Annotated in this window: 50 protein-coding genes and 1 pseudogene (1 of these 51 only partly in view); 30 read left to right on the top strand and 21 right to left on the bottom strand. The window is 73.1% G+C overall.

The genetic code is table 11. From position 1 onward, the window contains the following. From AC07AZ_RS17790 to AC07AZ_RS17780, 3 genes are all read right to left on the bottom strand, one after another. Positions 1–1,231: the 5' portion of a fatty acyl-AMP ligase gene (locus AC07AZ_RS17790; RefSeq protein WP_478848646.1), read on the bottom strand. It extends 533 nt beyond the left edge of the window; only the first 1,231 of its 1,764 coding nucleotides appear in the window; it begins with the start codon at positions 1,229–1,231; its stop codon lies off the left edge, out of view. Between the two features lie 19 nt (positions 1,232–1,250). Continuing rightward, a complete protein-coding gene (locus AC07AZ_RS17785; RefSeq protein WP_478848644.1) occupies positions 1,251–2,774 on the bottom strand; it encodes an acyl-CoA carboxylase subunit beta in 1,524 nt (507 codons plus the stop codon). A gap of 252 nt (positions 2,775–3,026) precedes the next feature. Then, the gene (locus AC07AZ_RS17780; protein ID WP_478848642.1) at positions 3,027–3,959 is read right to left on the bottom strand and encodes an ANTAR domain-containing protein; all 933 of its coding nucleotides are present in this window, start codon (positions 3,957–3,959) and stop codon (positions 3,027–3,029) included. A 130-nt stretch (positions 3,960–4,089) separates the two neighbouring features. On the opposite strand from AC07AZ_RS17780, the gene AC07AZ_RS17775 reads away from it, so the two are divergent. Next, the gene (locus AC07AZ_RS17775; RefSeq protein ID WP_478848640.1) at positions 4,090–4,419 is read left to right on the top strand and encodes a helix-turn-helix transcriptional regulator; all 330 of its coding nucleotides are present in this window, start codon (positions 4,090–4,092) and stop codon (positions 4,417–4,419) included. Positions 4,420–4,776: 357 nt separating this feature from the next. Then, entirely contained in the window at positions 4,777–6,162 is a 1,386-nt protein-coding gene (locus AC07AZ_RS17770; RefSeq protein WP_478848638.1) for a glycoside hydrolase family 10 protein, read from the top strand. An 83-nt stretch (positions 6,163–6,245) separates the two neighbouring features. On the opposite strand, the gene AC07AZ_RS17765 is transcribed toward AC07AZ_RS17770, so the two are convergent. Beyond that, positions 6,246–7,784: a CYTH and CHAD domain-containing protein gene (locus AC07AZ_RS17765; protein ID WP_478848636.1), complete on the bottom strand. Its 1,539-nt coding sequence runs from the start codon at positions 7,782–7,784 to the stop codon at positions 6,246–6,248. A gap of 183 nt (positions 7,785–7,967) precedes the next feature. Here AC07AZ_RS17765 and AC07AZ_RS17760 point away from each other — a divergent pair, with 183 nt between their 5' ends. The 4 genes from AC07AZ_RS17760 (at position 7,968) to AC07AZ_RS17745 (ending at position 11,547) form a co-directional block, all read left to right on the top strand. Further along, on the top strand, positions 7,968–8,771 hold the full coding sequence (locus AC07AZ_RS17760) for an alpha/beta fold hydrolase (protein WP_478848634.1): 804 nt from the start codon (positions 7,968–7,970) through the stop codon (positions 8,769–8,771). Beyond that, positions 8,771–10,111, top strand: a complete 1,341-nt coding sequence (locus tag AC07AZ_RS17755) for a PP2C family protein-serine/threonine phosphatase (protein ID WP_478848632.1) — start codon at positions 8,771–8,773, stop codon at positions 10,109–10,111. Before AC07AZ_RS17760 ends, AC07AZ_RS17755 begins: the two co-directional genes overlap by 1 nt. Positions 10,112–10,198: 87 nt before the next feature. After that, positions 10,199–10,537, top strand: coding sequence for an STAS domain-containing protein (locus AC07AZ_RS17750; protein WP_478848630.1), 339 nt, complete (start codon positions 10,199–10,201; stop codon positions 10,535–10,537). 113 nt (positions 10,538–10,650) lie between these two features. Further along, the gene (locus tag AC07AZ_RS17745) at positions 10,651–11,547 is read left to right on the top strand and encodes a restriction endonuclease (RefSeq protein ID WP_478848628.1); all 897 of its coding nucleotides are present in this window, start codon (positions 10,651–10,653) and stop codon (positions 11,545–11,547) included. A 48-nt stretch (positions 11,548–11,595) separates the two neighbouring features. Here AC07AZ_RS17745 and AC07AZ_RS17740 read toward each other — a convergent pair whose 3' ends face one another. Then, the gene (locus AC07AZ_RS17740) at positions 11,596–12,561 is read right to left on the bottom strand and encodes a YihY/virulence factor BrkB family protein (protein WP_478848626.1); all 966 of its coding nucleotides are present in this window, start codon (positions 12,559–12,561) and stop codon (positions 11,596–11,598) included. Between the two features lie 189 nt (positions 12,562–12,750). Here AC07AZ_RS17740 and AC07AZ_RS17735 point away from each other — a divergent pair, with 189 nt between their 5' ends. Together AC07AZ_RS17735 and AC07AZ_RS17730 are read left to right on the top strand one after the other, a co-directional pair. After that, positions 12,751–13,251: a universal stress protein gene (locus AC07AZ_RS17735; protein WP_478848704.1), complete on the top strand. Its 501-nt coding sequence runs from the start codon at positions 12,751–12,753 to the stop codon at positions 13,249–13,251. Between the two features lie 369 nt (positions 13,252–13,620). Continuing rightward, the gene (locus tag AC07AZ_RS17730) at positions 13,621–14,841 is read left to right on the top strand and encodes a PP2C family protein-serine/threonine phosphatase (protein ID WP_478848624.1); all 1,221 of its coding nucleotides are present in this window, start codon (positions 13,621–13,623) and stop codon (positions 14,839–14,841) included. Positions 14,842–14,863: 22 nt separating this feature from the next. Here AC07AZ_RS17730 and AC07AZ_RS17725 read toward each other — a convergent pair whose 3' ends face one another. Both AC07AZ_RS17725 and AC07AZ_RS17720 read right to left on the bottom strand, forming a co-directional pair. Then, complete coding sequence (locus AC07AZ_RS17725) at positions 14,864–15,565, bottom strand: class F sortase (protein ID WP_478848622.1); 702 nt, start codon at positions 15,563–15,565, stop codon at positions 14,864–14,866. Between the two features lie 114 nt (positions 15,566–15,679). Then, positions 15,680–16,147, bottom strand: a complete 468-nt coding sequence (locus AC07AZ_RS17720; RefSeq protein WP_478848620.1) for a hypothetical protein — start codon at positions 16,145–16,147, stop codon at positions 15,680–15,682. 310 nt (positions 16,148–16,457) lie between these two features. Here AC07AZ_RS17720 and AC07AZ_RS17715 point away from each other — a divergent pair, with 310 nt between their 5' ends. The 3 genes from AC07AZ_RS17715 to AC07AZ_RS17705 all read left to right on the top strand — a co-directional run bounded on the left by AC07AZ_RS17715 (position 16,458) and on the right by AC07AZ_RS17705 (position 19,350). Then, complete coding sequence (locus tag AC07AZ_RS17715; RefSeq protein WP_478848618.1) at positions 16,458–17,117, top strand: beta-glucanase; 660 nt, start codon at positions 16,458–16,460, stop codon at positions 17,115–17,117. 111 nt (positions 17,118–17,228) lie between these two features. Beyond that, positions 17,229–17,723 (top strand): SRPBCC family protein, encoded by a 495-nt coding sequence (locus AC07AZ_RS17710; protein WP_478848616.1) that lies wholly within the window; start codon positions 17,229–17,231, stop codon positions 17,721–17,723. Continuing rightward, positions 17,716–19,350: a phytoene desaturase family protein gene (locus AC07AZ_RS17705; RefSeq protein WP_478848614.1), complete on the top strand. Its 1,635-nt coding sequence runs from the start codon at positions 17,716–17,718 to the stop codon at positions 19,348–19,350. The genes AC07AZ_RS17710 and AC07AZ_RS17705 overlap by 8 nt, the downstream gene beginning before the upstream one ends. A gap of 138 nt (positions 19,351–19,488) precedes the next feature. On the opposite strand, the gene AC07AZ_RS17700 is transcribed toward AC07AZ_RS17705, so the two are convergent. Next, positions 19,489–19,962, bottom strand: coding sequence for a hypothetical protein (locus AC07AZ_RS17700; protein WP_478848612.1), 474 nt, complete (start codon positions 19,960–19,962; stop codon positions 19,489–19,491). Between the two features lie 341 nt (positions 19,963–20,303). Here AC07AZ_RS17700 and AC07AZ_RS17695 point away from each other — a divergent pair, with 341 nt between their 5' ends. Together AC07AZ_RS17695 and AC07AZ_RS17690 are read left to right on the top strand one after the other, a co-directional pair. Then, positions 20,304–21,689, top strand: coding sequence for a diacylglycerol/lipid kinase family protein (locus AC07AZ_RS17695; RefSeq protein WP_478848610.1), 1,386 nt, complete (start codon positions 20,304–20,306; stop codon positions 21,687–21,689). After that, the gene (locus AC07AZ_RS17690; RefSeq protein WP_478848608.1) at positions 21,682–22,302 is read left to right on the top strand and encodes a phosphatase PAP2 family protein; all 621 of its coding nucleotides are present in this window, start codon (positions 21,682–21,684) and stop codon (positions 22,300–22,302) included. Before AC07AZ_RS17695 ends, AC07AZ_RS17690 begins: the two co-directional genes overlap by 8 nt. Here AC07AZ_RS17690 and AC07AZ_RS17685 read toward each other — a convergent pair. Further along, on the bottom strand, positions 22,274–23,194 hold the full coding sequence (locus tag AC07AZ_RS17685; RefSeq protein WP_478848606.1) for a YihY/virulence factor BrkB family protein: 921 nt from the start codon (positions 23,192–23,194) through the stop codon (positions 22,274–22,276). The genes AC07AZ_RS17690 and AC07AZ_RS17685 overlap by 29 nt on opposite strands. Before the next feature lie 307 nt (positions 23,195–23,501). Here AC07AZ_RS17685 and AC07AZ_RS17680 point away from each other — a divergent pair, with 307 nt between their 5' ends. Next, positions 23,502–23,627 carry a hypothetical protein gene (locus tag AC07AZ_RS17680; RefSeq protein WP_478848604.1) on the top strand — a complete coding sequence of 42 codons (126 nt, stop codon included), beginning with the start codon at positions 23,502–23,504 and terminating at the stop codon, positions 23,625–23,627. A gap of 102 nt (positions 23,628–23,729) precedes the next feature. Here AC07AZ_RS17680 and AC07AZ_RS17675 read toward each other — a convergent pair whose 3' ends face one another. Next, positions 23,730–24,575 (bottom strand): chitosanase, encoded by an 846-nt coding sequence (locus AC07AZ_RS17675; protein WP_478848602.1) that lies wholly within the window; start codon positions 24,573–24,575, stop codon positions 23,730–23,732. A gap of 389 nt (positions 24,576–24,964) precedes the next feature. Here AC07AZ_RS17675 and AC07AZ_RS17670 point away from each other — a divergent pair, with 389 nt between their 5' ends. Further along, positions 24,965–26,770 carry a serine/threonine-protein kinase gene (locus AC07AZ_RS17670; RefSeq protein WP_478848600.1) on the top strand — a complete coding sequence of 602 codons (1,806 nt, stop codon included), beginning with the start codon at positions 24,965–24,967 and terminating at the stop codon, positions 26,768–26,770. Between the two features lie 12 nt (positions 26,771–26,782). Here AC07AZ_RS17670 and AC07AZ_RS17665 read toward each other — a convergent pair whose 3' ends face one another. Next, positions 26,783–27,406, bottom strand: coding sequence for a hypothetical protein (locus tag AC07AZ_RS17665; RefSeq protein WP_478848598.1), 624 nt, complete (start codon positions 27,404–27,406; stop codon positions 26,783–26,785). Positions 27,407–27,686: 280 nt separating this feature from the next. On the opposite strand from AC07AZ_RS17665, the gene AC07AZ_RS17660 reads away from it, so the two are divergent. The 4 genes from AC07AZ_RS17660 to AC07AZ_RS17645 all read left to right on the top strand — a co-directional run bounded on the left by AC07AZ_RS17660 (position 27,687) and on the right by AC07AZ_RS17645 (position 32,175). Beyond that, positions 27,687–27,833 (top strand): hypothetical protein, encoded by a 147-nt coding sequence (locus tag AC07AZ_RS17660; RefSeq protein ID WP_356044323.1) that lies wholly within the window; start codon positions 27,687–27,689, stop codon positions 27,831–27,833. Positions 27,834–28,218: 385 nt separating this feature from the next. Further along, complete coding sequence (locus AC07AZ_RS17655) at positions 28,219–29,724, top strand: MFS transporter (protein WP_478848702.1); 1,506 nt, start codon at positions 28,219–28,221, stop codon at positions 29,722–29,724. 329 nt (positions 29,725–30,053) lie between these two features. Next, the gene (locus tag AC07AZ_RS17650) at positions 30,054–30,947 is read left to right on the top strand and encodes an NAD(P)-dependent oxidoreductase (protein WP_478848596.1); all 894 of its coding nucleotides are present in this window, start codon (positions 30,054–30,056) and stop codon (positions 30,945–30,947) included. A gap of 34 nt (positions 30,948–30,981) precedes the next feature. Then, positions 30,982–32,175, top strand: coding sequence for an acyl-CoA dehydrogenase family protein (locus tag AC07AZ_RS17645; RefSeq protein ID WP_478848594.1), 1,194 nt, complete (start codon positions 30,982–30,984; stop codon positions 32,173–32,175). A gap of 115 nt (positions 32,176–32,290) precedes the next feature. On the opposite strand, the gene AC07AZ_RS17640 is transcribed toward AC07AZ_RS17645, so the two are convergent. Continuing rightward, positions 32,291–33,487: a phospholipase D-like domain-containing protein gene (locus tag AC07AZ_RS17640; RefSeq protein WP_478848700.1), complete on the bottom strand. Its 1,197-nt coding sequence runs from the start codon at positions 33,485–33,487 to the stop codon at positions 32,291–32,293. A gap of 200 nt (positions 33,488–33,687) precedes the next feature. Next, positions 33,688–34,737: a YihY/virulence factor BrkB family protein gene (locus tag AC07AZ_RS17635; RefSeq protein ID WP_478848592.1), complete on the bottom strand. Its 1,050-nt coding sequence runs from the start codon at positions 34,735–34,737 to the stop codon at positions 33,688–33,690. A 92-nt stretch (positions 34,738–34,829) separates the two neighbouring features. On the opposite strand from AC07AZ_RS17635, the gene AC07AZ_RS17630 reads away from it, so the two are divergent. Continuing rightward, positions 34,830–35,297 (top strand): SRPBCC domain-containing protein, encoded by a 468-nt coding sequence (locus tag AC07AZ_RS17630; protein WP_478848590.1) that lies wholly within the window; start codon positions 34,830–34,832, stop codon positions 35,295–35,297. A gap of 20 nt (positions 35,298–35,317) precedes the next feature. On the opposite strand, the gene AC07AZ_RS17625 is transcribed toward AC07AZ_RS17630, so the two are convergent. Both AC07AZ_RS17625 and ligA read right to left on the bottom strand, forming a co-directional pair. Next, complete coding sequence (locus tag AC07AZ_RS17625) at positions 35,318–35,914, bottom strand: 3'-5' exonuclease (RefSeq protein ID WP_478848588.1); 597 nt, start codon at positions 35,912–35,914, stop codon at positions 35,318–35,320. A gap of 408 nt (positions 35,915–36,322) precedes the next feature. Further along, positions 36,323–38,434 (bottom strand): NAD-dependent DNA ligase LigA, encoded by a 2,112-nt coding sequence (gene ligA, locus AC07AZ_RS17620; protein WP_478848586.1) that lies wholly within the window; start codon positions 38,432–38,434, stop codon positions 36,323–36,325. 155 nt (positions 38,435–38,589) lie between these two features. Between ligA and AC07AZ_RS17615 the strand changes: the two genes are divergently transcribed. Next, a complete protein-coding gene (locus AC07AZ_RS17615) occupies positions 38,590–38,856 on the top strand; it encodes a hypothetical protein (RefSeq protein ID WP_478848584.1) in 267 nt (88 codons plus the stop codon). A 263-nt stretch (positions 38,857–39,119) separates the two neighbouring features. On the opposite strand, the gene AC07AZ_RS17610 is transcribed toward AC07AZ_RS17615, so the two are convergent. Further along, complete coding sequence (locus tag AC07AZ_RS17610) at positions 39,120–39,881, bottom strand: hypothetical protein (protein ID WP_478848582.1); 762 nt, start codon at positions 39,879–39,881, stop codon at positions 39,120–39,122. A gap of 373 nt (positions 39,882–40,254) precedes the next feature. Here AC07AZ_RS17610 and AC07AZ_RS17605 point away from each other — a divergent pair, with 373 nt between their 5' ends. The 6 genes and pseudogenes from AC07AZ_RS17605 (at position 40,255) to proP (ending at position 47,584) form a co-directional block, all read left to right on the top strand. Continuing rightward, complete coding sequence (locus AC07AZ_RS17605) at positions 40,255–40,671, top strand: ATP-binding protein (RefSeq protein WP_478848580.1); 417 nt, start codon at positions 40,255–40,257, stop codon at positions 40,669–40,671. A 296-nt stretch (positions 40,672–40,967) separates the two neighbouring features. Continuing rightward, complete coding sequence (locus AC07AZ_RS17600) at positions 40,968–41,726, top strand: IclR family transcriptional regulator (RefSeq protein ID WP_478848578.1); 759 nt, start codon at positions 40,968–40,970, stop codon at positions 41,724–41,726. A gap of 92 nt (positions 41,727–41,818) precedes the next feature. Continuing rightward, positions 41,819–42,979: pseudogene (locus tag AC07AZ_RS17595) on the top strand (PP2C family protein-serine/threonine phosphatase); the annotation flags it as partial. A gap of 642 nt (positions 42,980–43,621) precedes the next feature. After that, complete coding sequence (locus tag AC07AZ_RS17590; protein ID WP_478848576.1) at positions 43,622–44,824, top strand: cysteine desulfurase-like protein; 1,203 nt, start codon at positions 43,622–43,624, stop codon at positions 44,822–44,824. 258 nt (positions 44,825–45,082) lie between these two features. Continuing rightward, positions 45,083–45,817, top strand: a complete 735-nt coding sequence (locus AC07AZ_RS17585; RefSeq protein WP_478848574.1) for an FAD binding domain-containing protein — start codon at positions 45,083–45,085, stop codon at positions 45,815–45,817. Between the two features lie 258 nt (positions 45,818–46,075). Continuing rightward, complete coding sequence (proP, locus tag AC07AZ_RS17580; protein WP_478848572.1) at positions 46,076–47,584, top strand: glycine betaine/L-proline transporter ProP; 1,509 nt, start codon at positions 46,076–46,078, stop codon at positions 47,582–47,584. Between the two features lie 226 nt (positions 47,585–47,810). Here proP and AC07AZ_RS17575 read toward each other — a convergent pair whose 3' ends face one another. Genes AC07AZ_RS17575 through AC07AZ_RS17565 form a run of 3 tightly spaced genes read right to left on the bottom strand, consistent with a single transcriptional unit; the run spans position 47,811 to position 49,536 of the window. Continuing rightward, positions 47,811–48,329 carry a roadblock/LC7 domain-containing protein gene (locus AC07AZ_RS17575; RefSeq protein ID WP_478848570.1) on the bottom strand — a complete coding sequence of 173 codons (519 nt, stop codon included), beginning with the start codon at positions 48,327–48,329 and terminating at the stop codon, positions 47,811–47,813. A gap of 35 nt (positions 48,330–48,364) precedes the next feature. Next, a complete protein-coding gene (locus AC07AZ_RS17570; protein ID WP_478848568.1) occupies positions 48,365–49,138 on the bottom strand; it encodes a hypothetical protein in 774 nt (257 codons plus the stop codon). Then, positions 49,135–49,536, bottom strand: a complete 402-nt coding sequence (locus AC07AZ_RS17565; protein WP_478848566.1) for a hypothetical protein — start codon at positions 49,534–49,536, stop codon at positions 49,135–49,137. The genes AC07AZ_RS17570 and AC07AZ_RS17565 overlap by 4 nt, the downstream gene beginning before the upstream one ends. 217 nt (positions 49,537–49,753) lie before the next feature. On the opposite strand from AC07AZ_RS17565, the gene AC07AZ_RS17560 reads away from it, so the two are divergent. Further along, a complete protein-coding gene (locus tag AC07AZ_RS17560; protein WP_478848564.1) occupies positions 49,754–49,984 on the top strand; it encodes a hypothetical protein in 231 nt (76 codons plus the stop codon). Positions 49,985–50,108: 124 nt separating this feature from the next. On the opposite strand, the gene katG is transcribed toward AC07AZ_RS17560, so the two are convergent. Together katG and AC07AZ_RS17550 are read right to left on the bottom strand one after the other, a co-directional pair. Then, complete coding sequence (katG, locus tag AC07AZ_RS17555; RefSeq protein ID WP_478848562.1) at positions 50,109–52,331, bottom strand: catalase/peroxidase HPI; 2,223 nt, start codon at positions 52,329–52,331, stop codon at positions 50,109–50,111. Positions 52,332–52,355: 24 nt separating this feature from the next. Continuing rightward, positions 52,356–52,799 carry a Fur family transcriptional regulator gene (locus tag AC07AZ_RS17550; protein ID WP_478848560.1) on the bottom strand — a complete coding sequence of 148 codons (444 nt, stop codon included), beginning with the start codon at positions 52,797–52,799 and terminating at the stop codon, positions 52,356–52,358. A 451-nt stretch (positions 52,800–53,250) separates the two neighbouring features. Here AC07AZ_RS17550 and AC07AZ_RS17545 point away from each other — a divergent pair, with 451 nt between their 5' ends. Both AC07AZ_RS17545 and glpK read left to right on the top strand, forming a co-directional pair. Then, positions 53,251–54,096 (top strand): MIP/aquaporin family protein, encoded by an 846-nt coding sequence (locus AC07AZ_RS17545; RefSeq protein ID WP_478848558.1) that lies wholly within the window; start codon positions 53,251–53,253, stop codon positions 54,094–54,096. 30 nt (positions 54,097–54,126) lie between these two features. Continuing rightward, positions 54,127–55,644, top strand: coding sequence for a glycerol kinase GlpK (glpK, locus tag AC07AZ_RS17540; protein ID WP_478848556.1), 1,518 nt, complete (start codon positions 54,127–54,129; stop codon positions 55,642–55,644). The last annotated feature ends 106 nt before the right edge of the window (positions 55,645–55,750 follow it).

Below are 55,750 nucleotides of genomic sequence, written 5' to 3'. Positions count from 1 at the left end.
TGGGGCCCTGCACGCGGATCTCGCCGACCTCGCCCTCGGGCAGTTCGGCGCCGGTCGCCGGGTCGGCGACGCGGACCCGCTGGCCGGCCGGCGTGCCGCAGCCCGCCAGCAGGACGGCCCGGGGGTCGTCCGGCCGCGCGGGCAGGGCCTTCCCGGCGGCGAGGGCGTCACGGTCGAGGGCGAAGCGGCGCAGCGGTTCACCGGGCCGGGCGGCGCTGACGAACACGGTCGCCTCGGCGAGCCCGTACGACGGGCAGTGCGTGTCCGGGGCGAGGCCCTGCGCGGCGAACGCGGCGTGGAAGCGGTCGGCCGTGCCCGGGCGCACCGGTTCGCTGCCGTTGATCAGCGCGGCGACGCCGTCGAGCCGCAGGTCCGCCCGCTGTGCGTCGGTGACGGCCGAGGCGCAGTAGTCGTAGGCGAAGTTGGGCGCGGCGCTCAGTGCGTGCGGATGCGCGCCGAGCAGCCGCAGCCAGCGCGCGGGCTCGTGGAGGAAGGCGGCCGGGTCCATGAGCACCGACAGCAGGCCGCGTACGACGGGGGCGGCGACGCTCAGCACGAGTCCCATGTCGTGGTAGAGCGGCAGCCAGCCCACGCAGGTCACGGGGAGGGTGTCGGCGCCGTAGGCGGCGAGCGCCTGGCGGGCGTTGGCGACGACGTTGGCATGGGTGATCTCCACGCCCGCGGGGGTGCGGGTCGAGCCGGAGGTGTACTGGAGGTAGGCGGTGCCGTCGCCGTCCACCGCGGCCGGCACCAGGTCGGCGGCGGCGGAGTCCGGCACCCGGTCGGCGGCGACGATCCGCACCGGCTCCCGCGCGGGCAGGGACCGCACCTCGTCCAGGTGGCGGTCGGTGGTCACGACGGCCGCCGGACGCGCGTCGGCGAGGACCGCCGTGAGCCGGTCGCCGTGACCGGGCAGCCCCGGCGGATACAGCGGTACGGCGACCAGGCCGGCGGTGAGCGCCGCCAGGAACGCGGTGACGTACTCCGTGCCCTGCGGACACAGCAGCGCGACGCGCTCCCCGGGCCCGGCCTCCTCGGCCAGCCGGGCGGCGAGCGCCCGCACCCGCAGGTCCAGGCGCCGCCAGGTCAGGGTGCGGTGGACGCCCCGCGAGTGCGGGGCGGGATGGTCGACGAACGTGAACGCCCGCCGGTCGGGGGCGGTTTCGGCCCAGTGCCGCACGTACTCCGGCAGGGTCCGGCACGCGGGCGCGAGCGGGCGGCGGCTGTCCATCGGGCGGGACTCCTTCGGGTCAGAGCGGGATGTTGCCGTGCCGGCGCTGGGGCATCGGCGCGCGTTTGCCGCGCAGCGCGCGCAGCGCGCGGCAGACGCGGGCGCGGGTCTCCCGCGGGGCGATGACGTCGTCGACGTATCCGCGCTCGGCGGCGGGATAGGGCGTGCCGTGGGTGCTCTCGTAGGCGGCGACCAGGCGGGCGCGCAGCGCGTCGGGGTCCTCGGCGGCGGCCAGTTCACGCCGGTGCAGCACGCCGACGGCACCCTCGGCCCCCATCACGGCGATGCGGGCGCTGGGCCAGGCCAGGTTGATGTCCGCGCCCAGGTGTTTGGAGCCCATCACGGCGTACCCGCCGCCGTACGCCTTGCGCACCACGACGGTGACCTTGGGGACGGTCGCCTCCGCGTAGGCGTACAGCAGTTTGGCGCCGCGCCGGATGATGCCGGCCTGCTCCTGGCGGATCCCCGAGAGGTAGCCGGGCACGTCGGCGAAGGTCAGCAGCGGGATGCCGAACGCGTCGCAGAACCGCACGAAACGCGCGGCCTTCTCGGAGGCGTCGATGTCGAGGACCCCGGCGGCGTGCAGCGGCTGGTTGGCGACGACACCCACCGAGCAGCCCTCCACGCGGGCCAGGGCGCAGATGATGTTCGGTGCGAACAACTCCTGCACATAGAGCAGTTCGCCGTCGTCGACGACGGCCCGCAGGACGTCCCGCATGTCGTAGCCCTGCCCCGGCCGGTCCGGTACGACGGTGTCGAGCGGCTCCCCGGCGGGCTCGCGCGCCGGGGCGTACTCCGGGGGCCGCTCCAGGTTGTTGGCGGGCAGGAACGACAGCAGTTCGCGTACGGCGTCGAGGGCGTCCTCCTCGTCGGCGGCGAGGAAGTGGGCGTTGCCGTTGACCGTGTTGCTGGTGCGCGCGCCGCCCAGGTCCTCGGCGGTGGTCCGCTCACCGGTGACCGCCTCGATGACGTCGGGGCCGGTGACGAACATGTGCGAGGTGCCGTCCACCATCACCGTGAAGTCGGTGATGGCCGGCGAGTAGGCGGCCCCGCCGGCGCACGGCCCGAGGACCACCGAGATCTGCGGGATCACCCCGGACGCCTGCACGTTGCGGCGCACCAGTTCGGCGTAGAGCGCGAGGGAGGCGACGCCCTCCTGGATGCGGGCACCGCCGGAGTCGTTGAGCCCGACGACCGGGCAGCCGGTCTTCAGCGCCAGGTCCATGAGGGCGAGCGTCTTCTCGCCGAACGCCTCGCCCATGCTGCCGCCGAAGACCGTGGCGTCCTGGGCGAAGACGCACACCGGGCGGCCGTCGACCGTGCCGTGTCCGGTGACCACGCCGTCGCCGTAGGGGCGGTGGGAGCCGGTCGTGCCGGGCCGGGCCCGGACGAACATCCCGGTCTCGGTGAACGAGCCGTCGTCCAGCAGCCGTTCGATGCGTTCCCGGGCCCCGAACGCCCCGCGTCTGCCCGGCCGGCCGGGGGTGACCGCCCGCGTCCGGCGGAGTTCGAGGTCCGCGATGCGGTCCTGGGTCCGGTCCACGTGCTGTCTGCCGACGTGGTCGGTGGTGAGTCCGGGCCCGTGGGGTGCCGGCCGCCTTGCCCCGGACGTTGTCGCCTCTGTCGTCACAGCCACCTCCGAAGGGGGGCTCCGAATATGGCAGTGACGGGGGGACGCGCCGAGAGGATCCCTGTTCTGTGTGCGGGAGATGAGTCCTGTGGGGCGGGCGTTCGTGCCGGCGTGACAAGGGATGCGGCAGAAGCGGTACGGCGGGGGCCGCGCGGCGCCCGCTCCTCATTCCCGGGAGCGCGTCTCCTGGGGCACGAGGCCGGGCGCGGGGGCCGGAGGGGAGTCCGCCGCGAGGCCGGCCGCGGGGTCCGGCGGGAAGTCCGGTACCGGATCAGGTGCCGGGTCGCGCGGGAAGTCCGGTGCCGCGTCGGGTGTGAGGTCGGGGGCGGCGGCGTCCCGGGTGGCCAGGTGATCGGCATCGGGGAGGGCGGCCGCCCGGGCGACCGCGGCGGCGAGCTCCCGCTGGACCGCGCCCGCGAGCGGTGGCCCCTTCACGGCGCCGACCAGGTCACCGGCCAGGGTGTGCAGCTTGGTGTTGGTGTTCTGGGAGGCCATGACGAGCGCGGTCAGCGCTTCGTCCGGGTCGAGGCCGAAGGTGGCCATGAGCAGGCCCCGGGCCAGGTCGATCGTGGGCCGGGTCCGCATCGCCCGCCGCAGCTGCGCCACCTCGACGCGCAGCTCGTCGTCGGTGGCCCGCGATGGGCCGGGCGCCCGGGCGGCCGAGGCGGCGTCGGGCTTCCGGCCGGTGCCCTCCTCCTCGGCGGGGCTGAACAGGGAGCGCACCTCGGTCAGGTGGAGCACCCGCTCGACGGCGGGCCCGGCGGCCCGGACGACGACCGTCTTGGACTCGGCCAGCGCCTGCCGGCGGACGCTCAGCAGGACGTTGAGGGCGGAGCAGTCGCAGAACGCGACGTCGCTCAGGTCCAGGTCGATGCCCCGGGCCGAACGGGAGAGCGCGGAGCGCAGACAGCGGACCAGTCTCTGGCCGACCCCGAGATCGAGTTCACCGCGGATGGTGACGAGCACCCGCTCGCCGTCGGGGCGCGTGTCGATGACCGGCCCACGGGGCGGCGACGGCTCGGGACCGTAGGCCGCCGACCCCGTGCGCGTGGTCGCGTCCCGGGTCTCGGGCTGCTTCGAGTGCGCCGGCTCCGGCATGGCGGTCTCTCCCAGAAGTGTTCGTCCTCTCCACTTCACACTCACCCCAGTACGCCGAACACGTCAACAGATACATGAAAAAAGATTCGTGTTTTTGTCAACGTGAAACCTTGGTCGTAAGATTCGCCCCATGGATGGAGTGCTCGAGCCGCACAACGGATGGACGTTCATCACCAATCACGCCCGCGTGCTGGCCGCCATCGCGGACGACCGGTCCGCGCGTATTCGTGACATCGCCGCCCACTGCCGGCTGACGGAGCGTGCGGTCCAGAAGATTATTTCCGACCTGGAGCAGGGCGGCTACCTGTCGCACACCCGGGAGGGGCGCGGCAACATCTACCGGATCGAGGCGGGCAAGGTGCTGCGCCACCCGGCCGAGGCCGGACTCAGTGTGGCCGCCCTGCTCTCCCTGCTCGTCCAGGACGAGGCCCACCGCGCCGGTGGGCCCGCCCGCGGCTGAGGGTCGACCCCGGGACCGGCGCCCCGCACGGTGCGCCCGGACTGGTCCCCTCGCGCGCTGGTCGCGCCACCGTCCCGGCTCGCCGGGTCCGCCTTCGAAACATTCGGTAGATCGAGCGACAGTTGAGGGAAAAGTAGGGGCGCACGAGCGGCACGGCAAGGGGTGCGACACCCGCAGGGCGCCCCTGCGGCCTTCTTGAGCCATCTGTGACGGACCGCTGTGGGTTCCGTTGACGCTGACGGGCGCCGGTCGTAGGGTCTGCCGCGCGATTCCGGAATCCCATCGAAAGTTTCGGTGCATCCGTCCCGGGCGGATGCCCGTCCCGCCCTGCTCCACTCACCGGAAGAAGGGGACGAGATGGTCACCCGCACGTCCATCGCACAGGCATCGAGGCGTCCACGCGGGCGCTCCCGCACCCGCACGGCCGTGGTGCTCGGCCTCAGCGGCCTGCTCGCCGCGGCCGGCGTGACCGCCCTCTCGGGCACCGCCGACGCCGCGAGCACGCTCCAGTCGGCGGCAGCGGGCAAGGGCCGCTACTTCGGCGCCGCGGTCGCCGCCGGCCACCTGGGCGAGGCCCCGTACGTCTCGACGCTCGACACCGAGTTCGGCGCTGTGACACCCGAGAACGAGATGAAGTGGGACGCCGTCGAGAGCACCCGCAACGCGTTCAGCTTCGGCGCCGCCGACCAGATCGTCAGCCACGCCCGGGGCAAGGGCATGAAGGTCCGCGGACACACCCTGGTGTGGCACTCCCAACTGCCCGGCTGGGTCTCCGGGCTGGCCGCCGCCGACCTCAGGACGGCGATGAACAACCACATCACCCAGGTCATGCAGCACTACAAGGGCCAGATCTACGCCTGGGACGTCGTCAACGAGGCGTTCCAGGACGGCGGCAGCGGCGCCCGGCGCAGCTCGCCCTTCCAGGACAAGCTCGGCAACGGCTTCATCGAGGAGGCGTTCCGCACCGCACGCGCGGCGGACCCGGCCGCCAAGCTCTGCTACAACGACTACAACACCGACGGCGTCAACGCGAAGAGCAACGCCGTCTACGCGATGGTCAAGGACTTCAAGGCGCGCGGTGTCCCCATCGACTGCGTGGGCTTCCAGTCGCACTTCAACAGCTCCTCACCCGTGCCCGGCGACTACCAGGCGAACCTCCAGCGCTTCGCCGACCTCGGCGTCGACGTGCAGATCACCGAGCTCGACATCGAGGGCTCCGGCAGCTCCCAGGCCACCAGCTACGCCAACGTGGTGAAGGCGTGCCTCGCCGTCTCGCGGTGCACCGGCATCACCGTGTGGGGTGTCACCGACAAGTACTCCTGGCGCAGCTCCGGAACACCCCTGCTGTTCGACGGCAACTACGGCAGGAAGCCCGCCTACGACGCCGTGCTCGCCGCCCTCGGCGGCTCGGGCTCCGGTTCCGGGGGCGGTGGCACGGCCGCCTGCACCGTCTCCTACACCAAGGGACAGGAGTGGAGCGACCGCTTCAACGGCACGGTGACCGTCACCGCCGGCACCGCCGCGATCAGCGGCTGGACGACCACGGTCACGGTGACACCGCCGCAGAAGGTGTCCGCGACCTGGAACGGCACGCCCAGCTGGGACAGCAGCGGCAACGTGATGACGATGCGGCCCAACGGCAACGGCACCCTCGCGGCGGGAGCGTCGACGAGTTTCGGGTTCACCGTCATGAAGAACGGCTCCACCGCGACCCCCGCGCTCGGCTCCTGCACGGCGTCCTGACCGAACCACGCGGCCAGACCCCGGTCCTGACCGCCCCCGCAGGGCGGGGCGCGGTCAGGACCGGGACTGGGGCCGGGGGCCCGTCAGTGCTTGAGCGCCTTGCGCAGGCCGGGGCCGGAGGCGTCGGCCCACACGCGGGGCAGCTCCTGTTCGCGTTCCCGGGCCATGACCTGTTCCCGGCCGTACAGCAGGCCCCAGGTGAAGCCCGGTTCGCCCGCCGCGTGGGCCGCTAGCGCGAGCCGGCGCAGGGTCTCGCGGGCCACCACGCCGTCCTGGTGGTCGCCGAGCACCTTCTGCACGGCCTTGATCCGCTTCCCGAACCGTTTCGCGGGTTTGCCGAGCGAGGTCCGCGCCGGCTCGGTGGCGTACCGCGTCCGCTTGGCCGCCTTGCGGGCCTCGTGCAGGGCCCGGTCGGCGTCCCTGCCCGGCGGCAGCTCCAGCGCGTGTGCCACCCGGGCCGCGAGACGGTCGTACTCCTTGGTGACCGCCCTGGCCATCACCTTCTCGGGTGCGCGGGTGGCCTTGTCACGCAGCGGTGGCTTCTCCGTGAGCGTGGCCAGGGACTCCAGCAGGGCCAGGTACCTGGGTGAGGCGAGGGCGTCCAGCGTCCGCTGACGGGCGGCGGAACTGTCCGTGACGTGCCACACCCGCAGCCGGGCCCGCACGGGACCGAGGACGAGCTCGCGCGGCAGCGTGCCGATGCCCGCGTCGAGCCGCTCCAGCAGCACCTCGTGATCGCGTTCGCCGCTCAGCTCACCGCCCAGCCACTTCAGTTCCGCCCGGACCGGATCGGTGACCCGGCGGTCGAGCACCGGCCGGTGGGACCGCAGCACGCTGCGCAGCCGGCGGCAGGCCACGCGCATTTCGTGCACCGAGTCCGGCAGGCCCCGTCGTACGGCGGGATCGAGGGCCACGAGGGCGTGCACCTGCTTGTCGACGTAGGCGAGGACGTGCTCGCCGGCCGAGCCGGGGCGGACCCGTTCGGCGCGGGCGTCCGGCAGCCGGGGCGCGCCCGCCGCCGTCTCCTCCAGGGCCCTGGCCAGCTTGGAGGGGTGGGGCGCTCGCCCGATGCCCTCGCGGCGCAGCGTCTTGTCCACGGCGTCCAGCACGGCGGGGTCGGCGCCCTCGGCGAGTTCCACCTCCATCTCCGCCCACTCGGCCCGCGCGGTCCCCGGGAGCGGGGAGTCGGCCCGGACCGCGTCGACGGTGAGTTCGGCCACAGTCGTGCCCGCGCCGTCGAGGAGCAACCGGGTGTCGCGCCGGGAGCGGACACGGACGACGGGCCGCAGGGCCGCGCCCCGGGTGCGGGAGAGGGCCAGTTCCCGCAGTTCGTCGGGGAGTTCGCTGTCCGGCGGGGCCTGCACCTCCTCGCGGGTGTCGCCGGATCCGGGCAGTTTGAGGTGCCAGCCGGCGTCACTCCCGCCGCTTCTGCGGCGCAGGGTGGCGGAGCCGGCCGCGAGGCGCAGGTCGTCCGTGTCGAAGTACACCGCGTCCAGGTCCTGGACGCCCTGTTCCACGACGGACCCGATGCCGTCCACGCCCGTGAGGTCGGGCAGCCATGAGGTGTCCTCGGCCGAGGAGGCCTCGTACTTTCGCTCTGTCTCTCGCGTCGACTTGGCCATACTTTGCGCGTACACCGTCCGGCCCGACTCAAACCCCGGAGCGTCCCTGTTCCGGGGCCGTGCGGGGCCCGCGGACCGGTGCCTCGGGCCCGCCCGGTTCCCACCGGGCGGACCGGGGACACCGTTCCCGGCGGCCGGGCGGCGACGTTCTGGTCGCGGCCGGACGATGAGAGGATCGTTGCCATGGACATCCTTCGGAGGAACAACATCACGGTCACGGGCAACCCCGCGGGACCGGTGGTGGTGCTCGCCCACGGGTTCGGCTGCGACCAGAACATGTGGCGCCTGACCGTGCCCGCGCTGGCCGACACCCACCGGGTGGTGCTGTTCGACTACGTGGGCTCCGGCCGCTCCGACCTCTCCGCCTTCCGGGAGGAGCGGTACTCCTCCCTGGACGGCTACGCCCAGGACGTGGTGGAGGTCTGCGAGGCGCTCGACCTGCGGGACGCGGTGTTCGTGGGGCACTCGGTCAGCGCCATGATCGGCGTGCTGGCCGCCCGGCGGGCCCCGGAGCGGATCGGCGCCCTGGTGATGGTCGCGCCCTCGCCCCGGTACATCGACGACACCGGCTACACCGGCGGCTTCAGCCACGACGACATCGACGAACTCCTCGCCTCGCTGGAGGCGAACTATCTGGGCTGGTCGGCCGCCATGGCTCCGATGATCATGGGCACTCCGGAGCGGCCCGACCTCGGTGACGAGCTGACCGCCAGCTTCTGCGCCACCGACCCCGACATGGCGCTCGTCTTCGCGCGGACCACGTTCCTGTCCGACTCCCGCGACGACCTGAAGACGGTCGACGTGCCGACCCTCGTGCTGGAGAGCACGCGGGACCTCATCGCCCCCCGCGAGGTCGGCGCCTTCGTGCACGCGGCGGTCCCGGGCTCGAAGCTGGTCACCCTGGAGGCCACCGGCCACTGCCCGCACCTGTCCGCGCCCGAGGCCACCAACCAGGCGATCACCGCCTTCCTGGCGGACCTGCGCTGATGGCCCGAGTCGGACACGAGCCCGGACCGTACGACGCCGACGACGGCGCAGCCGAGGCGGCGTTCGCATCACTCCTGGAGGACAGCGCGGAAGAACTCTACGAGACCGCGCCCTGCGGCTACCTGTCCACGCTGATGGACGGAACCGTCGCGAAGATCAACGCGACGCTGCTCAACTGGCTGGGCCTCACCCGGGAGGCCGTGGTGGGCCGGATGCGCTTCGCCGACCTGCTCACCGTGGGCGGCAGGATCTACCACGAGACGCACTACGCGCCGCTGCTGCGCATGCGGGGCGAGGCGAGCGGGATCGCGCTGGAACTCAGGACGTCCGGAGGCGGCCGGCTGCCGGTCCTGGTGTCCTCGGCCCTGAAGTACGGCAGCGGGGGCGAGCCCCTGCTGATCCGCACCACGCTCTCCGACGCCCGCGACCGGCGCGCCTACGAGGAGGAACTCCTCAGCGGCAAGAAGGAGGCCGAGGCGGCGAGCCGGCAGGCCGAGGCGGCACGCCGGCAGGCGGAGGCGGCACGCCGGCAGGCGGAGGCCGACCGCGCCCGGCTTCAGGAGGCGCTCGCCGTCCTGCAGCGCAGCCTGCTGCCCGACGCGCTGCCGACCGTCCCCGGCCTCGAAGCGGCCGCCTACTACCACACGGCCTCCCCCGACCGGCTCGGCGGCGACTTCTACGACGTGTTCGCCGTCGACGGCAAACGCTGGGCGTTCTTCCTCGGCGACGTGTGCGGCAAGGGGCCCGAAGCCGCGGCCGTCACCTCGCTGACCCGCTACACCCTCAGGGCCGCGGCCCTGCACGACCCCGATCCGGTCGCCGCCCTCACCACGCTCAACACGGTGCTGCGCGAGCGGTACACCGGCAACGACCCCCGCTACTGCACCGCCATCTTCGGCACGCTCGAACCGGAGCCGGGCAGCGGTCGCGTCACCGTTCGGCTGGCCTCCGGCGGCCACCCCCCGGCCCTGGTCCTGCGGGCCGACGGCGGCTGCGACTTCCTGTCCACGCCCGGTGGTCTGCTGGTCGGCGTGCTGCCCGGCGCGCGCTTCACCCCCGTCACGACCACCCTGGCGCCCGGCGACAGTCTGCTGCTGTACACCGACGGCCTCACCGAGGCCCGCACCGGCCCGGACCGCACCTCCCTGTACGGGGACGACGCCCTGCGGGCCTTCGCCGCCGGGCACGCCGGCGCCCCGCCGAAGGCGCTGATCTCCGCGCTGACGGACCTGCTGCACTCGTTCGGCGAGGGCCTGGACGACGACACGGCCCTCCTGGCTCTCGGCGTCCCGGCCGCCACCCGGGCCGGCCCCGGCACCCCGGCCGACCCCGGCACCTGACCCGCCCTCCCGGCACCCGCCGACGACTTGCGCCCGCCGACGACTTGCCCACCGGGTCCCGTCCGACCCCGCGACGAAGAAGACACCATGTGCCCGCTGAAGATCGCCTCCCGAGACGCCGCCTCCGGACCCGTGCTGGAGATCGTCGGCCCCCTCGACTACACCCACGCCACGACCCTGCGCGACCACGTCACCCGGTGCGCCCTCGGTCCCGGCCAGTGCCTCACCCTCGACCTGGCCGACATGGAGTTCTGCGACTCCACCGGCATGAGCACCCTCATCGCCGCGCGCAACCACGCCCTCGCGGCGGGCGCCGACATCGCGCTCACGGCCGTACCGACGGACACCCTGCGGGTGATGCGGATCGTCGGACTCGACCAGATCTTCACGATCCGTCCGGCAGCCGACACGGACGGCCTCTCGTGAACGCGGGCTGACCTGGGGCGTTCGCCGGGAGCGGTGGGCGGGGTGAACTTCATGATCTTGGGAAGACGCGTGAACGATCTTCGTGTCGATCCCATGAGGGGGGATTCACCACCGTGGCCACACCTGCGCCCCGCATACGCCCCGCGAGCCGTCGGCGCGTCTTCGACCTGCGAGCGACCGCCATGTTCTTCACGCTCCTCGCCGTCCTGGTGAGCGTCACCGGTTTCGCGGCGCGCACCGCCGCGGGCGTGCTGGAGCGACGCCCCGGCTGGGCGCTGATCCTGCTCCTGGTGGCGGCGGCCGGCGTGACGGCCCTGCGGCGCCGGCGGCACCGGATCTCGCCGGCGCGGGCGGCGCTCCGGGCCGCCGCCGCGCTCGACGAGGCGTCCAGGGCGGCCGCCGGCTTCCTGGAGCCCGCCCCGTCGCCCGCCGGGGCAGCCGTCACCGGTGCGGCGACCGAACCGGGGCCACTCCTGTTCGTGGACACCCCCGAGCCCGGCGTGTTCGCGGACACCCCGGAGCCCGGCGGGCCGCAGGCCGCGACCCTCGTGGACGACGTGACGCGCGTGCTCGGCCACGAGAGGCCCGACGCCGACGCGGACACCGCCGGTGCCCTCATCGACTACGACGCTCTCGACCCCGACGCCTTCGAGGAGGCGGTCGCCGCCCTGTGCGAGCGGGACGGCTGCACCGGGGTGGAGGTCGTCGGCGGAGCCGGAGACCTCGGCGCCGACGTGCTCGCGGTGACACCGGACGGACGGCGCGTCGTCATCCAGTGCAAGCGCTACGGCGAGGGCAACAGAGTCGGCTCGCAGGACCTCCAGCGCTTCGGCGGCACCTGCTTCACCGTCCACGAGGCGGACGTGGCCGTCGTGGTCACCACCAGCGACTTCACCGCACCGGCCGCCCAGTACGCCGAACAGTGCGGCATCCTGTGCTGGGACGGGCCCGCCCTGCGGGCATGGAGCGACGGCACCGGGCCACGGCCCTGGGAGCGGCAGCCGGCCTGACCTTCCCCGCGGCCGCGGTGCGGAGGACCGCGCACAGCGCGCCTCCGCTCAGGCCCCCGGCCCCGGATCGGGCCGTACGGCCGTGTGGATGCCCGCCCGGGCCGCCTCCAGCTGGGCGGCGAACGCGATGCCGAGGAACAGTGCCACGCCGGTCAGGTTGGCCCACAGCAGCAGCGCGACGAACGCGGTGAGCGGGCCGTAGACGGCGCCGAACGTCCCGCTCTTCTCCACGTACAGCGCGAGCAGCCAGGTCGCGGACACCCAGATCAGGAGGTGGACGGCGGAGCCGAAGGCCAGCCAGGTGTAGCCGGGCTGGTCGCGGCGCGGCGACCACCTGAAGATCACGGCTGAGGCGACCCAGGCGAGGACCAGGCCCACCACCAGCTCCAGCGGCTTCCACCAGGAGGCGGATCCGCCCGGACCGCCGACGGACTCCGCGACCGCGCTGCCGACGGCCTCGCCGGCGACCAGTACCAGGAACCCGAGGACCATGGGCAGCCCGGCCGCGACCGCCAGCACCAGGGCCCGCCCGTACTTGCGGGGAAAGGGCCGGTCGCGTTCGATGCCGTAGATCCGGTTGGCGCCCCGCTCGACCTGCCCCATCGCCGAGGCGAGGTTCAGCAGCGCGAACGCCAGCCCCGTCCACAGCGCGAGGGTGCTCCACACGTCGCCGTCCGCGCTGCGCCGGGTGCCGTTCAGCGCGTCCTCCACGACGTCGGCGCTGGCGCCGGGCACGATACGGCCGAGCGTGTGCTCGATGATCCGGCCCACCCCCTCGGTGTGCACCGAGGTGGCGAGCCCGACCAGGGCGACGGTGAAGGGCACCAGACCCAGCACCACCTGGAAACCCAGGGCCCGCGCGTTGGTGAACCCGTCCGCGTAGCGGAACCGGGCGAAGGAGTCGCACAGCAGCCGCAGACCCCCGTAGTGGCGCAGCGCGGTCAGTGCCTCGTCACCGGAGAGCTCGTCTCCGATCATGTCCCTGGTCTGCGGGACGTGGACGGCGGTACCCATCGCTCGGTGTCTCCTCGGCTCGCGCGGCTGGTCTGTTCCCCGCATGCCCCGCGACGGCCCCTCTCAGCGGCCCGGCGTCCCCCCGGGTCGCCCCGACTTCCGGCGGATCGCGCGCGGCCGTGGCACTGTGGACATGGCTTCGGATCCGGGAAGCGGGTACAAGAGGCGGGTACAGGGAGGCTGATGCCCGTGCGAGTGGTCGTGTGGATCACCGAAGGGACGTGGCCCGCCTGCGTCGACGCGGCTCGCGCGCACACGTCCGACGACAGCGGCGTCGTCCTGCTGCATGTCAGCGCCCCCGACGTCCCCGGCGTCGCGCACGGCGCCTACGCCGGTCTGCTCGGCCGGGGCCACCACGAACGCGACCCGGGCACCCGGCTGGAGGAACTGAGCGCCACCTCGGCCGCGTCGCTGCTGGACGCCGCGGCCGAGCGCCTGCACCGGCCGTGCGTCCGGATGGAACGGACCGGGAGACCCGAGCAGGAGGTGATCGCCGCCGTCGAGGGCGCCGACCTGCTGGTCCTGGCCCGCGACGGGGACCGCGGCCGCCTCGGGCCGCGCAGCCTGGGGCACGCCACCCGCTTCGTGCTCGACCACGCCCCCTGTCCGGTCCTGCTCGTCTGGCCGGAGACGGCACCGGACACACGGACCCTGCCGCCGCTCCCGCCTTCTCCGCCGCACCAGCGCTGACGCCTGCCCCACCGGGGATGGTCTCAGGCGTCCGGGCGACGGTGTCCGGCGGCCGCCGGGCCGTTCGGGACGTGGAAAGCCCCGGCCGGCCGGGGGAGACCAGCCGGGGCGGCTTCGGTGGTGAGGCGCGGAGGGCGGTCGCCCCGCGGCGAAAGGCTCCGGGGGGCTCCAGCCGGACGATCGTCCCCAGGAGCGGAAAGTGAGGCCCGGGAACACCGTCGCCACACAGCTCTGGACGATCCGCCGCGCCCTGTTGTTCCCGCCCGGGCGCCGTCGGCGCACCGCGCGCCCGCTCGGAACGAGGCCCGGGTCGCTACCGGCTGTCCGGGCCTTCCGGTGTTGGGATGGGGGCGGCGGAAAGGGGCTGTGATGACCGGAGACCGGGGGCCGGGGCCGACGGGTCCGGCCGATCCGTTCGCGTTGGCCGGGCGAGCCGTCGCCGCGATCGGCTCGACGCTTGACGACCGCAGGACCGCGGTGGAGTGCGCGCGGTTCCTGGTCGGGGAGCTCTGCGAGGCGGCCGCGGTCGACCTGTTCCCGCAGGACGAGGTGCGGCGCGCGGAGCACGGCGGCCCCCTGCGCCCGGCGGCGGCCGAGGGCCGGCACGAACTGCTGGCGAGCCTGCACGGGGTGCCCCGGGCCGACGTCCTGGTCCGCGCCCTGGACGCGGGCCGGCCGATCACGGCGTCCCTGGCCGCGCGCGCCGGCGGGGTCGTGGCCGCGCTGTCCGTGCCGCTCCTGGCGCGGGGAAGGGTCTACGGCGCGGTGCTGGCCGTGCGCACCGACCGGGCGTTCGCCGACGACGAGGCGGCCGCGGTGCACTACGTCGCCCGGCTCACCGCCGCCCACCTGCACCACACGCTCGACCACCACCGGCCGCACGACACCGCGCAGCACCTGCAGCAGGTCCTGCTCGCCGAACCGGGCCGCCCCCACCCCAACGTGGACATGGCCACGCGCTACCTCCCGGCGGGCTCCGGCGCGCTGGTGGGCGGCGACTGGTTCGAGGCCGTACGCCTGCACTACGGCCGTACCCTCCTGGTCATCGGTGACGTCATGGGGCACGGCCTGGACGCGGCGGTCGACATGAACGCCTACCGCTCGATGCTGCGGTACGTCGCCTCCACGGACCTGCCGCCGCACCGGATCCTGAGCCGGATGGACACCGTGATGTCCGAGGAGGACAACCGCCGACCCGCGACCTGCCTGCTGGCCCTGCTGGATCCGTCCCGCGGCACGGTCGCCCTCACCAGCGCGGGTCACCTGCCGCCGGCCCTCTTCCACCGCGACGGCACCGGGGCACTGGTCGCCGTGCCCGTCGGCCCGCCGCTCGGCACGGGCCTCGCCGAGTACGACATGACGACGCTGACCGTGCGCCCCGACGACACGCTGGTGATGTTCACCGACGGCCTGGTCGAGCGGCGGGGGGAGGACATCGACACCTCGCTCGCCCGCCTCGCCCGCCTGCACCTTTCTCCCGGCCAGGGCGTCACCGGCGTCCTGGACGAGATCCTGCTGCGTCTGGACGCCGGGGCGGCGGACGACGACGTCGCCGTCGTCACCGCCCGGCTGCGGGGCCGGCCGGGGTGAGCCGTCCGGCGCCGCGGCGCGGTCACATCAGGTGGGCGAAGACCACCAGGTTGTCCGTGTAGTCCCGGACCGTGCGGTCGTAGTCACCCGCGCAGGTGATGAGCCGGACCTCCGCGTCGGGTGTGTCGGCGTAGACGCGCCGGCTGGGGAAGTGGTCCTTCTCGAAGGTCTCGACGCTGTCCACCACGAACGACGCCCGGCGACGGTCGGCCCGCACGACCGAGAAGACGTCGCCCTTCTCCAGCTCGCCGAGCCCGGCGAACACCGCGGCCGACGTCTTGGTGTCGACGTGCCCGGCGATGATCGCCGTACCGGTCTCGCCGGGGGAGGCGCCCTTGGCGTGCCAGCCGACGAGGTTGGTGTCGTCGGCGGGCGGGGGTTCGAGCTGTCCGGTGGGGCCGATGGCGAGGTCCGTGAACGGGGCATCGACAAAGATCTTCGGGATGAGCAGGCGCAGCGGCCTCGACCGGGGCAGGTGCCTGCCGACCGGGCGGACACCGGGGGAGGCGGTCGTGGCGGACCCGGGGCGCGGCGGGGGAGCGCCGGCGGTGGAGCGGGACGAGACGCCGCCCGCGTTGTCGGAGGCCGCGTCCCGGCCGCCGCCGAACAGACTCGCGGCGAGCAGCAGGAGGACCACGGCGCTGAGCACCATCCAGTTGGTGCGGGGTGCCTGTTCGGCGGGCTGTGGACCGGTGCCTTCGGGGGCGGGAGGACGGGCTGCCATCGGACATCACCTCTATCTGGGCACGGCAGCGGACGTACGGGGCGGACGCACAGCAGACCGGGCCGCCACAATGCGCACGGGTGGCGGCCCGACTGCTATCGCGTCCGGCATGGGTCAGGCCACGTTTCCGGCCGTCTTGTTGCGGCGCAGCGCGAACACGCCGGCACCGGCGACCGCCAGCACGGCCAGCCCGCCCGCGGTCACGCCCGGAGAGGCGAGTCCGCCGCCACCGGTGTGCATCCCGCCGTGCGGCTGCTCGTGGTCGCCGCCGCTCCAGGAGCCCTTGCCGTGCTCACTGCTGCCCGAGTCCCGGGGGGACTCGGTCTTGTAGGTCTCCGGGTCGGTCTTGGGGTCCCGTGCGGTGGCCCAGTCGTCGCCCGTCGTGGCGGTCAGCGCGCCACCGCCGGTGTGCACGCCGCCGTGTGGCGCCTCGTGGCTGCTGTCCTTGTCGTGCTCCTTGCTGTAGGAAGAGGAAGAGTCCTCGTGGTCCCAGTCGCCGTCCGCCGCGTAGGCGCCGGGAGCGGTGAGCGCGAGGACGGCAGAAGCCGCCGCAGTCGCCAGGAACATGCGGGTAGAGCGCATCTGAAAGTCCTTCCGTCACAACCGGGCAGCTGGTGCTTCGTCAGCTGTTGTGACCCGGCTCCGACGTGATCCACCGTCAGTCAGTCCTGCCGCTCCCACCAGTCGGGGCGCTCACACGGGTTACGGACTAGGCCGTCCGATGCCGGTACGGCGGTCCGCCCGCCCTCCGGTGGCGATGTGGGCCGGGGGTGTGAGGCGTTCACTCCGGCGGGTGACAGGGCGGCCTGACACACCGTCGGCCCGCATGACGGGGGCCCTCACGGGCAGAACCGGTTCGCACCACCGACCCAGGACCGACGGGAGCCCGACTGTGACCGAGGCCCTTTTCACGGCCGACTTCCGCTCCGCCCGCCAGTGGGTCGCCGGGCGGTCGTGGGCGTATCCGGACGGCGGCCCCGTCAACCCGGACGACAACAAGCTGGACCACCTGGTGGCCGACCCCCACTACAGCCGCGGCGGCACGTTCCGCGCCACCCGCCGTCCCGACGGGCTGTGGAACACCGGTCTGCTGACCACCGAGGGCAGCGAGGAGGACTTCGTCGTCCGCACCGGCGACCTGCTGCACACCAGAGTGCGGCTGCCCACCGTGATGGGCGCCTGGCCCGCCGTCTGGACCTGGCGGGACGGCGGCCAGGAGATCGACGTCTTCGAGTACCACCCCGACAACCCGGACCTGCTGGAGTTCTCCAACCACGTCCGCGGCGGCCACCGTTACCACCGTGACCCGGCCGTCGGCCCCGGCGGATGGATCGAGCTGACCGTCGAGTTCGGCAGCGAGTGCGTCGAATGGTCCCTGAACGGCACCCCGGTCTTCGCCGACGAGCGGGGGGTGGGGGAGGACTGGTACGCCCACCTCATCGTGAACCTCTCCGTGTGCGCCGGCCAGTACCACCCGGCGCCCTCCGAGGCCGACACCAAGATGTCGTTCAAGGTCGCGAGCCTCACCGTGCACCGCCCGCCGGGCCACTGACCCGGCACCCGGGAAACGCGTCGGCGCGGGCCCGGCGCCCGATTCGCCGGTTTAGCGACCCGGGTGTGGGCACTTGGCGGTGAAGCAGGGGGAACCCGTGTGGAGGTGGCTGTGGCGGTTCGGCATCGTCTCATCAAGGTCAGTCCGCGGACGGTATGGGACGTCCTCGCGGATGGCAGCCGGTACGCGGAATGGGTGGTGGGTGCATCTGCTTCCAAGCCGGTCCGGGGCCACTGGCCCGAGGTCGGCGCGGCCCTCGCCTACGAGATCCGCCTCGGCCCCCTGCGCCTCGGCAACGAGACCGTCGTACGGCGCTGCGAGGAGGGCGACGCGCTGGAGCTGGAGGCGCGAGCCGGCGTCCTCGGAACCGCGCGGATCGCCCTGGAACTGCGCCCCTGGGGCGAGCACTGCCTGGTCATCGTGGACGAGCACCCCCTCCAGGGCGCCGGCGGGATGCTGCACAACGCGGGCGTGGAAGCACTGATCCAGGTGCGCCACCGCGCGATGCTCGCCCGGCTCGACAAGGTGTGCCAGGCGCAGAGCCGTGACGAGGAGCGGGCGCCCACGCCGGCGGCGCCGCACGCCACGGGAGACGCGCATGCCTGACGCGGTGGTGATCGGGGCCGGCCCCAACGGACTGGTCGCGGCGAACCTGCTGGCCGACGCCGGCTGGAGCGTGGCCGTCGTCGAGGAGCAGCCCGAACCCGGCGGCGCGGTCCGCCACGACCGAGGCGTCGACCCCGACTTCGTCAACGACCTCTTCAGCTCCTTCTACCCGCTGGCCGCCGCCTCCCCGATCGTCGCCGGACTCCGGCTGGAGGACCATGGCCTGCGGTGGAGCCACGCGCCGCACGTCCTCGCGCACCCCCTGACCAACGGGCTGTGCGCGGTCCTCGACCGCCGGATCGACGTCACCGCCGACTCCCTCGACGCCTTCCATCCGGGAGACGGCGCCGCCTGGCGTGGCCTCCACGACGTGTGGCAGCGCCTGCGGCCGGACATCCTCGACGCCCTGTTCACGCCCTTCCCACCGGTCAGGGCCGCCGCCCGGCTGGCACTCCGGCTGCGCGGAGCGGGCGGGCTGCGCATGGCACGCACCATGATCCTTCCGGTACGGCGGATGGGGGAGGAGGAGTTCGGCGGCGAGGGCGGCCGGCTCCTGCTGGCCGGCAACGCCCTGCACGCCGACCTCGCGCCGGAGGCCGCGGGCAGCGGCGGCTTCGGCTGGCTGATGTCGATGCTCGGCCAGACCTACGGCTTCCCCGTGCCCGTCGGCGGCTCAGGTGCCCTGGTCGAGGCCCTGACGCGCCGGCTGCTGTCGCTCGGTGGCACTCTGACCTGCGGACAGCGCGTCAACCGTGTTCTCGTGCGCGAGGGGCGCGCGGTGGGTGTGCGGACGGCCGGCGGTGAGACCGTCGCCGCGCGCCGCGCCGTGCTGGCCGACGTGTCGGTGCCCGCGCTGTACGGCGACCTCGTCGACGCCGGGCACCTTCCGTCCCAGCTGCTGTCGGACCTCGAACGCTTCCAGTGGGACTTCGCGACCTTCAAGGTGGACTGGGCGCTCGACGGGCCCGTGCCCTGGCAGGCCGAGCGGGCGGCGCGGGCGGGAACGGTCCATCTGGCCGACGGCGTCGACGAACTCACCCGGTTCGCCGCCCAGGTGGCGATGCACCAGGTGCCCGACCGCCCCTTCGCGCTGTTCGGCCAGATGACCACCTCCGATCCCTCCCGTTCGCCCCTCGGCACCGAGTCCGCGTGGGCGTACACGCACGTCCCGCAGGTCGTCAGGTCCGACGCCGGGGACGAGGGCCTGACGGGAGCCTGGGACACCAGGGAACAGGAGGTGATGGCGGACCGCGTCGAACGACAGGTCGAGCGGTTCGCGCCCGGGTTCCGCGCCCGGATCCGCGCCCGGCGCGTCCTGGCCCCGCCCACGCTGCAGGCCCTCGACGCCAACCTGCACGGCGGTGCCATCAACGGCGGGACCGCGGCCCTGCACCAGCAACTGGTCTTCCGCCCGGTTCCCGGCACCGGACGCCCGGAGACGCCGGTGCGCGGACTGTTCCTCGCGTCCGCGGGCGCCCACCCGGGCGGCGGCGTGCACGGCGCCCCGGGAGCCAACGCCGCCCGGGCCGCGCTGCGGCGCAACCAGCCGCCGGGACTCGCCCGCCTCCAGCGCGTGCTGGCGCACCGCGACCGGCGCGGCGAGATCCGGCCGTCGTCCTCCGGTTGACGAAGGCCGGCGACGTCCACGGTCCTCCGGCCGGCGACCCCACCGTCCTCCGGCCGGCGACGTCCACGGTCCTCCGGCCGGCGACGTGGCCGACGACGCCCACCGTCCTCCGGACGGCGAACACCGCCGGACGCGGGGTCAGTTCCACAGCGGGTAGGTCACGACCGGCGGGAAGCCCTCGGGGCGGGTGGCGGCGGTGTAGACGAGGGTGATCCGGGTGTAGTGCCCCAGCCGGGGGTGCTTCTTCCAGGGCTGCGCGCGGTCGAGTCGTACGACGACGGGGTAGTCGTGGAACCGTCCGGCCGCGCAGTACGGCTTGCAGTCGTTGACCGAGTTGACGCCCGTGGCCACGGCCCTCTCCGTGTTCCACCGCCTCCAGTGCAGCGAGGACAGACGGCTGTTGCCGTCACCGCAGGCGAGGATGAACTCGCTGGGGCGCACCTCGGGATGCCACAGACAGTCGACGAGCACCGTCCGCGGCAGTTGCCGGACGGCCGACGCGGCCGGTGCCGACGCCGGTGTGACGGCGGTGGAGGCGGCCGGCTGTGCGGCGGCCGCGAGCAGCGCCGCGGCACCGAGGGCGAGAGCCGTTCTTGCTGTGTGTCTGCGCATGGTCGCTCCCAGCCGCGTGTCTGCGGACGCCTGGCTCCGGGTCCTGTCTCCAACGATGTGGCCCGCTTCCGACGCTAAGGCCGCGTCCGGCGCAGCACCACTCGAACGGCGTAACGCCCGGGCTTCCGGGGCGGGCTGGGAGGTGCGCCGGGACGGGCGCGGAGGAGGGGACGTGTCCCGGGACCCGCTCCCGGCGGCGGGCGCCCGCATGAGACGGTTGGCTCTCGACGCGGCAGTCACCATCATGGAAGGGGAGGCGGGGCAGGGACCCGGAAGGCACAGGGAGACCGATGAGCCGGCGTGCGCCGGTCACGGACACCCCGGGGACCACCCGGCACATCATGAACGCGACTCGGACGAAGAGCGAGGCGGAGCCGGCAGGCTCCGACCGGAGCGTGGGACCGGCGCGGGCGCTGGCCCGGCTGGCCCTGCTGTGTGTGGCCGGTGCCGTCGCGGCGGTGGTCGTCGGGGCCGGCTCCGGCCAGTGGCTGGTCCTGCTCCTCGGCCTGGTCGGGTTCGCCCTGGCCGGCGCGGGACTGTGGTGGGCGCTGGCCCATCGCGGTCTGGCCCGCCTGTGCGGTGCCCTGCTGGCGCTGGCCGCTCCGGTGGCGGTGCTGGTGCTGTACGCCGTCTCGGGCCTGTGGCTGGTGGCGGTGACCGCGCTCGCCCTCTGGGTGGCGGCGCTGGCCTGTGCCCGCGGCGCGCTGCGCCGGCTGCGCAAACCGCACGGCATGCGTCACCGGTCGAGCAGGGCGCCCCGAAGACCGGTGCTGATCATGAATCCGCGGTCGGGCGGCGGAAAGGTCGGCGAGTACGGGCTGGTGGAGCGGGCCGAGGCGCTGGGCGCCCGGGTGCTGCTGCTCGACATCGACAGCGCTCCCGACCCGGTGGCCCTGGCCCGGCAGGCGGTGGCCGAGGGCGCGGACCTGCTCGGCGTCGCGGGCGGGGACGGCACCCAGGCGCTGGTGGCGGGGGTGGCCGCCGAGCACGGGCTGCCGTTCCTCGTCCTGTCCGCCGGCACCCGCAACCACTTCGCCATGGACCTGGGCCTGGACCGCGACGACCCGTCGACCGGGCTCGACGCCCTCTCGGACGGTGTGGAACTCCGGATCGACCTGGGCGAAGTGGCCGGGCGGCCCTTCGTCAACACGGTGTCGTTCGGGGCGTACGCGGAGATCGTGCAGAGTCCCGACTACCGCGGCGCCAAGACGGCGACCGTGCTCGACCAGCTGCCGGACCTGTTGGTCGGCGACGACGTGACCCCACTGGAGGTGCTGGCCGACGGCACCCGGATCGACGCCCCGCAGACCCTGCTGGTGAGCAACAACCCCTACGCCCGTGCCGACCCCTTCGGCGGCGGACGCCGGACCCGGCTGGACGGCGGGTCGCTCGGTGTGATCGCGGTCCGGGTGGAGGGCCCGGCGCAGGCGGCCGAGCTGGCGCTGCGCGGCGAACGGGCCAGCAGCATCACGACACTGACCGCGCGGCGCGTGGTCGTCGACGCCGACGTGGAACTCATCCCGGTGGCCGTCGACGGCGAGGCGCTGATCCTGCCCACACCGGTCGTCTGCACGGTGCGCCGGGGCGCGCTGCGGGTACGGGTACCGAGGCATCGCCCCGGCGCGCCCTACGTGGCACCGTCCGTCGACTGGCGGCGTGTCGTCCGTCTCGCGCTCGGCAGGTCCCCCATCCGCCCCAGGACGAACCAGGAGAAGAGCCATGCTTGACCGCCCCGCGCGGGATGACCGCACGCCGCGAGGTCTGATGCGCGATCTCACCGCACTGGACCAGGCGCTCTACGAGGCCGTGACGGTCACCAGCACGCCCGAACTGGACTCGGCCCTGCGCCGGCTGTCCGCGGCGGCCGACCACTCCAAGATCTCCTTCGCGGCCGCCGGGCTGCTGGCCCTGTTCCCCGGCCGGCCGCGCCGCGCGGCCGTGCTGGGTGTCGCCGCCATCGGTGTCGCCTCGGCGACGGCCAACCTGCTCGGCAAGCGGCTCGTGCGCCGGGCACGGCCGCTGCGCGCCGCGGACTCGCCGTTCCCGGGACGGCACGTGCCCATGCCGGAGTCCGCGTCGTTCCCCTCGGGCCACACGGCCTCGGCGGTGGCCTTCGCCGCGGCCGTCGGGCCCGCCTTCCCGGCCGCGACCGTCCCGCTCGGCCTGCTGGCCTGTGCGGTGGGCTACTCCCGCGTCCACACCGGCGTGCACTACCCGGGTGACGTCCTGGCGGGCGCGGTGCTGGGCACCGGTGCGGCGGCCGTGGCCCTGGCGACCGCCGCCCACTGGGAGAAGAGCGGTCGTCTCCGGCTCAGTCCCGGCGCTCCGACGCGCCGCTGAGCTCGGCCGCGAACTGCGCGCCGGCCAGCAGGGCGAGGTTGGACAGCCACAGCCAGATCAGGAAGACGACCAGGCCGGCGAGGGAGCCGTACAGCTTGCTGTAGGTGCTGAGCGCCGACGCGTACACCGCGAAGGCGGCGGACACGGCCAGCCACAGGGTGGCCGCGAGGATGCCGCCCGGCAGGCTGTACGCCCGGCGCCGGGCGGAGGCGGGGCCGGTGTGGAAGACCACCACGACCAGCACCGCCACCAGGCACAGCAGCACGGGCCAGCGCAGCAGGTTCCAGGCCACCGCGGCCGTGGTGTCGACCCCGAGGACGCGTCCGGCGCTCTCCGCGATCGGGCCGCTCAGCAGCAGGACCAGGGCGCTGACGACGAGAAGGCCGAGCAGCGCCAACGCGGTGAGCACGATCCGGGGGGCCTTGCGCCAGGGTGACCTGTGGTCCGCCACATGGTGCATCCGGTGCAGGGCGCGCCGGAACACGGCCAGATAGCTGGAGGCCGACCACAGGGCGCTCACCGTGCCGGTGACCAGCAGCGTCCAGGCCGCGGAGCCGCCCTGCAGCATCCGGGACAGCGCGTCGTGCAGCTGCACGGAGGACTCCGCGGGGACGTAGGCGGTGACGTGCGCGATGAAGCTCTCGGCCGTCTCGGGGCTGATGAGGGCGAAGCCGACGACGGTGGCCAGCAGCGCGGGCAGCACCGCGAGGACCGTGTAGTAGGTGAGGGCCGCGGCGTGGTCGGAGATGTCGTCGCGCCACATCGACACCGGGGTGCGGCGCAGAGCGGGCCACCAGGTGGCGGGCACCCGGATGCCGAGGTGCGGCAGGGCGAGGGTGCGGGCCGGGCGGCCGACCCTGGCCGTACGGCCTGCCTGTGGTTCAGCGGACATGGGGCGCGCTCCCTCGGGGGCGGGCCGTGCTCCCGGCCTCGGTCGTGAACTGATTCCCCCTGGGCGCGGGATCAGTCGTGGATGCGCCTGCCCGCCGGTGCGGCCCCGCATCCGGCCGCCGGGCCGTCGTCACCCCGAAGGACCACAATGGACTCCTGTGATCAGCGGGGTACCCGACGCACGGAGTGTCCCATGTTCCGCAGGCGCCCTACGGACGACGACGCGCTGCCGGCAGGCTCGGGGCGCTCACCGCGCAGGCACGGGAACGGGCGGAGCTCCAGCGCTCCCTGGTCGCACCAGACGCTCGGTGGAGCAGGCCTGCCTCGACCTGGCCGAGGTCCTGGAGCACCTCACCGCCGGGGACTCCCCGCGCGGTCGGCCGCCCCGGCCGCCGAAGGACACGGACGGGCCGCCCGGCCCGCCGGAGCGGTGAGGCATCCGCCCCTGCCGCGTGCGACGGTCCCGGTGCCATGACCGTCGCACGCGTGTCCGGGGCGGGCCGGCGGGGAAGGGGTGCGTTGCCGGGCGGGCGGGGTCAGCCGATGTGGTAGCTGTCCCCGTACACCTTCCAGTCGAGCGGCGGGTCGAGGTCCAGGTTGCCCTTGCGGACGAAGACCCGCTGCGCGGTGTCCACCCGGCTGGTGTCGCTGTGCGCCTCCTCCTGCTTCATCGCCCACACCCGCGCGTCGAGGAACGCGTTGAGGTACGTCACCTCGTCGCCGCCCTGGGCCGGCGGCTTGGCCTTGGCGAGGGCCCGCTTGCGTATGTTGCGGAAGGAGGTCGGGTCGGTGCCGTCGCCGTGCATGACGATGGCGTCGTAGTACGTGAACTGGCCCAGCGCGCGCAGTCCGTCGGTCTTGCCCTGCTGGACGGCGGGGTTGAAGTACACCCGGTCGCGTTCGTCGTTCTGGGCCTGCTGGAACGCGGTGTCCTGGGCGGCCTTGCGCCAGTCCCGGGGGAACGACGGGTCGAGGCCGTCGTGCGAGTCGGAGTTGTTCACCCGCCGCAGGGCCGGCAGGTACTTGGCCAGGACGTTGCCGGGCTTGCGGGTGGTGTAGAGCTCCACGAGGTCGAGCATGTCGCCGGTGCCGGAGCAGAACCCGATGATGCCGGCGGTGTAGCCGCGGCCGTCACCGATGTCCTCGATGTACTTGTACTGGGCCTTCCAGTCGAGCGAGGAGTTCTCCGCGCTCGACACCAGCTTCATGGCGATCTCCTTCTTCGCCGGATCGTCGAGTCCGGCCGCGCGGAGGAGCGGCGGAGCGGCGGAGGCGTGCGCGGGGCGCAGCAGCGGGAGCGCTGCCAACGCGGCGCCGGCCAGCAGAAGGGTGCGGCGGGAGGGGTTCGCGGTCGGGCGTGTTTCGCCGGGGGAGTGTTCCACGAGGGCTCCAATTGGCTTGTGGGGGGTGGCAGTTGCCAGCGACTGTGCACTGATAGGAAGGTTTCCTATCAGAGGTCGAGCCGGATTGGACACCTGTGCGAGACAGGTTCGTAGATACGAACAAGAGGTGCGGGTGAGCGGCGAGCGCGCCGTGCGCCCGCCCAACCCTCCGCGTTCTGCCCGGATTTCGACGGTGGGGAGGCGGTGTGCGCGGTGCGGCCGCCGGGGTGTGGGTGAGGCAGCCCCGGACGGCCGCCGGGAGGGGCCCGCGCGACCGCCCGGGCGGGGTCGCACGACCGTCGTGCCTGGTACGGACCACTCCCGGCGCCGGTGCGGCGACCGCCGGGCTGGGGGCCGGACCCGCCCGGGCCGTCCCCTAAGCTCCTGCCATGAACGACGGGGACAGCGGCAGACGGGTCGTCGACGGCCGCTTCGAACTACTCGCCCGGCTCGGCGGTGGCGGGATGGGCACGGTGTGGCGGGCCCGCGACCTCGTGCTGCAACGCGACGTCGCCGTCAAGGAGGTCCGGCCCCCGGACGCGGACCACTTCGACCGCGATCCGGACGCGGCACGACTGCTGCGCCGGCGGGTGCTGCGCGAGGCCCGGGCGCTCGCCAGGATCGAACACCCCGGCGTGGTGACGATCCATCACATCGTCGACGGCGGCGACGGCACCTACCCCTGGATCGTCATGGAGCTGGTCGACGGCGGTTCGCTCGCCGACCGGCTCGCCCGCGGGCCGATGACACCGGCGGAGGCCGCCCGCCTCGGTGCCGGGGTGCTGGAGGCGCTGCGCGCCGCGCACCACGCCGGTGTCCAGCACCGCGACGTGAAGCCCGCCAACGTCCTGCTGCGCGCCGACGGCAGGCCGGTGCTCACCGACTTCGGCATCGCCGCGGTCCGCGAGTCCACCGCCCTCACCGCGACCGGATCGATCATCGGAACCCCCGACTACATGGCCCCGGAGCGGATCTCCGACGGCGACGGTGGCACCGGCGACGGATCCGCGGGCGACCTGTGGTCGCTGGCGATGATGCTGTACGTGGCCGTCGAGGGCCGCCATCCGCTGCGCCGGAACACCACCCTGGCCACGCTGGCCGCCGTACTCCACGACGACGTGCCCCCGCCGTCCCGGGCCGGGGCCCTGACCCCGGTCCTCACCCGGCTGCTGGTCCGCGACCCCGCGGCGCGGCCGGACGCCGAGACCGTGGCGCGGATGCTGGAGACGGCGACGCGGGAGCCCGCTGACCCCGAGCCCACCTCGTATCCCCTGACCCCTCCCGGAGTCGCGCCCACCACCGGCCCGTCCCTGCCACCCGCCCGGCCCGCCACGACGGGGGCGTCCGGGCCGTACGACGCCGTTCCGTCCGCGCCGCACCCGTACGCGACGCCGGCGACCCCACCGCGGGACGCCGCCCCGCCGGGGCCGAACCCCCACGCGGCGGCGCCGCGGGAACCGCGCGACGCCGCGCCCCCGGGTCCGCAGCCGTATCCGGCACCGATGCCCGTACCGGGGCGGCCCGGCGGCTCCCGGTGGTCCCGGCCCCGGCGCGTGACGGTTCTCGCCGTCGTCCTCGGGGCGGTGCTGGCGGGCGGGGGAGTCTGGCAGGCGTTGTCCGACGGCGACCGGAACAGCGCGGCCGGGTCCCCCGGAACCCCGCTGGGGACGCGAGGGACCACCACCGGCACACCGCCGGAGAACACCGGCGCGCCGTCCACGGGCGGGACGTCCCCGACCGTCACCGATCTCCTGACACCCGCCGGAGTCCGCACGGCCCTGCACGCCATCGAGAAGGAGACCGGGAGCTCCAGTTTCGGCGCCTTCCTGGTCTACCCCGACTACGTCTCGGCCTCGGTGATGGTCCAGGGCAGCCGGACGCGGTACGAGACCTACACCTACCGGGCCGCCGGCGGCGTCGAGAAGGGCATCATCAAGAGCTCTCTGACGGGCGGTCAGAAGCCGGTGAAACTCGACGACTTCCGCTGGGACGCGCTCCCCGCGCTGCTGAAGCGGGCCGGGAAGGACCTGAAGGTCGACGGGCGGGCCACCCGCTACCTGCTGGTACGGCAGCCGAACGACATCTTCGACACCCCCGCGGGCATGGCGATCTACCTCAGCAACGAGTACGGCGAGGGCGGGTACATGGAGGCCGACCCGCAGGGCAGGGTGACCAGAACCGTGCCGTCGGGCTGAGTCCGGCCTCCCTCACGCCGAGGGTGGCCGGGCCGGTGGGCCGCTGAGTCGCTGCAGGGGTGTGCCGTCGCCCCAGCGCCGAAGACGCGGCGCGTCGATGAGATGGACATGGCCCTGGCGCCGGGCCCACTGGACGTCCCGCCGCGAGAAACTGCCCCGGTGCACGACCAGGCGCAACCGCCGGCCGCCCCCCGTCGTCACGGCTGACGAGGGTGCCTCCTCGTCGGGCAGCGGTTCGGCCACGGGGCGGAACGCCACGTCGAGGACCCGGCCGCGGGCGTCGCGCGCGGTGAGCAGGGGACGGTCCCGTTCGGGAAGCGGCAGTACGTACCACCCGTCGCGGCGCAGCATCCGGGCCACGGCGACCATCAGTCCAGGCGTGTCCAACTCGGCCAGTTCCTCCGGCGTGTAGAAGCCGCGCCGCCGCCGGCCCAGCGGACGGCGGTGGCGGCGCACGGCGGCCCCGGCGACGACCAGGACCGTCACACCGAGCAGGGGAGCGCCGATGCCGAGGAACCGGTAGGCCGCCGCGAGCGCCGCCACCACGGCACACACCAGGACCACGCAGCCGGCGAGGGCGGGCAGTACGTCCCGTAACCGGGGTCCGTAGCGTCCTGCGGCCCGTAACTCGCGCACGAGACGACGGCGCCGGGCACGACGTGATAGTTCCATGACCGCCCGTCGCCCCCTCCGAGCCATCTGGGCCGGCTTCCCCCGCCCCCGCACACGTCGGTGCGCAAGGGAGGTGATACCCGGCGACGGGCCCGCTGATGGCCCGGCCGCGCCGGCGGCCCGCCGCGAGGAGGGAATCCGGCCACGGCGGGGGTTCCGAGCGTCCACGCGCCTGAACGGTCCGTCACCGGGTAGCCGGGCCTGAGGAAGTCAGTGACACCTGCCGACCGGTGGAGGGAGATCCATGCCGACTGTCATGCAGCGCATCAAGGAGTTCGCCCGCAGTCCCCAGGGGCGACGGACGATGGAGCAGGCGCGGCGAGCGGCTGCCGATCCGCGCCGCCGCGCCCAGGCGCAGCGCCTGCTCGGCAAGCTGCGTACGCGCCGCTAGCCGGCCCACGCCCCGGCTCGTACGGCGGCCCACCCGCCCGGCTCGCGCGCCCAGCCCACGCTCCCCGGCTCGCGCGCCGGTACGCACGGGCCCGGTCGCCGACTCGCGCGCCCGCTCGTATGCCGGTGCGCGGTCCCAGGCGTTCAGTCCGGTGTCCGGTCCGGCGAGCGAGGACCCCGAACCCCTTTCGGGGTCTTCGGCATGTCCGGGGGAGGCGTGCCCCGTCCGCAGGGCCCGCCATGCGTAGGTCGGCGCGAGGGGATACCCGTAGGGGGACAGTGGTGACGCGGGTGCCCGGTGCGGTACCCGCGCTGATCGGGCGATCGTCTCGTCCGGGCCGGTTGCCGGCGCCGGGCGACGGCGGCGGAGAGGAGCCCGGGTGGGTGTGCGGACACAGGCCGGCGAGCGGGACAAAAGCCCGGCGGAGGCGGCCGAAGGAGCCGATCCCCGGCGGTGGAGGGCGCTGTGGGTGACGTTGGTGGCCGGCTTCATGAGCCTGCTCGACGTCACGATCGTCGCGGTGGCGCTGCCGTCCATGCAACGGGGTCTGCACGCCTCCGCGCCCGCCATCCAGTGGGTGGTCTCCGGGTACGCGCTGGCGTTCGCCCTCGTGCTCGTGACCGCGGGCCGGATGGGCGACGCGCTCGGCCGGCGGCGCATCTTCCTGCTGGCGCTCACGGCGTTCGTGCTGTGCAGTGCCGCGGCCGGTGCGGCCCCGTCTATCACCTGGCTGGTCGCGGCCCGGCTCGCGCAGGGCGCCGCGGCGGGCTGCCTGGCCCCGCAGAACTCCGCCCTGATCCAGCAGATGTTCCGCGGCGCCGAGCGCGGGCGGGCGTTCGGGCTGTTCGGGGCGACCGTCGGCATCTCCAGCGCGATCGGTCCGGTGGTCGGTGGCCTCCTGCTCGCGCTGGCCGGCGGACCGCAGGGGTGGCGCTGGATCTTCTACGTCAACGTGCCGGTCGGCGTGATCGCGCTCGTCCTCGGCCTGCGACTGCTGCCCCGGATCGCGCCCCGCCGCAGGGAACACCTCGACCTGCCGGGTGTCGCACTGCTCGGCAGCGGGGTCCTGGCGCTGATGCTGCCGCTGGTCCTGGCGGAGTCCGGCGGCGTCCGGCGCCTGTGGTGGCTCTTCCTGGTGGGCGCGGCACTCCTGGTGGCGTTCGCGCGCTGGGAACGCCGGGTCGCCGCGGGGGAGGGGCAGCCGCTGCTCGACCCGCGGCTGGTCACGAGCACCCGCGGATACTCCGCGGGGGCGGTGATCGCGACCCTGTACTTCGTCGGCTTCAGCGGTGTGTGGCTCGTGTTCGCCCTCTACTTCCAGAACGGTCAGGGGTACTCGCCGCTGCGGTCGGGGCTCGCGGTGACACCCTTCGCCGTCGGGTCGGCCGTCGCCGCCGTGGTGGCGGGGCGCCTGGTCGAGCGGCTGGGCCGGCTGCTGACGGTGTGCGGGCTGGCCGCCGTGGCTCTCGGGCTGGGCGGCGCGGTCCTGATCCTCAGCCAGGTCTCCGGGGACCGGGCGGTGTGGCTCGCGGCGCCCGCCCTCTTCGCCGGCGGCCTGGGCAGCGGCTGTGTCATCTCACCCAACGTCACCATGACCCTGCGGGACGTCCCGGTGCGGATGGCGGGTGCGGCCGGCGGCGCCCTGCAGACGGGACAGCGGCTCGGCGGAGCCATGGGCACGGCCGCCCTGCCCGGCCTGTTCTACATGGTGCTCGGCCACGGCGGCCACGACTACCGGGCCGCGGTGGCGATCGCGGTGGGTGCCGGCATCCTGCCCGTGCTGTGTTCGCTCGCGCTGGCGGTGTACGACTGGCGGCGGGACCGCAGCGCGCGGCGCGAACCCTCCGACCCGGATCTCTCGCACAGCCACACGCACGCCGGTCAGCACTGACCGGTCGATGCCGAACACCGGGTGCCGAGCGGTGGGCGGCCCTGCCGACACCGGCAACCGAGGCGGACCGGGTCCGAGTTGGCGAGAACGCCACCCATGGGGTACGTTCGATCTTGAGCGGGCCACGAACAACCTCTGGCCCGCCCGGCGTTGGTGGTCCAAGGAAAGACGCCCCGCTTCCTGCGGGGAGATGCAGGTGCAAGGCCTGCCCGGCGCTCGACGAACCCCGTCCCGGGGCCACCCGGGGCGGGGTTTTCTCATGCCCGGACGGATGTCCGTACGCATGCCGGGGCGCCTTCCCGGCACAGGCCGATGGATAGGGTTCCGGCATGGTTCACGCAGACGTGGGGATCGTGCACCCCGGTGCCATGGGCGCGCGGGTGGCGGCGCAGGCCGTCGCGGCGGGCGCCCGGGTCTGGTGGCTGCCACAGGGACGCTCGGCGGCCACGCGGGAGCGGGCCGAGGAGTGCGGACTGCGGCCCGCCGCCGACCTGACGGAACTGGCCGCCCGGTGCGCGGTGGTCCTGAGCGTGTGCCCTCCGGCGGCGGCCCTCGACATCGCCCGGCAGGTCGCGGCGGCCGGTTTCGACGGTGTCTACGTCGACGCCAACGCCGTGAGCCCCGCCCGCGTCGCGCGGATCGCCGAGGCCCTCGCCGGCACCGGGACGAGGCTGGTCGACGGAGGCATCACCGGTCCGCCGCCCCGCACCGCGGGAACCACCCGCCTCTACCTGTCGGGCGACGCGCCGACGGTCGAGAAGGTCCACCAGCTGTTCGCGGGCACGCTGTTGACGCCCGTCGCCCTGGCCGGACCGGTCGGCCGGGCGTCCGCGCTCAAGCTCGCCTTCGCCGCCTACAACAAGATCTCCCACGCCCTCGCCGCCGAAGCCTCCGCCCTCGCCGAGAGCCACGGTGTCCTGGACGACCTCCGCGACCTCGCCGGACACCTCCTGCCGGGCACGCCCCTCGCCGCACCGGGGCGACTGGCGAGCGCGGGCCCCCGCGCGTGGCGCTGGGAACCCGAGATGAGGGAGATCGCCGAAGCCTGCCGGGAGAGCGGACTGCCCGGAGCCTTCGCGGACGCGGCGGCGCACGTCTTCGCGCGCTGGCACGCCCACAAGGACGACGGGTCCGTCACCGCCGAACGGCTGATCTCCGATCTCAGAGGCGAACGAACGGACGGGACCACCAGGGGACCGGCCGGCCCGCCGCGGTACTCATGAGCATCGTGCGACGAAAGCGTGGAAGAAGGCCGACATGACTTCTCCCACGGATGACCGGACCGTCGCCGACTTCTACGACTTCGAGGCCGCCCTCTCGGACGAGGAACGCGAACTGCTGCGCAGGACAAGGACGTTCATGCGCGACGAGGTCAAGCCGCTGGTGAACGAGAACTGGGCCGAGGGCACCTTCCCCAAGGAGCTGATCGCGAGGTTCCGCAGGAGCGGCCTCGTCGGACTGCCGTACGACGGCTACGGCGAGCACCGTCCCGCCGTGAGCCACCTGTTGACGGGCATGATGGCCATGGAGATGAGCCGGGTGGACGCCTCCGTCGCCACCTTCTTCGGGGTGCACAACGGCCTCGCCATGTACGCGATCCACGCCGGCGGCAGCCAGGAGCAGCGGGACCGCTGGCTGCCCCGCATGGCCACGATGGACACGATCGGGGCCTTCGCCCTCACCGAACCCCTCGACGGTTCCGACGTGGCGGCCGGCATGCGCACCACGGCCGAGCGCGAGGGCGACACCTGGGTGCTCGACGGCGCCAAGCGCTGGATCGGCAACGCCACCTTCGCCGACCATGTCGTGGTCTGGGCCCGGGACGTCGCCGACGACCAGGTCAAGGGCTTCGTCGTCGAACGCGGCACGCCCGGTTTCGTGACGGAGAAGATAGCGAACAAGACCTCGCTGCGGATCGTCGAGAACGCCGACATCACCCTGACCGGCGTGCGGGTGCCCGAGGCCGACCGGCTGCAGGAGGTCGGCTCGTTCCGCGACGTCGCGGAGGTCCTGCGGGCCACCCGCAGCGGCGTCGCCTGGCAGGCGCTCGGGGTCATGACCGGCGCCTACGAACTGGCGCTGGCCTACGCCACCGAGCGGCAGCAGTTCGGCAAGCCGCTCGCCGGTTTCCAGCTGGTCCAGGACCTCCTGGTGAAGAGCCTCGGCAACATCACCGCCTCCTGGGGCATGCTGTCGCAGCTGGCCCGGCTGCAGGACTCGGGCGTGTTCCGCGACGAACAGTCGTCGCTGGCCAAGGCGTTCGTGACGTCCCGCATGCGCGAGGTCGTCGGCTGGGCCCGCGAGATCTTCGGCGGGAACGGCATCGTGCTGGACTACGACGTGGCCCGCTTCTTCGCCGACGCGGAGGCGATCTACTCCTTCGAGGGCACGCGGGAGATGAACACCCTCATCGTCGGCAAGGCCATCACCGGGCAGAGCGCGTTCGTCTGAGCACGCCACCGACGCGGGGCCGTGGGAGGAGCTGTCACCGACTCCTCCCACGGCCCCGCATCACGGTCGGGGACTCCTCGTACGGCCCCGCGTCACGGTCGGGGTGGTGGAAGCGCTAGAGGAAACGCCGGATCGGCAGGACCGCCGTCTCGCGCAGGCGCTGGCTGAGCGGGCGGTGGCGCCAGCGGACGGGGTCGATGGACTCGCTCGCCTTCCAGTCGTCCTCGAAATCGCTGTCGAGGGAGGCGGTGAAGTGCTCGTCGAGCACGGCGAGCATGACCTCCTCGTCGTGCTCCATCGACCGCCGGTTGAAGTTGGTCGAACCGATCAGTGAGGCGACCCCGTCCACCGTCATGATCTTCGTGTGCAGCATCGTCGGCTGGTACTCGCGTATCTCGACCCCCGCGTCGAGCAGCGTCTGATAGTGGTGCTGCCCGGCCAGCCGGCAGGCGCGCTGGTCGGTGTGCGGGCCGGGCAGCAGGATCTCCACCCGCACGCCCCGCCGCGCCGTCTCCGCGAGCAGCCCGACGAAGTACGGGTCGGGCGCGAAGTAGGCGGTCGACAGCCGGAAGCGTTCCTCCACGCAGGACAGCACGACCCGGACGAGTGTCTGCATGTCCTGCCAGCCGAAACTGGCCGACCCCCGCACGACCTGGACGGTGGCCTGCCCCGGCTGCTGGTGCTCGGTGAACCGGTCCCGCTCGTCGTAGAGCGTGTCGTGGCACTCCGCCCAGTTCTGCGCGAAGGCGGCGGCGATGCCGTCGACGGCGGGCCCGCGCACCTGGACGTGGGTGTCGCGCCATTCGTCCGGGTTGCGGGCGTCGCCGCACCACTCCTCGGCGATGCCGACCCCGCCCGTGAACGCCGTCTCCTCGTCGACGACGAGAGCCTTCCGGTGACAACGGTGGTTCTGCTTCAGCGGCGACAGCCGGGCCGGCTTGCGGAACCAGGCGACCTGGACGCCGGCGGAGTCCATGGCGTCGAGCAGGTCCTGTTCGATCTCCATCGCGCCGAAGCCGTCGAGCAGCAGCCGTACCCGCACCCCGGCCCGGGCGCGTTCAGCCAGCGCGTCCGCGAACTCGCGGGCCACCTCCCCCCGCCAGTAGACAAAGGTCATCAGGTCCACGGTGTGCCGCGCGGACCGGATGGCCGTCAGCATGGCGGGGAAGATCGCGTCGCCGTTGCGCAGCGGCACGAGCTCGTTGCCTTCCGTCGCGGCGATCCCGAGGAGGCGCTCCAGCCGTCTTCGCAGCCGCTGCTTGCGCAGCTCCGTGGTGTTCGTGTCGCCGTCGCCCACGGCCCCCTCGATCATGTCCGTCGGTCGCTGCAGCACGCTCGCCTCCATCGTTCCGGCCTGTTCCACCCCACCCGTGCCGGCCCGGCACCGCCCGGCTCGGCGGCGTACGTGTACCCAGCCGTCGCCGTCCCACGGCTGGGCGCACGAAAGTCGGGGGGCCGGCACCGGGGCGGCCGCGTCACCGGCGGCGGCCGGCGCGCGCCGCCGAAGCCGTCTCAGGTCATGCGGCGCCGGTCCTCCTCGCTCCAGGCGCGGGTGTCACGCGGCGGGACGTACGGTTCCTCGTCCGCGGGGTGCCCGCCGGCGACCGCGCGCTGCCGGGCCATCTCCGCGTCGAACTCCAGGCCCAGCAGGATCGCGATGTTGCTGATCCACAGCCACACCAGGAACACGATGACACCGGCGAGCGTGCCGTACGTCTTGTTGTACGAGGCGAAGTTCGCCACGTAGAACGCGAACCCCGCGGACGCGATCAGCCAGATCAGCAGGGCCAGCACACTGCCCGGGGTGATCCACTTGAAGCCGCGGCCCTTGACGTTGGGCGACGCCCAGTACAGGAGTCCGATCATGATGGTGACCAGGACCACCAGCACCGGCCACTTCGCGATCGACCACGCGGCCAGTGCCGTGTCGCCGATTCCCAGCGCCGAGCCGGCCTGCTGCGCGATGCCACCGGTGAACACCACGATCAGGGCGCTGATCACGGCCAGCACCAGCAGCACCACCGTGACGCCGACCCGGATGGGCAGCACCTTCCACACCGGGCGTCCCTCGGGCATGTCGTAGACGGCGTTCGCGGTGCGGATGAAGCCGGCGACATAGCCGGAGGCCGACCACACGGCCAGGACGATGCCGACCACGGCCATCAGCGACCCGACGCCGCCCCGGCCCTGGAGCTGCTGGACCGCGTTGCTGATGATGTCGCGGGCGGAGCCGGGGGCGAGCTTGTTGACGTTGTCGAGGACCTGCTGGGTCGCCGACTGCCCGGATATGCCCAGCAGCGAGACCAGGACCAGCAGGGCGGGGAAGAGGGAGAGCACCCCGTAGTACGTCAGGGCCGCGGCCCGGTCGGCGAGTTCGTCGTTCTGGAACTCCTTGACGGTGCCCTTCAGGACGGCCATCCACGACCGTCCCGACAACTGGGCGGGGCCGTCCGGCGCCTGACGCTCGACCTCGACCGTCGGCCCCGGTGCCTCGGCCTCCGCCTCGGCCTCGGACGCCTGTGCCGCACCACTGCCCTCATCGGATTTCGAAGTTCTTGCCATGAGGACCGGAGTAACCCCTCCCGCCCGGCCTATGCCCCGGCGGACGACAATCGGGACGGGGAGGCGGCGCCTCGGACGCTATCGTGAGACTCATGTACTCCACGCGGGTCCCGTGGCATGTGAACGCCCCACGCGCGGTGGTGTACCGGGCGCTGCTGGACGCCGACGCGATCGCCAGGTGGCGTGTGCCGGACGGCATGAGCAGCCGTGTCCACGAGTTCGACGCCCGTGAAGGCGGCGCGTTCCGTGTGTCGCTGACCTACGACACGGCGGCCGGCGCCGGAAAGTCGGACTCCAGCACGGACACCTACCACGGGCGTTTCACCGAACTCGTCCCCGACGAGAAGGTGGTGGAGGTCTTCGAGTTCGAGACCGGCGACCCGGCGCTGCGGGGCACGATGACGATGACGACCACACTCACCGACGCCGACGGCGGCACCGACGTGCTCATCGTGCACGAAGGCATCCCCGACGCCGTACCGGCCGCGGACAACGAGACGGGCACGCGCATGGCCCTGGACCGGCTCGCCGTTCTCGTCGAGGGCGGCCGCTCCGGCTGAGCGGTCCCGCCCCGAAGCGGTCAGAGGCGGTGGCTCTCGCGCTGCTCCGGGGGAAGCGGCCACTCGCCGTCGGCGGCCAGCCGCAGCACGAGGGCCGCGATGTTCCAGGCGTCGTCCTCACCCCGGTGGTGGCGCCCTTCGAGGGGCAGGCCGGCCAGGTGCAGGGCCTGCGCCATCCCGGGCCGCTTGCGCAGCCCGTGCGCCTGGGTGAAGACGGCCTTGGCGTTGGTGTGGAACCGGCCGAAGGGGTACGCGACCCCCGCCGCCCGGCACTGGCGGGTGAACTGGTTGCGGTCGTAGTCGCCCCAACTGGCCCACGGCCGGATGCCGGCGTCGTGCCCGGCCGCGAGCAGCCGGCACGCCTCGGCGAAGGACACGCCCTTCTCGACCTCGTCCTGGGTGAGGCTGGTCAACTCGGTGCAGAACGCGCTGACGTGGGAGCGGGCGGGTCGCACCAGGACCCGGTGCCGGGCCACGCGCTCACGGGCGGCCAGGTCGACGACGGTCAGGCCGATCTCGATGATCTCGCTGGTCTGCCCCCGCGGCGGTGAACCGGGCCAGCAGGTGGCCTCGACGTCCACGACATTCAGCAGACGTTCGGCCCCGGTGCTGTCCATGACCGGAAGCCTATGGACCGGGGCCCCGCGACCGCACCTGCTTTTCGCGGTGTTCGGTCCGCCCGCGGCGGTGTTCAGTTCGCCCGCAGGGTCCGCTCGGCCGGTTCGACGGCCGGCAGCATCGCCTCGTGCCCCTCGGTATCCTCAAGCCGGGCCGGACGTGCGAAACCCCGGCTGGACGGGGGAGACCAGCCGGGGCCGCGACGGGTGGCCGGCGGAGGGCGGTCGCCTCGCGGCGAAAGGCTCCACAGGGCTTCAGCCGAACGATCGTCCCTGTGGGCTGTGGGTAGGCCCGGGGACACTGTCCCCTCCGCAGCCACGTAAGTGTGAACGGCCGGCCGGCGCCGGTTGTTCCCCGCTCCGCCGGGTGGGCCGCTGTGAGCCGGCCCACCCGGACGCCGGCCGGTGTCAGTCGAGGAAGTCGGCGACGAGGGCGGCGAACTCCTCGGGGTCGGCCAGGCGGACGCCGAGGGACTCGGCCTTGGCCCGCTTGGAGCCGGCGCCCTCCCCGGCGACGACCAGCGTGGTCTTCCTGGAGACGCTGGAGGAGGAGCGGCCACCGGCGCGTTCGACGAGTTCGTTCATCTGGTTGCGGCTGAGTGCCTCCAGCGCTCCGGTCATCGCGCCGGTCACCACCACCGTCATCCCGGCCAGTGGCCCGCCCGCCGGCGCCGGGCCGTCCGCCGCGTCCGGGCCGGCCGGTCCTTCCCCGGTGTCCTCGCCCGCCGGAGGGGGCGGGGTGGCGCCGGGCTCGGTCATGTTCACCCCGGCCGCCACGAGCCTGTCGATGAGCGGGGCGAGTTCGGCGAGTTCCGCCACGATCGACGGGGCCTTCTCGGTGCCGATGCCGTCGACGCGCTGCATCGCTTCGGCGTCGGCGGCGCGGAGGGTGTCCATGGTCGCGAAGTGCCGGGCGATACGGCGGGACATGGAGCGGCCGGTGCCCCGCACCCCGAGCGCGCACAGTACCCGGGACAGGGGCCGCCCCCGGGCCGCACCGAGCGCCGCGAGGAGGTTGTCGGTGCTGGTGTCGCCCATCCGCTCCAGCCCCAGGAGCTGGTCGCGGGTGAGGGAGAACAGGTCGGCGAGGTCGGCGACGAGACCCGCCTCCACCAGCTGCACGACCCGGGTGTGACCGAGGCCCTCGATGTCCAGCTGGTCGCGGCCCGCGGCGTAGGAGAGGGCGGCCACCAGATGGCAGTTGCGGCCGTTCTCGCACCGCCAGCGCTGCTCGCTGGTGTCGATGCCGGACCCGCAGTGCGGACACGCCTCGGGAAACCCGATCGGCCGCTCCTCGCCGGTGCGCAGGTGCGCCACGGGGGCCTCGACGCGGGGGATCACGTCACCGGCGCGGTACACCATGACGTGGTCGCCCAGGCGCAGGTCGCGGCGGGTGATGTCGGCCGGGTTGTGCAGGGTGGCGTAGGTGATCGTGGAGCCGTCGATCTCGACCGGTGCCAGGACGGCGCGCGGGGCGATGATGCCGGTGCGGCCCACGTTCCACTCCACCTCCAGCAGCCGGGTGATCTTCTCCACGGCGGGCAGCTTGTAGGCGATCGCCCAGCGCGGGGCGCGTGACCCGGAGCCCGCGGTGCGCTGGTCGGCGGCCAGGTCGGCCTTGACCACGATCCCGTCGATCCCGAACGGCAGTTCCGCCCTGAGCGCGGCGATCTCCACCACGCGGGCCATGACCTGTTCGGCGGTGTCCGCGGTGCTGCCCGGCACGGGGGTGCCCGCGGTGGTGTGCACACCGAGGGCGGCCGCCTCCCGCATCAGGTCACTGTGCGCCAGGCCCTCCAGCCGTGTGGCGAGGCCCGGCTCGGTGTCGGGCAGCGGCAGCAGACCGTAGCCGAAGAACGTCATCGGCACGGTGTAGGCACGCTCCCTGGCGCGCAGGGTGCCCGCCGCCGCGTTGCGCGGGTTGGCGAACGGCTGCCCGCCGTGCCCGGTGCGCACCTCGTTGGCGTGCTCGAACTGGGCGGTGGTCATCAGGACTTCGCCGCGGACCTCGACGGTGACCGGCTCGCCCAGTTCCCGCGGCAGGCCCTCGACGGTGCCGATGGCGTGCGAGACGTCCTCTCCGGCCGAGCCGTCGCCGCGGGTGACCAGCCGGGTCAGGCGGCCGTGGTGGTAGCGGGCGGCGATCGCCAGACCATCGAGCTTGGGCTCGACACTGAATCTCTCCGTCTCGTGGCCGAGCCGCCGGGCCAGTGAGGCGGCCCAGGCCGTGAACTCCTCGGCGGAGAAGACGTTGTCCAGGCTCAGCATCGGCACGGTGTGCGGGACGTCGCCTTCCACGGCACCGCCGGCGACCTTGCCGGTCGGTGACCCGGGCAGCACCTGGTCGGGATGCCCGGCCTCCCATGCCGCGATGCCGCGCACCAGCCGGTCGTAGGTCTCGTCGTCCAACACCGAGGTGCCGCCCTCGTAGTAGGCGGCCGAAGCCTTCACGGCGTCCTCGACGGCCTGTGCGTAGGCGGCGTCGTCCACGATCACTGCTGCTGTTGTCATGCTCGTCATCCTGCCTGCCGCCACTGACAACGCGGTCGCCCCGCCGGGTGCGTGCGACCCGGCACACGGCAGGGGGACCATGACCGGTGTGCCGAGCGCGGACAGGCCCTGTGAGGGGTGCTCGTGTCGGGCGGTTGTCAGTGCCGGATGCGAGGCTGCATGACATGGATGAGCTCGAGTTCATGCGCGGCCGGGTCTACGGAGCCGACCACGACGACGCCGGTCCACAGCCCGGACACACCTATGTGGAGTTGGTCGGCGGGCCACTGGACGGCCTGCTGCTGGACGTCACCGGCCGGCCCGGCCACGAACTGCGCGCGGGTGTGGCGCTGCGGACGGAGATAGGCAGTCACGGACCAGGTGGCCGTGCGCTGTACGCGCCTCGGGTCGCGGGCAGCAGTCGCTTCGACTGGCGAGGCGACACCCCCTGAGCGCACACCCTGAGCGCACACCTACGACCGCACACCTACGACCGCACACCTACGACCGCACACCTACGACCGCACACCTACGACCGCACACCCTGACTCCTGACTCCACGCCCTGACCGCGTTCCGCTCCGGTGCGGCTGTTCCCGGACGCCTGTCGGGCAGCCTGCCCGGTGCCGGGCACCGGCCGGGCGCGGCCCGCGATCGCCTGATGCCGACCCACGACGGCACCTGGCAATCCGGGTCGCAGCGCGTCCCGGCGTGGGTCAGGCGTCGACGGGCGCGGGCTGCTCGTCGGCCTGCTGGGACTCCGGCTGCTGCGGTGCCTCGGGAGCGGTGTAGAAGACCGATGAACCCTGCTTGGAGCGCTGGGCGAGGCTCTTCGCCACCAGTCCTTCGAGGGTGGTGCGCACGACGGTGATCTTGACGTTGCGCTCGGGGTGGGTCTGGCCCAGGGTGGTGGCGATCTCCGCGGCCGAGCGCGGTTCGCTCTGCTCGCTGAGGTGGCTGCGCACCAGGGCGACGAGCGTCGGCTGCGAGGACTTCACGGCCGATGCCTTGGCCGTCACCTTGGCGGTGGACTTGGACACGGACTTGGGCGCGGACTTGGTGGCGGTCTTGGCGGACGACTTCGCGGCGGGCTTGGCGGCGGACTTGGTCGCACGCTTGGTGGCGGCGGGCTTGGCGGCGGCGGGCTTCTCGGCCGTCGCGGGCGCCGCGCCGGCCGTCTTCTTCGTCCGGGTCCGCTTGGCCGCGGTGGGTGTCGCGGACTGCTTCCGGCGCGGGGCGGGCACGACGCCGGCCTCGGTGGGAGCCTCGGCCCCGGCGGGCTTCGGCGGCGACGTGTCGATGGCCCGCTGGATGTTGACCAGGATCTCGTGGTCACGCTGAAGCGCCGCCAACTGCTCCTGCAGAGCGGCGATTTCGTCGCCGATACGCTCCTGCTCCTTGGTGTTGCGGTCGAGGTCGCCGGTCACCTGGGCGGTGTAGTGGGACGTGAGTTCGGTGGCGGACAGGGTTTCAGGCATGGGGTGCAACCTTTCTTCGGCCGGAAGCCGGAGTTGACGGGCCTGGCGCATGTGCGTGTGGTCCGGGACTGATGTCTGCGGGGGCGGCAGCAGTCACCGAAACTCAGGACCTTGCGTAGATAGTACGGACAACAGGAACACATGGTTCGCCTCGTGCATGCCGGGAAAACGACGGTGAGGCCCCGTGGGTACCGGTGAACGGACTGTTGGCACACCAACTCGGCACACGTCATGGGGTCGAACGCCCATGCGCGGCCGGGGAGTTGTCACCTGAAGGTGGCAGGTTTCGCAGGTCGGGGGCGTGCGGTGGTGGGGACCGGGTACCCGTCCCACCCGGAGCGGATCTAATCGACAACGGCGGAAATGAGGGACGATGGCGGTCAAGGCGATGGGCTGGGCCCACTCGTTTCCCGTGTCGGGGGGTGTGCGCGCGGGGCGGGAGTGGGTGCGGGGACATGTGGCGTCACTGCCGTGGACGGCCGAGGAACCGGAGACGGTGGAGTCGATCGTGCTGGCCGTGTCGGAGCTGCTGACCAACGCCCACGTCCACGCGCGCAGTGACGCGCAGCTGATCCTCACCTGGGACGGCGACTGTCTGCAGGTGAGTGTCCATGACGAGGACCCCACCCTGCCGCGGCGCCGGGAGCCGGGCGAGGGTGAGGTGTCGGGTCGTGGGGTGTCGATCGTCAGCGCTCTCGCCGACACCTGGGGCATGAAGTGCGGACGGCACGGCAAGACGGTCACGGCCTGCTTCCGTCCCTCCCGCAGCGGCGACGGCGGTACCGACTGAGTCACTCCCCGGGGTGGGCCCGCCACCGGCATCCCCGGTCGGGGGCCGTGTCCGGGCGCCGGCGGCCGGTGCGTCACCCGTACGTCATGTGTGTGCGGCGCGGACCATGTGCCGGCCGTACGGTGCGCGCGGGGTGTGCGGGTGGTGGGTCACTCATGTGTCCCGCACAGGTCGCACGAGTGAGGCGCACAGGGCGCGCGAGCCGCGAGTCACCCGTGCTCCTGCCCGCGCCGCGCGGGCGGTGGATCGGGCCGTGCGCCTTGCCTGGACCGTGTGCCCGGCGCACTCTGGTCCTTATGGGTGCTCGCGACGGCCCGACGCTCATCGGCTCGGTGCAGCGGGCCTTCCGCCTGCTGGAGGCGGTGAGCGCACACGAGAACGGCGCGCCGGCGAAACAGCTGGCGCGTGAGACCGGCCTGTCCCTGCCCACCGCTTACCACCTGCTGCGCACGCTGGTGCACGACGGCTATCTGCGCAAGCTCGCCGACGGCGGGTTCGTGCTGGGTGACAAGGTGCAGACGCTGCACACCTCGGGCCGCGGCCAGGCGCTGCTCAGCCGGGTCCGTCCCACCCTCGCGGCGCTGCGGGACCAGTTCGCGACCCCCGCCTACCTGACGTTCTACGAGGAGGGCGAGATCCGGGTCGCCGAGATCGTCGACGGGCCCCGCGCGCCCCGCGTCGACCTGTGGGTGGGGTTCGAGGACGCCGGACACGCCACCGCCCTCGGCAAGTCCGTCCTGCGTGAACTGGACGACGACGCCCGCAAGGACTACCTCTCCCGGCACACCCTCGCCGATCTGACACCAAGGACCATCACCAGCTCCCCGGAGCTGCTGCGGCGCCTCGACGACTCGCCCGTGGCCCCGGCCGTCACCGACCTGGAGGAGTACGCCCTCGGCACGGTCTGCGTGGCCGTACCCGTCTACAGCGGGGACATCGTCGGCTCCCTCGGCGTCTCGATGCCGGTCAACCGGGTCTCGCGCCTCCCGGAGATCCGGGCGCGGCTGATCCCGACCGCGAGCCGGGTGACCAGGAGCCTGTCACTCACTATCTGAAAACCCGGCGCTTGTGGCGTCCGGCCCGATTCCGTTTCCTGGATGAGTCAGGCATTTGCGACATTCACCCAGGTGAGGACTGCGGACCACACATGAGTCAGGCCCGAGACCATGGCGGCGACCACTGGCCGATCAGGCCCCTTCGACACCGTGCGGCCGGGTCCGGACGCGCGGCCGCGGTCCGCGCCGCGGTACGGCGCGCCGCCGTCACGCCCGCCCTGCCCGTGCTCGTGGTGTGCGTCGTCGTGCTCGCCGACCTCGCCGGCGGCGCGGGGATGGTCTGGCTGCCGCTGCTCGCGGCCGGCCCCGCGCTGGCCGCCATCACCAGCGGGCCCCGCGGCGTGCTGTGTGTCGGTCTTCTCGCGGCGGCCCTGGGCACCACCCTCGGCACCCGTGACGGTGTGCCGGGCCGGGAACTGGCGGCGGTACAGACCGCCCTGCTGGCCGTCACGCTGGCGAGCGGCCTGGCCAGTGCGCTGCGGGCGCGCCGGGAACGGGTGCTCGCGGCGGTCCGTTCGGTGGCGGAGGCGGCCCAGCACGCGCTGCTCAGGCCCGTTCCCTCGACCGTCGGCCCGTTCCAGGTGGCCGTCCGGTACAGCGCGGCGGCGGCGGAGGCCCGTATCGGCGGGGACCTGTACGCCCTGGTGCCCACCCCGTACGGCGTGCGGGTGATCGTCGGTGACGTGCGCGGCAAGGGCCTGCCGGCCGTGGGGACGGCCGCCCTCGTCGTCGGTGTCTTCCGCGAGGCGGCCTACGACGAGCCGGACCTGCTCGCCGTCGTCACCAGGATCGAGCGGAGCCTGGCGCGGAACCTGGGTCACGACGACTTCGTCACCGCGGTGGTCGCCGGCTACCCGCGTCCGGGCCAGCTGGAGCTGGTCAACTGCGGACACGCGCCGCCGCTGCGGGTCGGTGAAGCCGGCACCGTCACGGCGATAGAGCCCACGCTTCCGGCTCCGCCGCTCGGACTGCGCGCCCTCACCGGCGAGACCCCCACACTCCAGGTCGTGCCCTTCTCCGACGGGGAGCAGCTGCTCCTGTACACCGACGGGGTCACCGAGGCGCGCGACCACGGCCGTGCGTTCTACCCGCTCGCCGAGGGGCTCGCCCGGCACCTGACCGACAGGCCGGCGGACACGCTCACCGCGCTCCACGACGAGCTGCTGACGCATGTGGGCGGCCGGCTGCACGACGACGCGGCCCTCCTCCTGCTGCGCAAGCCGCCCACCGCGGCGACGGCCGCCCCGGCACCGCGGGCCCCCGGCTACGCGACCACCGAGACACCCGGCACCGGCAGCCCCGCGACGGGCGGGCCCACCGCCGGTGGTTCCGCGACGGACGGGCCCACCGCCGGTGGTTCCGCGACGGGCGGGCCCACCGCCGGCAGCTCGGCGACGGATAGCCCCACGACCGGCGGTCCCACCATCGGCGGCCCTGCGACCGGCGGTCCCACCATCGGCGGCCCCGCGACCGGCAGCCTTACGACCGACGGCCCCACCGCCGGCAGCTCGGCGACGGATAGCCCCACGACCGGCGGCCCCACCACCGGCGGCCCCGCGACCGGCGATCCCACCACCGGCAGCTCCGCGAACGGCGGTCCCACCACCGGGGCCCCCGCCGCCACCGGCGCGTCCGTGCGGGACATCTCGGCAGGCCCTCCGCGGGACGCGCGGCCCGGCACGGTCGTAGGTGACCGGCTCGAACCGGTCGCTCCCTGTGGACGGCACGACGTGTGATGCTGGTCCTGTGGTTGATCAAGGCCGGTCCGGAGCGGTTCGCCGGCCGGGCAGGCGGCCACCGGTGACGGGGTTCGCGCAGGAGGGGGCGCCGTCGCCGACGTGTGCAGCGGACCCGGGCTCACCGGCCCCGCACCCTTCTCTTCGACTGGAGTACGCATGGCCTTCGACGTCGGTGCAGTCCGCGCGCAGATACCCGCACTGAAGTCCGGCACGGCCCGCTTCGACTCACCCGGCGGAACGCAGACCCCGCAACCGGTCATCGACGCCATCAGCGACACCCTGGCCAACCCGCTGGCCAACCGGGGACGCACCACGCAGGGCGAGCGCAACGCGGAGGCCGTCGTCACCGGCGCCCGCGAGGCACTGGCCGACCTGCTGGGCGCACAGCCGCGCGGCACGGTGTTCGGCCGCAGCGCCACCCAGCTCGTCTACGACCTGTCCCGCACGCTCGCCAAGACCTGGTCCGCGGGTGACGAGGTGGTCGTCACCCGGCTCGACCACGACGCCAACATCCGACCCTGGATCCAGGCGGCCGAAGCGGTCGGCGCCACCGTCCGCTGGGCCGACTTCGACCCGGCCACCGGCGAACTGCACCCCGAGCAGGTCGAAGCCGTCCTGTCGCCGCGTACCCGGCTGGTGGCCGTCACCGCGGCGTCCAACCTCATCGGCACCCGTCCCGACGTCCCCGCCCTCGCGGACCTGGCCCACCGTGCCGGGGCCCTGCTGCACGTGGACGCGGTGCACTACGCCTCGCACGCCGCGGTCGACCTGGCGGCACTGGGCGCGGACACCCTGGTCTGCTCGCCGTACAAGTTCCTCGGCCCGCACCTCGGCGTCCTGGCGAGCAGCCCCGACCTTCTGGAGACCCTGCGTCCCGACAAGCTGGCGCCCTCCACCGACGCCGTCCCCGAACGCTTAGAACTGGGCACGTTGCCCTACGAGTTGCTCGCCGGTGCCCGGGCGGCGGTGGACTTCCTCGCGGGGCTGGCACCGAACACGTCCGGCACCCGCCGCGAGCGCCTGCTCGCCGCCTTCACGGCGATCGAGGCACATGAGGAGGCTCTGCGGAGCCGTATCGAGCGGGGCTTGGCGGAGATCCCGGGACTCACCGTGTACTCCAGGGCGGCCCGGCGTACCCCCACGCTGCTGTTCACGCTGGCCGGCCGTGAGTCGGCGGCCGTGTCTGCGCGTCTGGCCGCGCGGGGCGTCGACGCCCCGGCCGGGACGTTCTACGCGGCGGAGGCCGCGCGCCGGCTGGGGCTCGCGGACGTGGGCGGGGTCCGGGTCGGACTCGCGCCGTACAGCAGCGTCGAGGACGTGGACCGGCTCCTGGAGGCGCTGGACAGCCTGGATGACTGACCAACTGCCCGACAACGCCGGCACGTTCCGCCTGACTGCCCGGCAACGCCGGTGTGTACCGGCCTGACTGCCCGGCAGCACCGGTGTGTTCCGGCCCGACCGCCCGATGGTGCTCGGCCGAGGGGCGCATGGCGTAGGGGTGTGAGCCCTGTACGCGCCCCCGGGTGTCCGGGGACACTACGCGTGTCAGCGATCAGGTGGCCCGGTCGCGGTGTCCTTCCGCCGGGTGCCACGTCCGGGGAAAGCAGGTCGGCCGCCGTGCTGTTGCGTCTGCCCACATCCGTGTCCGAAGCGCAGGAGTGCCTGGCCGACGGGGCGGTGCCGGTGGGCGGGGCGACGCTCGTGTGGGCCACCTGGCAGCGAGACGGCTTCCCCGAGCAGGCCATGTCGCTGCGGGACGTGCCGGAGGCCCGGGTCGTCGACCGTGAGGCGCTGGGCGCGGCCGTGGTGCTGCACCAGATCGACGCACGGCTGCCGGAGGTACTGCGGCGGGCAGCCGCCACCGTCGGGACCGGAGCCGTGCGCCGCACGGCCACCGTCGGCGGCAACCTCGTGGGCAGCGCCCTGCGTTGTCTGCTGCCCGCCGCGCACGTACTGGACGCCCGGGCCGTGGTGCTGGAGGCGGACGGCCCCTACGAGACCGACCTGGCGGAGGTCGTGGCCAAGCGTCAGCTGCTGCTCGGCCTGCGCTGGCGCGAGCCGGTGGTCAGCGGCTACCACAAGGAGGCCGGCGAGGCGGGCGGGCCGCCGCCCCTCGTCGTCGCCTGCGCGGTGCACGCCGGCGACGACGGCCGGCGTCGACTGCGGGTCGCCGTCCGCGACGGCTACGAGGTGCTCGGCGGCAGCAGCCCATGCGAACCCGGCCCCGGCGCCGACGCGTTGCCCGTGCTCATGGCCCTGCGCGCCACCGCACTCGGCGCCGTGCCCGCCGCCGCCTGGGACGTGGTCAGCCGGCACGTCACCGGCCTCCTGGCCCGCCCCACCGCTCCCTGACGCCCCACCGGACACGCAACCGCCGTCCACTCCCGTACCCGCCGACGGGTCCGGCGCGCACCGACGACTCCGCGGGCGCCTCGACGGGATGCCGCTGAACCCCGACTGCCGGTGAGCGCCGACGGGTGACAACGCGACCACGGGTGCAAGGCTCGACCCCGGGTGACGAACGACCTCCGGAACCCGTGTTGTTTGCAGAAGCCACGAGTGAGCAGGCTGTCCCCTGAGTCCGCGCACGAAGGCAGAAAGGTACGTCCCATGGTGGCCACTGAGCCCGACCCCGTCGAGGCCGCCGCTCATCCCGAAGCCGTCAAACGCCACCGCACGCTCTTCAGAGCGGTACGACGCCGCAGGAACCCGCCGTTGCGGCGGACCGACATCACCGTCACCGACGAGGCCGCCGTCAAGCGTGCCGTTCAGGCGGCCTCACTCGGCAACGCCATGGAATGGTTCGACTTCGGCATCTACAGCTACCTCGCCGTCACCATCGGGCGCGTCTTCTTCCCGTCCGGGAACGATACCGTCCAACTCCTCTCCTCCTTCGCGACGTTCGCGGTGTCCTTCCTGGTGCGCCCGCTCGGCGGCATGGTCTTCGGGCCGATGGGGGACAGGATCGGCCGTAAGAAGGTCCTCGCGACCACCATGATCATGATGGCGGTGGGCACGTTCGCCATCGGACTGATCCCGTCGTACGCCGCGATCGGCTTCTGGGCCCCCGCGCTGCTGATCCTCTTCCGTCTCGTGCAGGGCTTCTCCACGGGCGGCGAGTACGGCGGCGCGTCCACCTTCATCGCCGAGTACGCGCCCGACCGGCGCCGCGGCTACTTCGGCAGCTTCCTCGAACTCGGCACGCTGGCCGGGTACGTGGGCGCGGCCGGTCTCGTGACGGCCCTCACCGCGCTGCTGGGTGACGGCGGCATGGAGTCGTGGGGCTGGCGTGTGCCGTTCCTGGTGGCGGGTCCGATCGGACTGGTCGGCCTCTATCTGCGGCTGCGGCTGGACGAGACACCGGCGTTCCGGAAGCTGGCGGACACCTCCGCGGGCAGGGCCCCGGATCCGGCGTCCACCGGCGAGACCACCGCCAAGGGCGACGTGGCGAGGATCTTCCGGGACCACTGGCCGACGCTGATCCTGTGCGTCTGCCTGGTCGGTGCCTACAACATCACCGACTACATGATCCTGTCGTACATGCCCACCTACCTGTCAGACGAGATGGGGTACTCCGAGACGCACGGTCTGCTGATCCTGATCGCGACCATGGTGGTGCTGATGCTGGTGATCAGCCGGGTGGGCAGGCTCTCCGACCGGTGGGGGCGCAAGCCCCTGCTGATGGCGGGCATGCTCGGTTTCCTCGTGCTGTCCATACCGGCGTTCGTGCTGGTCGGGCAGGGGAACCTGGTGGCCGTCTCGGCGGGCATGCTGATGCTCGGGCTGTCCCTGGTGTGCATGCTGGGCACGATGTCCGCCGCGCTGCCCGCGCTCTTCCCGACGCCCGTGCGCTACGGCTCCCTGTCCATCGGCTACAACCTCGCGGCCTCCCTGTTCGGCGGGACGACACCGCTGGTGGTCACGGCGCTGATCTCCGTGAGCGGCACCGACATGATGCCCGCGTACTACGCCATGGCCGCGGCGCTGGTGGGTGTCATCGCGGTGGCCGGCATGAAGGAGACCGCGCGACAGCCGCTGGAGGGTTCACCGCCCTCGGTGGGGACGACCGAGGAGGCCGCCGAACTCGTGGCGAGCAGGGCACCGGCGCCGAGGTTCTGACCGGCGCCACCGGCCCGGCGGCGGCGCCACCGGCCCGGCGGCGGCGCCACCGGCCCGGCGGTCCGGGCCGTGGGCGGTGTACGTGCCCGACGACCCGCCGTCGGACGGCCCGGCCCCGTACCACCGGGGCCCGGGCCTGCCCGCGTGGACGCCGCGGAAGCCGCCAGCGCCCTGAGTGAAGGAGGGACGCCCCGCAGGGTCGACCTCGTCGTCGTGGTGGGTGCGTCTACTCGCCGGGGTCCGGCCGCAGCCGTGGGCGCGACTGCCTCGGCAGCCGCACGGGCAGGGTGCCGAGGGTGCGGTTGTGCGAAGGCGGCACGGCGTCGTCCGGGGTGAACGCGGGGCGCCGGTCCTGGTCCCGCGCCTGCGCGTCGAGGTGGGCGGCCACGAGGTCCGCGATCCGGGCCCCGCTGCGCCGGCCCTCCAGGTGCAGTCGGCCGACGTTGGCGCGGCCGTCCGCCAGCAGGGTCAGTACGGCGGAGGAACCGGCCGCGTAGGTCGCGACATAGCCCTGCGCCCCGCGCATCAGCAGTTCGCAGAACTCCCCGCGCCGGGCGGTGTCCGCCATGCGGTGGGCGATGCCGAGGGCCGCCGCGGTGAGCGCCGCCAGACCGTCCGGTTCCACACCGGGCATGTCCTGGGCCAGCACGAGACCGTCGGCGCTGGCCGCCAGGGACCCCGTCAGCTGGGGCATCCGGGTACGCAAGCGCCGTAACTCGTTGAGGACTTCGGCTTCGACGGCCATGACCAGTCTCCTTTCGGCACGCCGGCGCGCGCGGATCACAAAGCCTCCAGGGCCTCGCGCAAGCGCCTCAGCAGTGCGGTGTCGGGCTCTTCCTGCGGCGCGTCCGGCGGCAGACCGCCGAACGCCGGTCCGGTCCGCCGGGCGGTGACGGTCACGAGTCCGTCGGCGGCGAGCCGACGCAGCTCGATCAGGGTGGGGTAGGCGCGGCAGGCCAGTGTGGCCGCTATCTCCGCCGCCGTACGCACCCCGTCGACCTGGGCCAGCACCCGGCGTCTGCGGGCGGGCAGGGCACCGGTGGCGGCGTCCGGCACCCGGGCGAGGGGAGCGCTGTCGAGGTCGGGCTCGGGCCAGATGCGCTGGAGGCGGTCGCGCCGCCGCCGGGACTCGCGTACGACGGTGTCCACCGCCACGGCGCGTACGGCACCGAGCCAGTGCGCGGCGCCCGGACGGAACCGTGGCGCGTGACCGACGGCGCCCAGCGCGAAATACGCGGCGTCGAACAACGCCCCGAGATGGCACAGTTCGAGCGCTCCCTCGGCCAGCCGTCCGCTGTCCACGAGCTGCCGGCCCACCCGCAGGTCGGCCCCCGCCTCTTCGAGCGCCTCGTGCCAGCCGAGCGCGTCGATCACACCGCTCCCGGTGAGGAGGACACCGAGGCCGGGGGAGAGGGGGGAGTCGACGTGGGTGACTCCGCCCGCGCTGAGGAAGAACGTGCCGCGTTCGCTGGACAGCGCTCCGGTGGCCCGCTCGGCGGCGAGCAGGGCGAGCGAGTCGAGGACCGTGTCCGCGAGTCGGGTGGGCGAGGTCATCCGAGAACCAGCCGGTCGGCCGTGTCGGCCAGGCGGATGCGCGCCAGCGCGAGGTTCCCGACGGCCCGGTCGAGCCACAGGTGGAGGAAGACGGTGCTCTCGAACTGCGTGCCGATGAACCGCAGTACGTGGTAGGAGTCCGGGGTCGTCACCACCAGGTCCTCCACGGGAGGCGGGCCGCCGGGCGTCACCGGATCGCCGCCCTGCCGGGTGAAGGCGCCGCTCTCCAGCGCCGAACGGGCGAACTCGGCGGTTTCGGTGGCCGTCACCTCGTGGTCCCCGCTCGACGCCTCACCCACCGCTCCCAGGGAGAGCCCGCTGATCCAGTCGACCACCGACGCACCCCGCGCACCGGTCACCCGCATGGCGTCGAGCAGACTCTCGTCGATTCCGGGCACGCCGAACCCCTCCCCGCACGACTACCTCGACCGTGATGCCGACACTACGGAAAGTGGTGGCGTGAGGTGAGAGCTTTGGCATTTTCCAGTGGAACATGCGCGATTTCGACCGCGTGTGGATCGACACCGGCCGCAGTGGGCCGAGTCGACCCTCCGGCACGGGGTATACGACAGACGCCCCGGCCGTCGTCGGGGCCGATCGTCGAAGGGAAGACACGTGAAGGTTGCGCCCGACGCCCGGGTCATCGCCGCGGGGGATCTGAACGACACCCTCGTGGGCGAACGCTTTTCGTACGAGAACGCCGAGGGCGTCGCCTTCCACGCGCGCATCGCCTTCGTCGAGGTCCGGCCCGACCTCGTCAACGTCACCCTCGACGGCGTGGTGCACGAGGGCAACTCGGTGGTGCTGGGGCTGCGCCCCGAGGAGGAGCTCTACTTCACGCCCTGACCGGCACCGCCGGGACACGTCAGGGCCGGCCGTCGCCGGCCGGCCCTGACGTCACGTCGGACGGGTCCGAGCCCTCACGACCCGGAACGGACGCGAGACCTCGTCACCTTCGACGGGCGGGAACTCAGACGAGGTCGAACCGGTCCAGGTTCATGACCTTGTCCCACGCCTTGACGAAGTCCCGCACGAACTTCTCCTTCGCGTCGTCGCTCGCGTAGACCTCGGCGAGCGCGCGCAGCTCGGAGTTGGAGCCGAAGACCAGGTCGGCGCGGCTGCCGGCCCACTTGACCTCGCCGGTGACGGCGTCGCGGCCCTCGAAGGTGTTCTGGTCCTCCGACGTCGCCTTCCACGTCGTACCCAGGTCGAGCAGGTTGACGAAGAAGTCGTTGGTCAGTGACCCGGGCGTGGTGGTGAGGGCGCCGAGCTGCGACTGCTGGTGGTTCGCGCCCAGCACGCGCAGACCGCCGACCAGGACCGTCATCTCGGGGGCGCTCAGGGTGAGCAGGTTCGCCCGGTCCAGCAGCAGGAACTCGGCCGGCAGCCGGTTGCCCTTGCCGAGGTGGTTACGGAACCCGTCCGAGGTCGGCTCGAGCGCGACGAACGACTCGACGTCGGTCTGCTCCTGCGAGGCGTCCACCCGGCCCGGCGTGAACGGGACCTGGATCTCGTAACCGGCCTCCTTGGCGGCCCGCTCCACGGCCGCGGCGCCGCCCAGCACGATCAGGTCGGCCAGGGAGACCTTCCTGGCACCGGAGTTGAACTCCGCCTGGATGCCTTCCAGGGTGCGCAGCACCTGGGCCAGCTGGTCGGGCTCGTTGACCTCCCAGCCGCGCTGCGGCTCGAGGCGGATACGGGCGCCGTTGGCACCGCCGCGCTTGTCGCTGCCGCGGAACGTCGAGGCGGACGCCCACGCGGTGGAGACCAGCTGGGAGACGCTCAGTCCCGAGTCGAGGAGCTTGGCCTTGAGGACCGCGATGTCCTCGGCACCGATGACCTCGCCCTCCGCCTCCGGCAGCGGGTCCTGCCACACCAGGGTCTCGGCGGGGACCTCCGGGCCCAGGTACAGCGACTTCGGACCCATGTCACGGTGGGTCAGCTTGAACCAGGCGCGGGCGAAGGCGTCCGCGAACTGGTCGGGGTTCTCGTAGAAACGGCGCGAGATCTGCTCGTAGACCGGGTCGAACCGGAGCGCGAGGTCGGTCGTCAGCATGGTCGGGGCGTGGCTCTTCGACGGGTCGTGCGCGTCCGGGACGGTGCCCGCGCCCGCGCCGTCCTTGGCGACCCACTGGTTCGCGCCGGCGGGGCTCCGGGTCAGCTCCCACTCGTACTCGAAGAGGTTCCTGAAGAAGTGGTTGCTCCACTGCGTCGGCGTCTGGGTCCAGGTGACCTCGAGACCCGAGGTGATGGCGTCGCCGCCCTTGCCGGTGCCGTAGGTGTTCTTCCAGCCGAGACCCTGCTGTTCGAGGGAGGCCGCCTCGGGGTCGTCGCCGACGTGGTCCGCCGGGCCCGCGCCGTGGGTCTTGCCGAAGGTGTGGCCACCGGCGATGAGGGCGACGGTCTCCTCGTCGTTCATCGCCATCCGGCGGAAGGTCTCCCGGATGTCGCGGGCCGAGGCCAGCGGGTCCGGGTTGCCGTTCGGGCCCTCGGGGTTGACGTAGATGAGGCCCATCTGGACCGCGCCGAGCGGGTTCTCCAGCTCACGGTCGCCGGTGTAGCGCTGGTCGTCGAGCCAGGTGGTCTCGGGACCCCAGTAGACGTCCTCCTCGGCCTCCCAGACGTCCGCGCGGCCACCGCCGAAGCCGAAGGTCTCGAAGCCCATCGTCTCCAGGGCGACGTTGCCGGTGAGGATCATGAGGTCGGCCCAGGAGATGCTCTGGCCGTACTTCTTCTTGACCGGCCACAGCAGACGGCGGGCCTTGTCGAGGTTGACGTTGTCCGGCCAGCTGTTGAGCGGGGCGAATCGCTGCTGGCCGGCGCCGGCGCCGCCACGGCCGTCGCTGATGCGGTAGGTGCCGGCGCTGTGCCAGGCCATCCGGATCATCAGCGGGCCGTAGTTGCCGAAGTCGGCCGGCCACCAGTCCTGCGAGGTCGTGAGCACCTCGGCGATGTCCTGTTTGACGGCGGCGAGGTCCAGGGCCTGGAAGGCCGCCGCGTAGTCGAACTCCTCGCCGAGGGGGTTCCCCACGGCGGGGTTCTTGGCGAGGATCTTGACGTTGAGGCGCTCGGGCCACCACTGGCGGTTTCCGCCGCCCTGAGTCGGGTGGGCGGCGCGACCGTGCGCGACCGGGCAGCCACCTGCCTCCTCCGACTTCGCGTCAGTGACGATCGCGTCGTGGTTCTCAGTCATGCGAATCCTTCCGAACGGGGTGGGTCAGGGTGCTGAACCGGGGGCGGTGGAACAGTCGGGGCACAGGCCCCAGTAGATGACCTCGGCCTCGTCGATGGTGAAGCCGCGGTCGTCGGACGCGGCGAGGCAGGGAGCATGGCCGACCGCGCAGTCGACGTCGGCGACGACGCCGCACGAGCGGCACACGAGATGGTGGTGGTTGTCCCCGACGCGTCCCTCGAACCGGGCGGGGCTGCCGGGCGGTTCGAGCCGGCGGACGAGTCCGGCCGTGGTGAGCGCGTGCAGCGCGTCGTAGACGGCCTGCAGGGATATGTGGCCCACGCGGTCCCGTACTCCGGAGGCGATCGCCTCGACGCCGAGGTGGTCACCGCCCCGCACGGTCTCCAGCAGCGCGACGCGGGCGGCCGTCACCCGCAGGCCGGCACCGCGCAGCTCCTCGGCGGTGGTCGGAGTCCGGGATGGGGTCATGGCGACGAACCTATCGTCCTTAAGACGAATCATTCAAGAGAACGAAGGGTTCAAGTTTGGTGTCGCGCCGGCCAACATCCGCCCGTCGCCCCGGCCCCGCCGCGTGCGCTATCGCGTGCGCTATGCTGGATCTTGAGCAGTCACCGGACATCCGGCAGCCGGTCGTGCGTTGGTGGTCCAAGGAAAGACGCCTCGCTTCCCGCGAGGAAATGCAGGTGCAAGGCCTGCCCGGCGCTCCACACACGAACCCCATCCCATGATCCACGGGATGGGGTTCGTCGTCTGTGCGGGCGGCCGGTGCGGCGACAACCCGCCGCGCGACGGCCGTGGATGCCCCGTCCTGGCCGGAATTCCGGCTGTCTGTGCGAGTCGTCCTTGATCGCCTTATGCTGATACGGGGAGGGCTCTGGCAGTCGACGGCCGGTCCTGAGCCGGCGGGAAGCAGGCTTCCATGGCTGAGCGATTCAAAAGGACAGGGTTGATCGGCGAGGTGTCAGCCGAGTTCGCCGGCACCATGATCCTCATTCTCTTCGGCGTGGGCGTGGTCGCCCAGGTCGTCGCCGGCGGGGCGCTGACGACACCGCCGGGAGGTCTCGGAAACCACGACAGCATCGCCTGGGCCTGGGGCCTCGGTGTCACCCTCGGCGTCTATGTCGCGGCCCGCCTCAGCGGCGCGCACCTCAACCCCGCGGTGACGGTCGCGCTCGCCACGTTCAAGGGGTTCCCGTGGAGCAAGGTGGCGCCCTACGCGCTCGCCCAGACCGCCGGAGCCTTCGTGGCGGCCCTGATCGTGCGCTGGAACTACACCGAGGCGCTGGCGAAGGCCGACCCCGGACACACCATCAAGACGCAGGGCGTGTTCTCCACCCTTCCGGCCAACGGCAACCCGAACCTGCCGGTCCACGAGTGGGGCGCGTTCCGCGACCAGGTCATCGGCACGGCGATCCTGCTGCTGCTGATCCTCGCGGTCACGGACCTGCTCAACACACCGCCCGGCGCCAACCTGGCCCCGTTCATCGTCGGTCTGATCGTCGTGGCCATCGGCATGGCGTGGGGCACCAACGCGGGGTACGCCATCAACCCGGCACGTGACTTCGGGCCGCGACTGGCCAGCTTCCTCACGGGCTACGGCGGAGCATGGCGAGATCAGTACGGCAACTTCTACTTCTGGGTGCCGATCATCGGTCCCTTCGTCGGCGGTGTGCTGGGTGCAGGCCTGTACAAGATCTTCGTCGGCCACTTCCTGCCCGCGGCGGAACCGGAGCCTCCCGGGCGCATCCCGGCACCCGAGGAATGACACTGACCCCCAGAGCAGAGGCGGCACCCCATGGCTGACTTCGTGGGCGCGGTGGACCAAGGGACCACCAGCACCCGTTTCATGATCTTCGACCACGCCGGCAACGAGGTGGCGAAGCACCAGCTGGAGCACGCCCAGATCCTGCCGCGGTCCGGCTGGGTCGAGCACGACCCGGTGGAGATCTGGGAGCGCACCAACTCCGTGATGCAGAACGCCCTGCGGCACGGGAACCTCGCTCCGGAGGACCTGGCGGCGATCGGCATCACCAACCAGCGGGAGACCACCGTCGTGTGGGACCCGCGCAACGGGCGGCCCTACTACAACGCCATCGTCTGGCAGGACACCCGTACCGACTCCATCGCCGCGGCCCTGGAGCGCTCGGGCCAGGGCGACGTCATCCGCCGCAAGGCGGGACTGCCGCCGGCGACGTACTTCTCCGGCGGAAAGATCCAGTGGATCCTGGAGAACGTCGACGGGGTGCGCGCGGCGGCCGAGGAGGGGCACGCCCTCTTCGGCAACACGGACGCCTGGGTGCTGTGGAACCTCACGGGCGGCCCCGACGGAGGCATCCACGCGACCGACGTCACCAACGCCAGCCGCACCATGCTGATGGACCTCGAAACCCTCGACTGGGACGACGAGTTGCTCGGCTTCTTCAACATCCCCCGGGCGATGCTGCCGACCATCAGCGCCTCGTCCCACCGGGAGGCGTTCGGCGTCACGCGCACCTCCCGGCCGCTGCGCGCGCCCATCCCCATCACCGGCGTGCTCGGCGACCAGCAGGCGGCCACGGTCGGACAGGTCTGCTACGCGCCGGGCGAGGCCAAGAACACCTACGGCACCGGCAACTTCCTGGTGCTCAACACGGGCACGGAACTGGTCCGTTCGCAGCACGGTCTGCTGACCACCGTGGCCTACCAGTTCGGGGACAGCCCGGCGATCTACGCGCTGGAGGGTTCCATCGCGGTCACCGGGTCCGCGGTGCAGTGGCTGCGCGACCAGATGAAGATCATTTCGGACGCGGCCGAGAGCGAGACACTGGCCCGCACGGTCGAGGACAACGGAGGCATGTACTTCGTGCCCGCGTTCTCCGGCCTGTTCGCTCCGTACTGGCGCTCCGACGCCCGCGGCGCGATCGTCGGCCTGGCCCGCTACAACGACAACGGCCATCTGGCCCGGGCGACCCTGGAGTCCATCTGCTACCAGAGCCGTGACGTCGTCGAGGCCATGGAACAGGACTCCGGTGTCCACCTCGACGTGCTCAAGGTCGACGGCGGTGTCACGGCCAACGACCTGTGCATGCAGATCCAGGCCGACGTCCTCGGCGTACCGGTCAGCCGTCCCGTGGTGGCCGAGACCACCGCGCTCGGCGCCGCGTACGCGGCCGGACTGGCCACCGGCTTCTGGCGCGACACCGACGAACTGCGCACCCACTGGCAGGAGTCCAAGCGCTGGGAGCCCCAGTGGTCCGACGACCAGCGGACGGAGGGCTACGCGGGCTGGAAGAAGGCGGTGGAGCGCACGCTGGACTGGGCCAAGGTCGAGTAGCGGCCCGCACGGCACGGGGGGGGGGGGGGGGGGGGGGGGGGGGGGGGGGAGGGGGGGGGGGCGGGGGGGGGGGGGGGGGGGGGGGGGGGGGGGGGGGGGGGGGGGT

The sequence above is a fragment of the Streptomyces sp. NPDC043878 genome, assembly GCF_056435735.1.
This window is presented reverse-complemented; position numbering and strand designations above follow the sequence as displayed.

What these genes read in the sequence shown, in the direction of transcription:
- AC07AZ_RS17780 (WP_478848642.1), bottom strand. Translation starts at nt 3,959, where the DNA reads ATGCCGGAGCCGGCGCACTCGAAGCAGCCCGAGACCCGGGACGCGACC.
- AC07AZ_RS17775 (WP_478848640.1), top strand. Translation starts at nt 4,090, where the DNA reads ATGGATGGAGTGCTCGAGCCGCACAACGGATGGACGTTCATCACCAAT.
- AC07AZ_RS17770 (WP_478848638.1), top strand. Translation starts at nt 4,777, where the DNA reads ATGGTCACCCGCACGTCCATCGCACAGGCATCGAGGCGTCCACGCGGG.
- AC07AZ_RS17765 (WP_478848636.1), bottom strand. Translation starts at nt 7,784, where the DNA reads ATGGCCAAGTCGACGCGAGAGACAGAGCGAAAGTACGAGGCCTCCTCG.
- AC07AZ_RS17760 (WP_478848634.1), top strand. Translation starts at nt 7,968, where the DNA reads ATGGACATCCTTCGGAGGAACAACATCACGGTCACGGGCAACCCCGCG.
- AC07AZ_RS17755 (WP_478848632.1), top strand. Translation starts at nt 8,771, where the DNA reads ATGGCCCGAGTCGGACACGAGCCCGGACCGTACGACGCCGACGACGGC.
- AC07AZ_RS17750 (WP_478848630.1), top strand. Translation starts at nt 10,199, where the DNA reads ATGTGCCCGCTGAAGATCGCCTCCCGAGACGCCGCCTCCGGACCCGTG.
- AC07AZ_RS17740 (WP_478848626.1), bottom strand. Translation starts at nt 12,561, where the DNA reads ATGGGTACCGCCGTCCACGTCCCGCAGACCAGGGACATGATCGGAGAC.
- AC07AZ_RS17730 (WP_478848624.1), top strand. Translation starts at nt 13,621, where the DNA reads ATGACCGGAGACCGGGGGCCGGGGCCGACGGGTCCGGCCGATCCGTTC.
- AC07AZ_RS17725 (WP_478848622.1), bottom strand. Translation starts at nt 15,565, where the DNA reads ATGGCAGCCCGTCCTCCCGCCCCCGAAGGCACCGGTCCACAGCCCGCC.
- AC07AZ_RS17720 (WP_478848620.1), bottom strand. Translation starts at nt 16,147, where the DNA reads ATGCGCTCTACCCGCATGTTCCTGGCGACTGCGGCGGCTTCTGCCGTC.
- AC07AZ_RS17705 (WP_478848614.1), top strand. Translation starts at nt 17,716, where the DNA reads ATGCCTGACGCGGTGGTGATCGGGGCCGGCCCCAACGGACTGGTCGCG.
- AC07AZ_RS17700 (WP_478848612.1), bottom strand. Translation starts at nt 19,962, where the DNA reads ATGCGCAGACACACAGCAAGAACGGCTCTCGCCCTCGGTGCCGCGGCG.
- AC07AZ_RS17695 (WP_478848610.1), top strand. Translation starts at nt 20,304, where the DNA reads ATGAACGCGACTCGGACGAAGAGCGAGGCGGAGCCGGCAGGCTCCGAC.
- AC07AZ_RS17690 (WP_478848608.1), top strand. Translation starts at nt 21,682, where the DNA reads ATGCTTGACCGCCCCGCGCGGGATGACCGCACGCCGCGAGGTCTGATG.
- AC07AZ_RS17685 (WP_478848606.1), bottom strand. Translation starts at nt 23,194, where the DNA reads ATGTCCGCTGAACCACAGGCAGGCCGTACGGCCAGGGTCGGCCGCCCG.
- AC07AZ_RS17670 (WP_478848600.1), top strand. Translation starts at nt 24,965, where the DNA reads ATGAACGACGGGGACAGCGGCAGACGGGTCGTCGACGGCCGCTTCGAA.
- AC07AZ_RS17660 (WP_356044323.1), top strand. Translation starts at nt 27,687, where the DNA reads ATGCCGACTGTCATGCAGCGCATCAAGGAGTTCGCCCGCAGTCCCCAG.
- AC07AZ_RS17650 (WP_478848596.1), top strand. Translation starts at nt 30,054, where the DNA reads ATGGTTCACGCAGACGTGGGGATCGTGCACCCCGGTGCCATGGGCGCG.
- AC07AZ_RS17645 (WP_478848594.1), top strand. Translation starts at nt 30,982, where the DNA reads ATGACTTCTCCCACGGATGACCGGACCGTCGCCGACTTCTACGACTTC.
- AC07AZ_RS17640 (WP_478848700.1), bottom strand. Translation starts at nt 33,487, where the DNA reads ATGATCGAGGGGGCCGTGGGCGACGGCGACACGAACACCACGGAGCTG.
- AC07AZ_RS17635 (WP_478848592.1), bottom strand. Translation starts at nt 34,737, where the DNA reads ATGGCAAGAACTTCGAAATCCGATGAGGGCAGTGGTGCGGCACAGGCG.
- AC07AZ_RS17630 (WP_478848590.1), top strand. Translation starts at nt 34,830, where the DNA reads ATGTACTCCACGCGGGTCCCGTGGCATGTGAACGCCCCACGCGCGGTG.
- AC07AZ_RS17625 (WP_478848588.1), bottom strand. Translation starts at nt 35,914, where the DNA reads ATGGACAGCACCGGGGCCGAACGTCTGCTGAATGTCGTGGACGTCGAG.
- ligA (WP_478848586.1), bottom strand. Translation starts at nt 38,434, where the DNA reads ATGACGAGCATGACAACAGCAGCAGTGATCGTGGACGACGCCGCCTAC.
- AC07AZ_RS17615 (WP_478848584.1), top strand. Translation starts at nt 38,590, where the DNA reads ATGGATGAGCTCGAGTTCATGCGCGGCCGGGTCTACGGAGCCGACCAC.
- AC07AZ_RS17610 (WP_478848582.1), bottom strand. Translation starts at nt 39,881, where the DNA reads ATGCCTGAAACCCTGTCCGCCACCGAACTCACGTCCCACTACACCGCC.
- AC07AZ_RS17605 (WP_478848580.1), top strand. Translation starts at nt 40,255, where the DNA reads ATGGCGGTCAAGGCGATGGGCTGGGCCCACTCGTTTCCCGTGTCGGGG.
- AC07AZ_RS17600 (WP_478848578.1), top strand. Translation starts at nt 40,968, where the DNA reads ATGGGTGCTCGCGACGGCCCGACGCTCATCGGCTCGGTGCAGCGGGCC.
- AC07AZ_RS17590 (WP_478848576.1), top strand. Translation starts at nt 43,622, where the DNA reads ATGGCCTTCGACGTCGGTGCAGTCCGCGCGCAGATACCCGCACTGAAG.
- proP (WP_478848572.1), top strand. Translation starts at nt 46,076, where the DNA reads ATGGTGGCCACTGAGCCCGACCCCGTCGAGGCCGCCGCTCATCCCGAA.
- AC07AZ_RS17575 (WP_478848570.1), bottom strand. Translation starts at nt 48,329, where the DNA reads ATGGCCGTCGAAGCCGAAGTCCTCAACGAGTTACGGCGCTTGCGTACC.
- AC07AZ_RS17570 (WP_478848568.1), bottom strand. Translation starts at nt 49,138, where the DNA reads ATGACCTCGCCCACCCGACTCGCGGACACGGTCCTCGACTCGCTCGCC.
- katG (WP_478848562.1), bottom strand. Translation starts at nt 52,331, where the DNA reads ATGACTGAGAACCACGACGCGATCGTCACTGACGCGAAGTCGGAGGAG.
- AC07AZ_RS17550 (WP_478848560.1), bottom strand. Translation starts at nt 52,799, where the DNA reads ATGACCCCATCCCGGACTCCGACCACCGCCGAGGAGCTGCGCGGTGCC.
- AC07AZ_RS17545 (WP_478848558.1), top strand. Translation starts at nt 53,251, where the DNA reads ATGGCTGAGCGATTCAAAAGGACAGGGTTGATCGGCGAGGTGTCAGCC.
- glpK (WP_478848556.1), top strand. Translation starts at nt 54,127, where the DNA reads ATGGCTGACTTCGTGGGCGCGGTGGACCAAGGGACCACCAGCACCCGT.